Raw genomic sequence first — 44,407 nt, 5'->3', positions numbered from 1 at the left:
CTTAAGGTTTGCTTAAATCTAGGGAATGTTTGGGAAAATATTTTGATTTTTTAGAGCGCTTAAAAATTGCACGATCTTTTCTTTAGGGATAATCACCAAACTTTCTTGGTTTTCTAAAGTGCTGCTAGCCATCCCCATAAACTCCCCCACTTCGCTAAAATAGGGCCTCCCTCCCCACAACACGCTCCCCTTTTTAAAAGAACTATCAAGCGAAAGAAACTTTTTAGATTTTAAAAGTTCAGCCACAGAAATGCCCGTTGTCTGTATAGAAAAAGAATTCCCCTCATTCAACGCCGGGTAGTAGAGATCAGAATTAGGTGTTTTTTGATTGGTATAAGGATTTGAATGGAAAATTTGAGCGTATTTGGCATAAATCCTTGCATGATAATAGCTCTCTTCTCTTTTGTGGCAATAATCGTCTCTAAAATCGGCGGTTTTTAAAAGCGAAAGCCCTTGATCCCTATCTATCGCTTCAAGGCGCAAGCTGGCTATGCAAATCAGCTCTTTAGCGCTGCTGTCTTGCATTTTGGCTAAAACCATTTTAGGGTATAAGCCATTAGAATAAAGCGTTTCAGAAGAAGCGATATAACGCCCATTTTTGAGCAAAGTCGCATAGCCTTCTTTATAAGTCCCATCGCTAAAATACACTTTCAATAACGCAACAGAATAAACCCATGCAGGGAGCGTTGGATCAAGGGGCGGATCGTCTCTAACGATTTGAATGTTATTAGCGTTCATCATGCATGAAAATAAAACGATACAACAACCCACCGCTAATCTTTTATGCCAAAACGCCATTATCAAACTTACCGCTTAAATTTCAAAAGTATCCTGCAACACTATCGGCCAAAATACCATTTGTTTTAATTTATTGCTATAATAGATCATTTGAATGACAAAAGCTTATCGCAAAGGTTTATGATGGATCCAATTAAAACTTATGAAATTAAAGAAGAAGAGCTTGCAAAAACCGCTTACGCCACGATCAAAACCAATAAAGGCGATATCGCTCTAGAGCTTTTTTATAAAGACGCGCCCCAAGCGGTGAGTAACTTTGTAGCTCTGGCTAAAGAGGGTTTTTATGATGGGCTTAGCTTCCATCGTGTGATCGCAGGCTTTGTGGCTCAAGGAGGTTGCCCTTATGGCACAGGCACAGGCGGGCCAGGACACCGCATTAAATGCGAAGTGGCCCATAACCCCAACAAGCACAAAAGAGGCTCGCTCTCTATGGCGCATGCTGGAAGAGATACAGGAGGGAGTCAGTTTTTCTTGTGTTTTGTGGATTTGCCTCATTTAGATGGCGAACACACCGTATTTGGCAAAATCACTAGTGCAGAAGGCCTTAATGTATTGGACAAGATCAAGCAGGGCGATATTATAGAAAGCGTTGTGTTTAGCCCTTCTCTATAAGGAACAAGAGATTTAGACATGCTCATACTCAGCCGCAAAGTTAATGAAGGGATTGTCATTGATGATAATATCCACATTAAAGTCATTTCCATAGATAGAGGGAGTGTGCGTTTAGGGTTTGAAGCGCCTGAAAGCACCCTTATTTTGCGTGCTGAACTCAAAGAGGCCATTGTGAGCGAAAACCAAAAAGCTTCTGCGTGCGTAGATGAAAGCTTGTTAGAAAACATCAAAAAGGTCATTAAGCCTTGATGCATGCTTTTGAAGTTTATCCTAAGGTCAATATTTTTTTAAAAATCCTTCACAAAGAAGGGGCTTACCACAAGCTCATTTCTCGCATGTGTTTAGTCAAAGATAAGCTCAAAGACATTATTAGCGTCAAGAGTGCACTTTCCTTTTCACTAAAAGGGGATTTTGACTGCCCTTTAGAAGAAAACTCGCTCTTTAAAGCCCTCCAAATTTTAAAAAATTTTTTAAAATCAAAAAATTTCTCTCATTCTGCCATCAAATCCCTAGACACCCTAGCGATTGAAGTGGAAAAAAACATCCCCACTCAAGCCGGATTAGGCGGTGGGAGCGCTGATGCTGGGGGGCTATTGTATCATTTGAATCAAATTTTTGACTGGCGTTTGAGTTTAGAAGAGCTTTATAGCATGGGATCTTTAGTGGGTGCAGACACCAATTTTTTCATCTCGCAACACAAAAGTGCTAACGCCACTTCTTATGGCGAAGTCATTGAAAATTTTGAAGAAGAGCCTTTAGAAAATCGCCTGGAAATCTATGCGCCAAATCATGTTTTTTGCAGCACCAAAGCCATCTATCAAGCTTATAAGCCTGAAACTTGTTTTTCTCAAGCTAAAGAGTGGCTTAAAAAAACGAGTTTAGAATGCCTAAAGACTTATGACAGAAGCGAATTAAACGATCTTTTAAAACCAGCTTTACGCGCTAACCCTGCCCTCAAAGATATAGAAAGCCAACTCAGTAAGGAGTGGTTTTTTAGTGGGAGCGGGAGCGCGTTTTTTAGGCTCAAGTCCGCTCAAAAGGGGGCGAATGAAACTCATTGCCAGTAATAAAAAAGCCTATTTTGACTATGAAATTTTGGAAACTTTAGAAGCAGGATTAGCGCTTTTAGGCTCTGAAGTGAAGGCTTTGAGGCAAACTAGGGTGAATTTAAAAGATAATTTTGTTAAAATAATCAAAGGAGAAGCTTTTTTATTTGGTGTTCATATATCATTTTTAGATACAATCCACGCGTATTACAAGCCCAATGAAAGGCGAGAGCGTAAGTTGCTTTTACACAAAAAGCAATTATTGAAATGGCAAATGGAAGCGTCTAAAGAACGCTTGAGTATCGTAGGATTGAAATTGTATTTTAACCAAAAAAATAGAGCTAAAATCCAAATTGCTTTAGTGAAAGGAAAAAGATTGCACGACAAAAGACAAAGTCTCAAAGAAAAAGCACTCAATAAAGAAATTCTTACCGATTTAAAACACCACTTTAAAGGATAATAATGAAAGAAATGGTAGATTATGGGGTTATAGGGTTTTTGATCTTTTTATCAGTCATCGTTATAGCGATCGCAATAGAAAGGTTGTGGTTTTTTGCCACTCTTCGTGTAGATGACTACACAGATAGGCGTAAACTGGAATTAGCCCTACACAAACGACTGACTTTAGTGGCCACGATTGGCTCTAACGCCCCTTATATCGGTCTTTTAGGAACGGTTATGGGGATCATGCTCACTTTTATGGATTTAGGTTCCGCTTCTGGCATTGACACTAAGGCGATCATGACTAATTTAGCGCTTGCTTTAAAAGCGACTGGCATGGGGTTATTGGTAGCGATCCCTGCGATTGTGATTTATAACTTGCTAGTGAGAAAAAGCGAGATTTTAGTCACTAAATGGGATATTTTCCACCACCCGGTTGACACGCAATCCCATGAGATTTATAACAAAGCCTAAGGATTGAGCGGTGAAAAAAGTAGAATCCATGAATGTGGTGCCTTTCATTGACATCATGCTTGTGTTGTTAGTGATCGTGCTTACAACGGCGTCTTTTGTGCAAACTTCAAAGCTCCCTATTAGCATTCCTCAAGTGGATAAAGACAGCACTGATTCTAAAGACGTGTTGGACAAAAAACAAGTTACGATCGCCATTTCTAATAAGGGTTCTTTTTATTTTGACGATAAAGAAATCAGCTTTGAAAATTTAAAACACAAGGTTTCCACTTTGGCTAAAGACACCCCTATTGTCTTGCAAGGCGACAAGAAAAGCAATTTGGATAACTTTATCAAAGTCGTGGATTTATTGCAAACGAACAATCTGAAGCAGCTTTACATTCTTGTTGAAGATAAAAAGAATCAAAAAAATTAGTTTTAGTCAATTTTTAGCATTCTTTAGCTAAAATCTGTATTTATGTTTAATTTTTATCAAGGGAGTTTTAAATGAAACGCACTTACCAACCACACAACACACCAAGAAAGCGAACCCATGGCTTTCTAGTGAGAATGAAAACCAAAAACGGGCGCAAGGTGATTAATGCCAGACGAGCTAAGGGCAGAAAAAAGCTTTCCGTCTAAACCCTATGACTCTTTAAAAAACAAGAGCGAGTTTGATAGGGTTTATAGAAAAGGTTTTAAAAAACACAACCCTTTTTTTTCGCTCTTTGTTTTGGATTTATCAAAAGAGCCACCAAAAGAAAAAGAGGGCTTTAAAGATCCGCTCTCTTGCAGGCTTAAAGACCGAAATACGCTTTGTTTGTTAGGTTTGAGCGTGTCCAAAAAAGTCGGCAATGCCGTGAAACGAAACCTTATCAAACGCCGTTTGCGTTCGCTTACATTAAAGCATGCCGCTCTTTGTCAAGGGCTTGCTTTGGTGTTTGTGCCTAGAAGCGATTGTTGCCATTTAGATTTTTGGGCTTTAGAAAAACATTTTTTAGAAATGCTAACTTCCATTAAAAACTATATGAACAAAGCCTTGAAAGACTTGAAAAAAGGAATAACTCATACCTATGCGAAACAATAAAACGCCTTTTTTGAGTGCGATTTTTACGGCATCAATTAAGGGTTACCAACGCTTTTTTTCGGCTTTCACCCCTTCAAGCTGTCGGTTTTACCCCACTTGCTCCAACTACGCTCTGTGGTTACTCTGTTTTGAAAGCCCTTTGAGCGCTATGGGTAAGATCATTCTAAGGATACTCTCATGCAACCCTTTTTGCTCTGGGGGCATTGCTTACCCTACTACTCGCTTGAAACGCCCAAGCTTGATCCAATCTCATAAAGATTCTAATCGCAATTTTAAAACCATCACTTTTTGGCTCGTTCCCACAAAAAGCCACGCAACTTACTACATCATTAAGGTTTGATCACAATGGATAGAAACAACAATAATAATCTCCGCTTGATTTTAGCGATCGCTCTGTCTTTCTTGTTTATCGCTCTTTATAGCTATTTTTTCCAAAAACCAAACAAAACAACAACCCAAACCACAAAGCAAGAAACAACCAACAACCACACAGCAACAAGTCCTAACGCGCCCAACGCCCAACATTTTAGCGTTACTCAAACCATCCCCCAAGAGAATTTGTTAAGCACGATTTCTTTTGAGCATGCCAGGATTGAAATTGACTTTTTAGGGCGCATCAAACAGGTTTATCTCAAGGATAAAAAGTATCTAACCCCCAAACAAAAGGGCTTTTTAGAGCATGTGGGCCATCTTTTTAGCTCCAAAGAAAACGCGCAACCCCCCCTAAAAGAGCTCCCCCTTTTAGCAGCCGATAAACTCAAGCCTTTAGAAGTGCGTTTTTTAGACCCCACGCTCAATAACAAAGCGTTCAACACCCCTTATAGTGCTTCAAAAACCACTCTTGGGCCTAATGAACAGCTCGTTTTAACCCAAGATTTAGGCGCTCTTACTATCATTAAAACCCTGACTTTCTATGATGATTTGCATTATGATTTAAAAATCGCATTCAAATCGCCTAACAACATTATCCCTAGCTATGTGATCACTAATGGTTACAGGCCGGTGGCTGATTTGGACAGCTACACCTTTTCAGGCGTGCTTTTAGAAAACAACGACAAAAAAATTGAAAAAATTGAAGATAAAGACGCTAAAGAGATCAAACGCTTTTCTAACACCCTCTTTTTATCCAGCGTGGATAGGTATTTCACCACCTTGCTTTTCACTAAAGATCCTCAAGGATTTGAAGCCTTAATCGATTCAGAAATCGGCACTAAAAACCCCTTAGGGTTCATTTCCCTTAAAAATGAAGCGAATTTGCATGGCTATATTGGCCCTAAAGATTACCGCTCTTTGAAAGCGATTTCACCCATGCTCACTGATGTGATAGAGTATGGCTTGATCACTTTCTTCGCTAAAGGCGTGTTTGTTTTACTGGATTATTTGTATCAATTTGTGGGCAATTGGGGTTGGGCTATCATTCTTTTAACGATTATCGTGCGCATTGTCCTCTACCCCTTAAGCTATAAGGGCATGGTGAGCATGCAAAAGCTCAAAGAATTAGCTCCCAAAATGAAAGAACTCCAAGAAAAATACAAGGGCGAGCCCCAAAAGTTGCAAGCCCACATGATGCAACTTTACAAAAAACATGGGGCTAACCCGCTAGGGGGTTGTCTGCCCTTGATCTTACAAATCCCGGTGTTTTTTGCGATTTATAGAGTGCTTTATAACGCTGTGGAATTGAAAAGCTCAGAGTGGATTCTATGGATTCATGATTTATCCATCATGGATCCGTATTTCATTTTACCGCTTCTTATGGGGGCGTCTATGTATTGGCACCAAAGCGTTACGCCAAACACCATGACCGATCCCATGCAAGCAAAAATCTTTAAACTCCTACCCCTATTATTCACAATCTTTTTAATCACTTTCCCTGCAGGGTTAGTCTTGTATTGGACCACGAACAACATCCTTTCGGTGTTGCAACAACTCATCATCAATAAAATCTTAGAAAATAAAAAACGCATGCATGCGCAAAACAAAAAGGAACATTGATGCAAAATTTTATTGAAATCAAAGCCAAAACCTTAGAAGAAGCCCTCATTCAAGCTTCTATCGCCTTGAATTGCCCCATCATTAATTTGCAATACGAAGTCATTCAAACGCCCTCTAAAGGGTTTTTAAACATCGGTAAAAAAGAAGCCATTATTTTAGTGGGCGTTAAAGAAAGCGTTAAAGAGGTTAAAGAAGAGAGCGTTAAAGAAATTGACACGAAAGAAAATCATCAAAACAATATAGAAGAAAAAAAACAAAAATTAGAGATAGAAACACCGCAAGAAGAAATAATCACCCCTAAACCCCCTAAAAAAAACCCTAAAGAAGAATCTCATAATGGAGACAAACTCCATGAGATTAAGCAAGAATTGAAAGACTTATTCTCCCACTTGCCTTATAAAATCAATAAAGTGGAAGTCAGTCTTTATGAACCGGGGGTTTTATTGATCGATATTGATGGCGAAGATTCCGCCCTTTTGATTGGCGAAAAAGGTTATCGTTACAAAGCCCTTTCTTACTTGCTCTTTAACTGGATCCACCCTGCTTATGGCTATAGCATCCGCTTAGAAATTTCCACTTTTTTACAAAACCAAGAAAAGGTCATGGAAGCGCAACTCCAAAGCACGATCATGACCGTTCATGAAGTGGGTAAAGGGCAGATGAAAGCCCCTGATGGCGTTTTAACCTATATCGCTTTAAAGAAATTACGAAAAGCGTTCCCTAACAAATATGTTTCCATCAAAACCAATTTAAACGATGAAAAATACATCGTCATCAACGACTTTAATAATGAATGACACCATCGCCGCTATCGCTACCCCTTTAGGCAAGGGAGCGATTAGCATCATTAAAATCAGCGGCCATAACGCCCTAAACATCCTCAAACAACTCACCCAAAAACAAGACTTCACCCCCAGATACGCTTATGTGTGCGACATTTTTTCTAATGGCGTTTTATTGGACAAAGCGTTAGTCATTTATTTCAAAGCCCCCTATAGTTTCACCGGTGAAGACGTGTGCGAAATCCAATGCCATGGAAGCCCCCTTTTAGCGCAAAATATCCTTCAAGCTTGCTTGAATTTAGGATCTAGGCTCGCTAAAGCGGGGGAATTTAGCAAAAAAGCCTTTTTAAACCATAAAATGGATTTGAGCGAGATTGAAGCGAGCGTTCAGCTCATCCTTTGTGAAGATGAAAGCGTTTTAAACGCCCTAGCTAGGCAGCTTAAGGGCGAGTTAAAAATTTTTATTGAAGAGGCTAGGAATAATCTTTTAAAGCTTTTGGCGAGTTCAGAAGTTTTGATTGATTATAGCGAAGAAGACATTCCTAGCGATTTTTTAAAGGAAGTGTCTTTGAATTTGGAAAAACAAATCGCCTCTTTTAAAGACTTATTGGATTTTTCTAACGCGCAAAAACAAAGGAATAAGGGGCATGCCTTAAGCATCGTTGGCAAACCCAATGCCGGTAAAAGTTCCCTATTAAACGCCATGCTTTTAGAAGAAAGGGCTTTGGTGAGCGATATTAAAGGCACAACAAGAGACACCATAGAAGAAGTCATTGAATTGCAAGGGCATAAGGTGCGCTTGATTGATACGGCTGGCATTAGAGAGAGCGCGGATAAAATAGAGCGATTAGGGATTGAAAAAAGCCTTAAAAGTTTAGAAAATTGCGACATTATTTTAGGCGTGTTTGATCTTTCTAAACCCCTAGAAAAAGAAGATTTTAACCTTATTGACACCCTCAATCGCGCTAAAAAGCCTTGCATTGTCGTTTTGAATAAAAACGATCTAGCCACCAAACTAGAGCTTGAAATTTTAAAATCTTATCTTAAAATCCCTTATTCTATCCTAGAGACCAACACCCTAAATTCCAAGGCTTGTTTGAAAGATTTGAGCCAAAAAATCAGTGAGTTTTTCCCCAAACTAGACACCCAAAACAAGCTCTTGCTCACTTCCCTAGCCCAAACAACCGCCCTAGAAAACGCCATTACTGAATTGCAAAACGCTAAAAACCATTTAGAAACTTTGGAGCTTTTTTCTTATCACATTTTAAGCGCGATAGAAAACTTGAACTTGCTCACCCGCCCTTATGAAACCAGCCAGATGCTTGATAGCATGTTCAGCGAATTTTGCTTAGGCAAATAAAATCGTTTAAGGAATGGATTAAAACCCCTTTTAGTGCTGCTTTTTAAGACTTTTTACCCATTAGCGCCGTTTAATATCCATTTTTACAAAAAACCATACTGCCATTTTTCAAAAAGGGGTAAAATGAGCTAGTTTAAAATGTATACATATGTATAAGCTATTTTTGAGTAAAAATGTTAAAAAGACAATTAAGGAGATTTCATGTTAAAACTCGCTAGCAAAACGATTTGTTTGTCCCTAATCGGATCATTCACCGCTGTAGAAGCCTTTCAAAAACACCAAAAAGACGGCTTTTTTATAGAAGCCGGCTTTGAAACCGGGCTATTGCAAGGCACACAAACCCAAGAACAAACCATAGCCACCACTCAAGAAAAACCTAAACCCAAACCAAAGCCCAAACCCATTACCCCTCAAAGCACCTATGGGAAATACTACATCTCCCAAAGCACCGTTTTAAAGAATGCGACTGAGTTGTTTGCAGAGGACAATATCACCAACTTAACCTTTTATTCTTTAACCCCTGTGTATGTAACCGCTTATAACCAAGAAAGTGCTGAAATAGCAGGCTATGGCAATAGCAGCGTGGTCGTGATACAAAACTTCCTGCCTTATAATTTAAACAATATTGAGCTGAGTTTTAAAGACGCTCAAGGCAATGCAGTCAGTTTGGGCGTGATAGAGACTATCCCTAAACAATCTCAAATCATTCTGCCCGCAAGCTTGTTTAACGATCCGCAACTTAACGCTGATGACTTCCAACAACTCCAAACCACCACCACAAAATTTTCTGATGCCAGCACGCAGAATCTGTTTAACAAGCTCAGTAGGGTTACAACCAATCTTCAAATGACTTATATCAATTACAACCAATTTTCTAGCGGTAACGGCAGTGGTTCTAAACCCCCATGCCCTCCATACGAAAACCAAGCAAATTGCGTGGCTAAAGTGCCGCCTTTCACCTCTCAAGACGCTAAAAATTTGACCAATTTAATGCTGAACATGATGGCGGTGTTTGACTCTAAATCTTGGGAAGATGCCGTTAAAAACGCCCCCTTTCAGTTTAGCGATAACAACCTGTCAAAGCCATGTTATTCCAATTATTCTACATGCGTGAATCCTTACAACAACGGGCTTGTTGATCCTAAATTGATCGCTAAAAATAAAGGAGATGAATACAATATAGAAAACGGGCAAACAGGATCAGTGATATTAACGCCGCAAGATGTTATCTATAGCTATAGAGTTACGAATAATCTTTATGTGAATCTCTTGCCCCCAAGAGGAGGGGATTTAGGGCTAGGGTCTCAATATGGCGGCCCCAATGGCCCAGGCGATGATGGCACCAATTTTGGCGCTTTAGGGATATTGTCTCCTTTCTTAGACCCTGAAATACTGTTTGGCAAAGAATTGAATAAAGTCGCTATCATGCAATTAAGAGACATTATCCATGAATACGGGCACACTTTGGGCTATACGCATAACGGGAACATGACTTATCAAAGAGTGCGCATGTGTGAAGAAAACAATGGGCCAGAAGAGCGCTGTCAGGGCGGGAAAATAGAGCAAGTGAATGGGCAAGAAGTGCAAGTGTTTGACAACGGGCATGAAGTGCGAGACACCGATGGCTCTACCTATGATGTGTGTTCTCGTTTTAAAGATAAGCCCTATACAGCGGGCAGCTATCCTAATTCCATCTATACCGATTGCTCTCAAGTCCCCGCTGGGCTTATAGGCGTTACTAGCGCTGTTTGGCAACAACTCATTGATCAAAACGCCCTACCGGTGGATTTTACTAATTTGAGCAGCCAAACCAACTATTTGAACGCCAGCTTGAACACGCAAGACTTTGCGACCACCATGCTTAGCGCGATCAGTCAAAGCCTTTCATCTTCTAAATCTAGCGCCACTACCTATCGCACTTCAAAAACTTCACGGCCCTTTGGAGCCCCCTTATTAGGCGTTAATCTTAAAATGGGCTATCAAAAATATTTTAATGATTATCTAGGGTTGTCTTCTTATGGCATTATCAAATACAACTACGCTCAAGCCAACAACGAAAAAATCCAACAATTAAGCTATGGCGTGGGAATGGATGTGCTGTTTGATTTCATCACCAATTACACTAACGAAAAGAACCCTAAAAACAATCTAACCAAGAGGGTTTTCACTTCATCTATTGGGGTGTTTGGGGGGTTAAGGGGCTTATACAACAGCTATTATTTGTTGAACCAATACAAAGGGAGCGGTAATTTAAATGTGACCGGTGGGTTGAATTACCGCTACAAGCATTCTAAATATTCTATAGGCATTAGCGTTCCTTTAGTCCAGTTGAAATCTAGGGTCGTTTCTAGCGATGGCGCAACCACCAATTCTATCACCCTCAATGAAGGGGGCAGTCATTTTAAAGTGTTTTTTAATTACGGATGGATTTTCTAAGGGTTAAAATTGGCTTCAACTCCCCATTGGCTCCAAAACGCTCTTTTTAGCGTCTGTTATATTGCTAGGCGGTTTTAGTTCTGTTTTGTGCGCTGTTTTAAGCGTGAGCGTTAGTGTTCGCTCTTTTTGTTCTTGTATCGCTTGCGTGATTTCTTTAAGCTCGTTGAAGCTTTTTTCCGTCTCATTTGTTTGTTCTCTGTTTTCTTTTCCTTTCGTATTGAAACGCCCTTTTTTAGGAAGTTACAAAAATTAAAATTGAGTTAGCTTTTAAAAATGTTCGTTGGATTTGGGACAAATAAGTGAGCTAGGGGGTTTGAGGATTTTGAACGCCCAAAACCATTCGGTTTTTTCAAATGAGCTCGCTTGCGTAGGCTCTTAAAAAAGATTTTATTTTTTGCGGATTTTAGTTTTTAGTGGGTGTGTTAAAGGTGAGTGTGTGGGATAAAGAGCATTGAATAATGTGTTTTAGTTTATTTGGCAAAAACAAAAGCCATGAATTTTTAGAGGGTTATTTTAAGGGGTGTAAAACGCCATGCCAAACAAAATAATAACGCTACAAAACTGAATGAATAAGCATAAAGCAAGATTAATACCCTGCTTATAGCCCCGTATTGCCCTGCCCTTCTTTATTGGCATAATCTTTCAGTTCTTTATAAAGCAAAGATTGCAAGCGTGTGATAGCAAAATTCTTATTCTTTTCATCCACTTCAAGGCTTCTATTCAATACGAGCGTGCCTTGACAATCGCTCGCGCTAACAACCACTCTAATGCGCGTGATACCATTAGCGCTGTCTGTGAAAACTTCATTTTTGATTTGATAGAGTTTTTCTTCATCGCTAGGGGTTAGCACTCTAGCATAAGCACTTATGAGAGCGTTTTTAATCTCTGTATCGCTGTTGTTATCAAAAGTGATTTGCACTTTAGGTTTGAAAGCGTTTTGGTAATAGATTTTTTCATAATTTTCTAACGAACTCACCGGGACAGAATACGCTTTTAAAATCCTTTCTATAGGCATCGCTTTAGCCAATAAATCCCCCATGCTCTTGGATTGCTGTAAAAAAACCCCTTTACAAACCTTAGGCATTAAGGTGGAAAACTGCCCATAAAGAGCGTTATACTTATCCCTTAAACCCTGCAAAAACAAGTTTTGATTAATCCTTACTCTGGTGTAGTAGATCCCTTTTTGCGCTTCTTGATTGACAATCTCTACATTATTCAATTCCAAGTCATCGGTCTTTAAGTTAATCGTTTGCGAATCACTGGATTTTAACTTATTATCCACACGACTTTTTTGGATATGGATTTGGGAATTAACCACCACGCTAATAGACGCCACTAAATCCGCTAACGCTTTTTGTTTAGAAGCTTCTTTAGAAGTGGCTGAACCACTCCCATAAAGATAGCCTTTTTGGGTGTTTGTTTTGTTGTAGGCCTTGCTATACCACTTAGGCTCTGCGCTTAAATTGGCACCCACAAAAGCCATAAGGCATGCAAGAATAATCTTTTTCATATTAATCCTTACTCATTCGTTAAAGCGACATGCTTCTTAGTGATCTTTAGAAGCACATAAACTTTATCCGTATCAATAAAAGTGGCCTTTAGCTCACTAGCCTTAATCTCTATTTTATCCCCCTTGAAAGCTTCCATCACTTTCTCTAAGGCGTTTTGTCTGGCTGAGGACAAGCTATAATCCATATCATCTGAAAGCAATATATCGCTCATCCCGCACACTAAAAATTTTTCATCTTTGGTTTGGGTCTTTTCAATCTGCACTCCTTTTGAGCAATCTCTCGCCCACTTAGGCAAGGACTTCCCCCACGCCACTCCCAACACCAAAGCAAGCGCAATAGCAAGGCGTTTCATCAAAACCCTACTTTTTAACCATGCCCAACTCTTCGCGCACTTTATCCACAATTTGCTTATCCAAGCCCACTAAAACAAAAACCCTATCTTTACCAACATAGCGGGCAAGCATTTTAGAAGCGATCAATTCCTTATCCACTAATTGAGAAATTTTTTCAGTATCAGTGCCGCTGATGGACCTTTTACCAGAAGCGTCTACCGTTCTAGTTTTTTCATTTTCCAAATCTTTTTGTAAAGTGGATTTTAGGTTCGCCGCTAAATTAGCCCTAGCCTTCGCTGTAGCCTGATTCGTAGAATAATCCACATCATTATTGGTGATCAAATCTTCAGCCCTTCCTAAAAAGACCCCTGAATATTTTTCATACTTCGCCACTTTTTCTAAATCCCCTACTACCCAATCAGGAGCGCCTTTAGTCGCTTCTTTGTAAGCCTTATTGCTTTTACTGATACCTGATTTTGGGGCATGGCTGCAACCTACGATCACCATCGCTGCTATCACACTCATCCCTAAAATTTTTTTAACTTGATTTTTCATTGTTCATCCTTTCAAATATAAATTTAAAACATACGCTTATTGCTAGCATTTTTCACAATAGGCTTAACATCGCTCCATACCTCTTCACCCGTTTTCCTGTTGGTAAGGCTTAGGGTGAAGTCATAGTCCAAGCGCTGCCTAGAACTACTAATAGAGGCTGCGATATTGGATACTTTACCACTTAAAGATAAATCAGCAGCTTTTAAAGTGCCTTTTTCTACAGTGGTGTCTTGATTATACTCTTCGCTCTCTCGTTCTTTTTCGCGCTGTTTCACCATTCGGCTATCCGCTGCAATGCCACTCCCTCCGCTCGCCCTTGTGATATTGAACCTCCCATTAGATCGCAACCGCAACTGCCGCGCGATTTCGGTCGTCAAAAGATTCATGTCCAAATTGGGCTGCGTGGTGTCGTTAATCACATCTGAAACTTCAATCAAATGCTTGCCCTTGAGTTGCTCAAAATTAGGGTCGCTAAACATGGAATCTAACATCGCATTAGCGGTTAGCAATAAATCCGTGCTGTTAATACTTGCAGTCGTATTTTTAGTGGCATCATTCACATTTTGATAAGTCGCCATTTCGCTTGAGCAACCCACCCACAATAAAGCGCTCAAAATCACCGAGCTTATAATTTTTAATTTTGTTTTCAATAACATAATGATAGAAACTCCCTATTCAAAATTTAAAACAGATACATCTGTTTCTAATTTTAAACTTCTAATCTAAACACACAGTGTTTTTGCGGATTTTAGCATTTTATGCGTCTTTTTTTTCACATTTTACAAGTTCTAGCCCTACAAATTTCACACTGCAAGCATTAATACCACAAATTCGCTCATTTTTAGCTTAATTAAAGGAACTTTTTTAACAAACATGCTGATTTAAAAACGATAAAAAACGATTTTTTAGGATAAAGAAAGATAAAAGCTATTTGAAGTTAGCCCCCCTATCAAAAAGGGGGCTAAAAAGATTTCTATGAGTTCTTATTTTAATAACAAGACTCTTTAACGCTCTTTACAATAACGCTTTTAGAGCGTCTTCAATCGGTTTTTGAGAGCTAGGTTCTACAAGCCTTTCACCCACTTCTTTGGCGTTTTTGTAAAAAATCAAAGTAGGGATCTTGCGGATGCCTAAACTCTCTTTTAAATCCTGGCTTTCATCAAAAGAAACCTTAAAAAATTCCACCTTGCCTTTGTAAGTTTTGGCTAAATTTTCCATGATCGGCTCAATCTTCCTGCAATCCGGGCACCAACTCGCCCCGACATTAACCACTACCGCTTGATGAGCGGTTTTTTCTGCGTAATTCTTCCCGTTAATCACTTCTAACATGATAATCCTTATTTTTTATTTCCCCCAACCGCCGAAGTATAGCATATTTCAAGCGCTAATCCCTTTTAGTATTAGCCCTATTAGCCATAAACGCATGCAGTTCGTTGTATTCTTGGCGGTTTAAAAAACGCATTTTCCCTACCGGCAAGGCATTCAAATTCACAAAACCATAACGAACGCGCCTTAAATCCAACACTCCAGCGTTAAAAAACGCAAAAAAACGCCTTAGTTCTCTGTTTTTCCCCTCATTGATGATGACTCTCAGTTTAGAATATTTGGCATGGTTTTTGATGATTTCATAACCAATAAAGGGGGCAAATTCCATGCTTTTAATGGGGGTTTTTTGGTGCGCTCCCTTAGTAGCGTTTTCTAATTTCAAGCCCTCTTGCATGGCGTTTTCCATCTCTCTTGTAACAAAGCCTTGAATTTTAATGAGATACTCTTTTTCTAAATTCGCATGCATTAAAGCGCTCACCACCGCCTTACTATCGCTTAATAATAGCACCCCCTCGCTCGCAAAATCCAAACGCCCCACCGGCGCAAAATGGGCGTATTTTTTCTCCAAGCTTTCATAAATCACGCGCCGTTTTAAGGGATCGTTTTTGCTCACTAACTCGCCCTTTGGCTTGTGATAGACCAGCACGCTGAATTTTTTGTTTTTTAAAGGTTTGATGAGTCGTTTGTCTAAAAACACCTTGTCGTTTTCTTTAACCACGCTAGCGAGTTTGGCATGCTCATGGTTGATTTTCACCCGCCCTTCTAAAACCAATTTTTCAGCTTCTCTTCTGGAGTGCTTGGTGTAATGGGCTAAAAACTGGTTGATCCTCAAGCTAAATCCCTCCACTCTAATTCTTTAAAATCGTCCTTGATCTTTTCATTTACCATTAAATCGCTTTGGATTTTGAATTGCTTATCCTTATCTTTGATGATCAAATACAAGGGGCGTTTACCCTGGTGTTTTAGAGCGCTCTCTTTGATCTGTCTTAAAAACTCTTTTTTCACATCGTTTTCTAACACGATCGCTAAAGAGCAAGAACTGGAGGCAAGTATTTCAAAGGGGGGGATTTCGCGCACATCTTCTTTTTGCTTGTCAGGGTCTTTATAGCGGGCTTTAGGGATTTTAATCTCTTTGGCGCTCTCTAAATCCAAGATTTCAAAAAGCCTTAATCGCGCCACTTCTTCTTGCTCTTCAATCTTGCATTTAAACACTAAAGGCTTATTAATATCCAACTCTTCTAAAGCGTTTAATTGCTTTTCAAACAGCATGAGTTCAAACTTGCCGTATCGATCCAAAATGTCCGCTGTGCCATAAGGCTTACCGCTTCGTTTGCCAATTTTCTTTTTAACCTCCATGATTTTACCCAGCAAATAAGCCTGCGATCCGATTTCTAATTCTTCAATATCAATGCTTTTGACTAAATTTTTAAAGCCCTTAATCTCTTCTTTAAACTCGTCTAAAGGGTTGCCTGAAACATGGATTCCCAAAGTTTCATACTCGCATTCTAAAAGCGTTTTAGCGTCATGCTCGCCCAAATCAACCATGTCCAAAACAACCTGCTCCTTAATTCCGCCTTCCATGGCTCCAAAAAGGGAGTTACCCCCTTGCATCATTTCATTAGCCTTGTCTTTAGCGCGCCCCGCATCACAGATCAAATCCAAGTTAGCGAGCATGGTTTTTCTAGTGTAGCCTAAATTGTCCAAGCTCCCTGATTTCACCAATGGCTCTAAAGATTTTTTAGTGAGTTTAGAAAAATCCACCCGTGAAATAAAATCTTCCAAACTCTTATAATCCCCTTTAGCCCTTTCTTCAATGATGTTTTTAATCGGCTCACCCCCAACCCCTTTAACCGCTCCTAAACCAAACACGATTTTCTTTTCTAGCTCACCCTTTTGGTTTTTAAACTCCGCCACGCTGAAATCTTGCATAGAAGAATTGATGTGCGGAGGCATCACTTCAATTTCTAAAGCCCTGACCTCATCAATATAGCGCGCCACGGATTCGATCTTATTGGATTCGCTAGTGAGCATCGCTGCCATGAACTCGTGCTTGTAATAAGTCTTTAAATACGCCGTTTGGAAAGTGATCATCGCATAAGCGGCTGAATGCGATTTGTTGAAACCATAACCAGCAAATTTAACGATCAAATCCCACAAATTAGCCGCTTTTTGGCCATCATGCCCTAAATTCTTAGCGCCTTCTACAAACTTAGCCTTATTGTCCGCCATGATTTGAGCGTCTTTTTTCCCCATAGCACGGCGGATGAGATCCGCTTCACCCAAACTGAAACCGCCAATAGTTTGCACGATTTGCATCACTTGCTCTTGATAGACGATCGTGCCGTAAGTGGGCTTTAAAATCGGCTCTAGTTCTTTAAACGCATAAGCGATAGGCTCAATGCCATGCTTTCTGTTCACAAAATCATCTACCATGCCTGATTCCATAGGTCCCGGTCTCCCTAGCGCGATAATAGCGATAATGTCTTCAAAGCTTGAAGGCCTTAAGCGTTTGTTAAGCCCTTGAAACATTCCGGATTCAATCTGGAAGATCCCCACCGTATCCCCGCTTTGGATCGTTTTATACACTTTCGGATCGTCCATATCCAACGATAAAAAATCCACATCAATCTTATATTGCGTTTTAATGATTTTAAGCGCATCATCAATCACGGTCAAGGTTTTAAGCCCCAAAAAGTCAAACTTAATCAAATCCACCGGCTCTAAATACTTCATGGAATATTGCGTAACGATACCGCCGGTTTTTTCAGAGGCAAACAAAGGGGTTTTGTGCCACAATTCTTTTTGGCTATCCACCACTAAGGCTGCGGCATGCACGCCTGCGTTGCGATTCAAATTCTCTAAATTGAGCGAATATTCCCACACTTGTTTGGCTACTTCATTGCTCTCCACCAATTCCTTGATTTTAGGCTCTAATTCCCACGCCCCCTCTATGAACTCGCCATTTTTTTCATAACCCTTAAGCGTGATGCCTAAGCGGTTAGGAATGAGTTTGGCAAAATCATCGGCTTCTTTATAGGGCATGTCCAAAACCCTTGCGACATCTCTGATCACGCCTTTAGCCAACATCTTGTTAAAGGTGATGACTTGAGCCACATTGTATTTGCCGTATTTTTCAATCATGTATTCTATGATTTCCTTACGCCGGCGTTGGCAAAAATCCGTATCAATATCAGGCATGCTGACTCTTTCAGGGTTTAAAAACCTTTCAAAGAGCAAATCGTATTTTAAGGGGTCAATATCCGTGATTTTTAAAGCAAAAGCCACCAAACTCCCGGCTGCACTCCCCCTACCAGGCCCTACAGGAATGCCCATTTCTTTAGCGTAACGGATAAAATCCCACACAATCAGCATATACCCCGGGAATTTCATGTTCGTAATGACTTCAATTTCTTTTTCTAAGCGTTCTTTATATTGATCATGCTTTTCTTTTGGCACTAAAATTAAGCGCTCTTTCAAGCCCTCTCTGGCCTTATAGGCGAAATAAGAAGCGTCATCTTCAAAATTCAGCCCCTCTTCTTTAGCGTAAGCTTTAGTGAATTTGAAACTTGGGGGGGTTGGGGGGTTCTTTTTATCGTCTTTTAAATCAATCTCTAAAACGCATTTATCAGCGATTTCTTGGGTGTTTTCTAAAGCTTCTGGAATGTCTGCAAAGAGCTTTGCCATTTCTTCAGGGGATTTAATGTAAAACTCATGCACGGAGTGTTTCAAGCGCCCCTTATCGTTTAGGGTTTTACCCATCGCTACGCACATCGCCACTTCTTGAGCCTTAGCGTCATTGGGCATGGTGTAATGGGTGTCGTTGGTGGCAATGATTTTTAACCCTGTTTCTAAAGACATTTTAATGACTTGTTCATCAATGAATCGCTGATCCAAAATGCCATGGCGCATGATTTCTAAATAAAAATCGTCTTCAAAAATCTCTTGGTATTCGCAAGCGATTCTTTTGGCTTCATCATAGCCTTTAGCCCCATACTTGCGGTTTCTCTCATTATTAGTATTTAAATGGTAATTGACTTCCCCTTGCAAGCATGCGCTAGAAGCGATAATGCCTTTAGAATGCTCCCTTAGAAGCTTTTTATTGATGCGCGGAAAATAATAAAACCCTTCTAAATACGCCATAGAGCTTAAGAACATCAAATTTTCATAGCCCTCTTGGTTTTTAGCGAATAGGCACAAATGGAAGCGTTGCTTGGTTTCTTTGCTAGAGAGGTTGTCATCATTATGGATATACGCTTCCATGCCGATAATAGGCTTAATGCCTTCTTTTTTCATGCTCGTGTAAAAATCAATCGCTCCAAACATGTTCCCATGATCAGTTACGCTCACGCTTTTCATGCCCAATTCTTTAACGCGTTTGGCTAGAATTTTGATCTTGTTCGCCCCGTCTAAAAGCGAATATTCTGTGTGCAAGTGCAAATGCGTGAAGGCTTTATTCTCTTTCATTGTATAACCCCTATTTGGATTTAACGCCATTATACCTATCGCTCTTTAAAAAACTCTTTATCGGATCGTTTAGTGGTGAATTATTTTAAAATGGTGGTTATAATAAGAAAGTTTTGTCTTATTTTTAATACTATTTTAGGAGTTCATCATGAAAAAATCCATTTTATTGGGCGTTTGCTTGGCTTTTTCTTGCGTTTATGCTTTAAGCGATATGGATTTGATTAAAAAAGCGAAGGAAAGCCAATTAGAACCCATGCCTATGGGCAAAGCGCTCAAAGAATACCAGATCAAAAAAACTAGAGATGTGGGCATTGGCGCTAAAAACAGCGAAATCATGACCTCCGCTCAAGTGGAATTAGGCAAAATGCTCTATTTTGACCCTAGGATTTCCACTTCCTATCTTGTGTCTTGCAACACATGCCATAATCTGGGATTAGGCGGGGTGGATCTAATCCCAAGCGCCATAGGCTCTCAATGGAAGAAAAACCCCCACCTTTTAAGCTCCCCAACGGTGTATAACTCCGTGTTTAACGATGTGCAGTTTTGGGATGGTAGGGTTACGCATTTAAACGAACAAGCGCAAGGCCCGATCCAATCTTCTTTTGAAATGGGGGCTGATCCTAAAGTCGTGGTAGAAAAAATCAATTCCATACCAGGCTATGTCAAGCTCTTTAGAAAAGCTTATGGCTCTAAAGTCAAAATTGATTTTAAATTGATCGCTGATAGTATCGCTATGTTTGAAGCCACGCTCATTACCCCAAGCCGTTACGATGATTTTTTAAGAGACAATCCTAAAGCGCTCAGTAAAGCCGAAAAAGAAGGGCTGGATTTATTCATTTCTAAAGGCTGTGTGGCGTGTCATAATGGCATCAATCTTGGGGGGACGATGCAGCCTTTTGGGGTGGTCAAACCTTATAAATTCGCTAATGTGGGCGATTTCAAAGGCGATAAAAACGGGCTTGTGAAAGTGCCTACTTTAAGGAATATCACCGAAACGATGCCTTATTTCCATAACGGGCAGTTTTGGGATGTCAAGGATGCGATTAAAGAAATGGGCTCTATCCAGTTAGGCATTGAAATCAGCGATGAAGAAGCGAAAAAGATTGAAACCTTCTTTGAAGCCTTAAAGGGTAAAAAACCTAAGATAATCTATCCAGAACTCCCTATAATGACAGACAAAACCCCTAAACCCTCTTTTTGATTTCAAAAAGTCCTTTTAGGGGGCTTGATTATTTAAAAAGCTAGGGTCAAAAATAATTTAAGCCCTAGAAAAGCCTTAAATTATCTTAATTTATTATAATCAGCTTTCCTTAGTCTTTCTTTCTTGTTCTTTTTCCTCAAAAATTTTTCTATGATACGCTAAATATTGCATTCTTCTATCATTTAATATATCTTTAAAAATGCCATTATTTAGATTAAGTTGCGATTTGAGTTTGTGGTTATTTTCCAATAGATAAGAGAATTTTAATTGCTTATTTTCATCAATAGTAATAAAATGTTTGTCAAATAAAGCGTCTGCATTAGCGATTAGCAATAAGCCATTATCAAGATCGTATTTTTCTTCTTCATCACAATCGCTATAGCCTTTAATGTGTGATGCTCTGAATAAAGTTTTCATATCATCAAAATCAGCTTCAATATAAGTTAACGGGCAAAAAACAGACCTGTCTATCGTAGTATAATTCATCATCTCGAATGCCAACGCTTCTCGCCATTTGTTTTGGTGTTGTCGTTGTATCTTTTCTTCTTGAAATGGAGTGGGGCTTTTAGTAATTAGATTATTTTCTCTTTTGAGTTTTTGCTCTTGATAGATTTGCCATTTAGAATTAGTTACCCCCAAAAGGCTAAAAAATAAAGGATTTCTAAAAGGCATAATAAATAAATTCTTTTGCGTTTGAGTTTTTTCTATCAAAAGATACAATAAATCATTCTTAAATAGGTTGTGTCGTAATTTGTTAAATTCTACATCTTGATTCATACCTATGCCATGCACAGCTTGACGGAGTTCTATAGGCGTAAAATCTTGATTATTAAGGATCTGATACGACATGGTATTGGCATTAAATTGTTTAGGATTAAAAGTTTTATGGAGTTTTTCAAAGATTTTTAAAGTGTCGTCAAAATGGAAGTTTTCTAAAACATCATTGACTAAAAACACTTTAGCATAGTCATTGATTTTAAGGTGGTCTCCCCCTATAACTTTGCGTTTTTTAACGCTATCTCTAGGAACTGGCATATCCAAATCTTTCCAAAATCTTATGGACATGCCAATATTAGATTGTTTAGCAACTTCAAACTTTCTATTTTCTCGTTGCTCTATCTCTCGCATTTCTTTTGCGCTTAAATAATAGAGCAAATTTTTATCCAAACTTTCATCATTTTTCATTTTGGCAAAGTTGGGCAAATCTGAATGGCTTAACATTTTATAGTAAAGAATATACTCACTGCTTTTATATTTATCCATATAATCATATAAAGATTGAGACTTATCAATAATGATTTCTTGAATTTCCTCAAAATTTTCCACTCTGTAGATATTTTTCTTTTGCTTGTAATTACCCATTTTTAACCCTTTTTTAAAAACAATTCACAATGCTTTTTAATCGCTTTAGCTAGAGCAAAACTCACATTCACACTGACTGCATTGCCAAATTGCTTATAGCTTTGAGTATCAGAGACAACTTGTTTGAAATTGCTAGGAAATCCTTGTAATTTTCTAGCTTCATTAGGGGTTAGACGCCTAATAGTAGAGTAATTGTTATCTTTATAGCGTTCCCAACTTTTTAAATCCGTGTAGTAGTTATCTTGACTGGCTCTGTGGCATTTATGCATAGTAGCTGTGAGAGTTTTTGCAATAGGAGTGTCTATACTAGGCTCTACAATATAGCCTTTTGTCCCTCTACCCAAAATAGTTTTAATCATTCTTTGAGAGATGAAATACTTTAATTCCACTTGTTTGTCCAATAAATCTAGAGCACTCATTTTACAAGAAATTTTTGCAGGAAAAATAAATTCTAAGTTTGTAAAACTATTTTTTCTTAATGCGACAATGAATACACGATTGCGCTGTTGGGGGATACCAAAATCTAGGGTATTTAAAATATCGTAATTAACTTGATAGTCAAGCTCATTCAATTCAAAAAGGATGCGTTTAAAACTCTCCCCCTTATTGTGATTGATTAAGTTTTTAACATTTTCTAAAACAACAATTTTGGGTCTATATTTTTTAATAATTTCACAAATAGTGAAAAATAAAGTCCCTCTCTTATCTTCAAAACCCTGCAAAGAACCTAAAGTGGAAAAAGGCTGACAAGGAAAACCGCCTATTAAAATATCATGCCCACAAATATGGTCTTTTTCAACTTCAATATCGCCTAAGACAATATTTTGTCCTATATTAGCTTTATAAGTCTCTACTGCATACTTATCAAAATCATTTGCCCATACAATTTCAAAGCTATTTTGTATAAAACCTAAATCAAGCCCTCCAATACCACTAAACAAGCTTGCAACTTTCATCAAATAACCTTAATGATTTCTTTAATTAAGGCGATTAAGACATCTACCACAATAGAATTGCCTGCTTGTTTGTATCCTTGAGCTTTAGAAACAACAATTTTATAATCATCATCAAAGCCCATAAGCCTATGAGCTTCTCGCACACTTAAAGAACGCACTCTATCATTAGTGGTAACATAATTATTCACACTTGAGCGATGGTGGTTTCCCATAGTAGAGAGCAAAGCTCTTGCGATGGGCAAATCAATTTTAGCATCAGCATGATAGAAGTTTTTTGTGCCTGCACTCAAGCAGTATTTAAGAAGCTTCTCGCTTAGAAAATATTTTTCATCCACTAATTCCCCACCCAAAAAGGACTTGGTATCTAAAATAGCGTTTTTGCTCAATAAATTCCCCTCTTTAATATTGTCTTGCAGTAAATCTTGCATAGTGATAGCGAGTTCTTTAGGACTAGGGAATGTAAAATTAGCGCATTTTTCTTGTTCTTTAAAGCCCACTAAAAACAAACGCCTACGCCCTTGTGGAATACCATAATTTCTCGCATCTAAAATTCCATACTTATAATGATAATCCAAACTCTCAAAAGCTTTTTGGATTATTTCAAAAGTTTTTCCTTTATCATGCCTTAGCATCCCATAGACATTTTCAAAAATGAAAACCTTGGGCTTGATTTCATTTAGCACTCTAATATAATCGTAAAATAAAGTGCCTCTAGTGTCTTCTAATCCTAGTTTATTCCCAATACTTGAAAAGCTCTGACATGGGCTACCGCCCACTAAAATATCCACTTTATCTGTGAAGTCTGTGCCATCAAGCAATTTAATATCTTGAAAGAAACAATCATTTTGAATAGTATAGTTAGCTAAATAAGATTGTTTAACGAAATTAGTTTTTCTGCTATGTTGTTTATAGAGATTATTTGTGTAATTGCTCTTTTCTTTTATATTAGAAAGACTTTTGATTTTATTTAATTCTGCTTCATAATCTAAGTCTTTTAAATCAATATTCCCATTATCACAAGCAAATAAAATTTCATGTTCTAAATCTAAACGTTTTAAAGCCCATTCAAACGCTCCTATACCACTAAATACACTAGCTACTTTTAGCATTAAACTAGCACAAACCTATTTGCTTCATTTAATCTCAATTGAAACCCTAGAAAGCTTAAAACTAAAAAGAATATTTTAGTGCAAGGATTTTTCTTAATTTTAAATTCCTTATAAATACAACTTCTATTCAAAGTCGTTTCTTTAGCAAAATTATCAAAGCCTTTAGATTTGACTAATTGATATAAAGCAGTGCAAAATTCATCTGTTTTTTCTTTTTGGATCAATTCATTGAGATATAACAATACTTCTTCTTTAGTAGTCAAATAATAAGCCATTTTAGTGTCTAATTGTTTTAATTTGATAGGTTTCAAGTTTTCTCTTATTTTATTCTTTTATGGCGCACACAACCTTTTACTGCTGATTGAGGGTAACTTTGAGTGAATAAGCCTTGCATAAAATCCCTTGATGAAAAATTGAGAAAATTATAGCGTAAGTTTATGCTTAAATTGTTGATTGTAAAAATGTTAAAAGCATTTTTTAGATTTTGCAACTAACACTCCATTAGAGCCAAACTTCCATGCCATGAGATCTTTTAAAGCACAAAAACCCATTCAAGGCGTTTTCAAATAAATTTTCATTTTTTGGTTGTCTAAAATGAGCGTGTCCTTGCCCTTAGTTACCGTAAAATTACCCTTAAAGTTCTCCATAAATTCCAATTCAAACGCCATTAAATGCTCATCTTTACACACTTTTCTTGAAATCCCGCTATCTTCAATCCCAATGTGCCTATCGCCCTGCCATACATAGCTGGCAAAATACCGGTTGCAATAGCCTTTGCCATAAATACGATTTTCTTTTTGGTCAAACACAAACTCTCCCATAGAGCTTTTAGGCTTTGGCTTCTTTCTAAAAAGCTCATACCAGTGTTTTCTTTTTTCTTTTTGTTCCTGCTCTTTGGCTTCAAGTGCTGCTTTATCTTCAGGTAAAGCGGTATTTAGAGAGGAATCTTGCTCTTCTTCATACTCTCTAAAAGCGCTATCAGCGAGCATGGTTTCAATGTCATACACTTGATGATTCATTTCTACTTTTTGGATATGCCAATCATTGCTAGAAAGTTTTTTATCAAACATTTTTAAAAAAAAACACCCAGAAAAGACACAAGCCGTTAAAACGCTTGCTCCAGCCAATCGCAAATTCAAACAATTCCTCCTTATGTTTTATTTTTTAACGGGCTTACGCTTTGCGCTTCAACCGCTTTTTTAATCAAAGAAATCGCTTCTTGCATCGCTTGCGTGCTTACATGTTGGAGAGATTGTATCGCGCTTTCTTGAAAATCTTGATTGCTATCTTTAGTCGTTTTGGTCGTTTTGTTTTCCAGGCTAGAAATATTTTCATGCTTAATGATCACCCCAGAATGCGAATCGCCTTTCACGCTAATATCATAGCCTAGCGCAAATTCCGCCCTATAGGTAGAATTTTCTTTTTCTAAAAGAGAAAAAGATAAAATCGTAAAACGGACCGCATAAGTTGGTGCGCCCGCACCATAAGGGGGCAAAGCCACGCCTAAGCATGCTTTTTGCGCTTCTTGCATGAACATGGTTTTTAACATGTTGCGAGGCAAGTCTATCCATTTTTGGTGTTTCCCATGCGTGATCTGCCCGTCTTTGGCTTTAAACACGATCTCTTTAGTGTTGAATAAATCCGCGCTCAAAATACTAATGAGCCTCACTTCAGTCAAAGGTTTAGGGCATTGCGTGATTTCAAAAGAACTCGCATTCAAATCATAAGTTCTGATCTCTGGCAGCATTTGTTTTAAATTGATGCTCAAGCAACCCTGAAGCAACAACGCTAATGCTGATGAGAGTGAAAAGATTTTTATCGCCGTAGCTCTCATGGTTATTTCCTTTCTCCAAAAATCGTTTTATAGGGGTTAGCGTCAAATTTATCTATCAAAGCAGAGCCTTTTTCCACAAAATTATCAATGTTTCTTAAGCTCAACTGCGCTTGCATGATTAAGGGAGTAAACATCGCCTTAAAGTCGTATTGCCCCTGTTTGACGCGTTTATCCACATCTAAAGCCACATTATTGACATTAGAAACAAGGTTGTTAGCGTTGTTGATCAAAGAATCAAATTGAGTCTTTCTTGAATCCAAATTAGCGATGAGATCATCTACTGAAGCGAGAATGTGCTTGAATTTTTCCACATTTTCATCGTCTAAAATCCTATTCACATTCCTAATCGCTTTCATCACTTCTTGCACCACTTGATTAGCATCACCGCTCAAGCGATCCATAAGCCCTTCTTTAAAGATTAAAATCCGCTCCCCCTTATCGCCACTACCATAAAATTCTTCATTGTGGCTTTGCTCTAAGGCTAAAAATTTTAACCCCATAAACCCTCTAGAAGAAACCGCCACTTTGGAGTCTTTGCGGATCTTAACGCTGGATTTAATCATCAAATCCAAACGGACCACCCCCACTTTATCCTTTGCAAAACCCACTTTGATGACATTACCCACTTGAATCCCTTTGTAATTAATGGGCGAGTTGGTCGCAATGCCTCCCAAGTCTTTGTCCGTATAGACCACGTATTCATAATATTTTCCGTCATCTAATCCCAAATGGCCTAGCCATAAAATAAAGCCTACCATGCACACTAAGCATAAAAAGAAGAGCCCGCCGATTAAAGTGTAATTCACATGCCTTTCCAAAATTTCTCTCCTCGTGTTGAATTGAATAAATTGCCTTCATTTAGCCCTTGAGTTTGAGCCTTTCTAATAAAATCCTTTAAATCCCCATTAAATTCTAATAGCCCGTCTTTGAGCATGATGAATCGATCCACGCAATCATGCACGGAGTCCAAATCATGCGTGATCATCACCACCGTAAGCTGTAAGCTCTCTTTAAGTGTCATGATCAGTTCATCAAATTTGCCTGCACTATAAGGATCCAGCCCGCTTGTTGGCTCATCTAAAAATAAGATTTCCGGATTAGTCGCCATAGCCCTAGCTATACCCACGCGCTTTTTCATCCCCCCACTCAATTCATAGGGGTAAAGGTGGTAAGCCCTAGGGGGCAAACCCACTCTTTCAATCCACATTTTAGAAATTTCTTCAACAATTTTTTTAGAATAAGTGCCGTATTGCTCTAGCATCACGCCCACATTTTCTAAAACGGTTAAAGAGCTATATAGCGCGCCAAACTGGAAGCAAATCCCACAGCGGTTAAAAATCTTTTGCTGCTCTCTTTCTTTGAGTTTCCATATATCTTCCCCAAAAAGCAACACTTCCCCCTTTGTAGGGCGATTGAGCAAGATCATGCACCTTAAAAGCGTGCTTTTACCGCTCCCTGAACCCCCTAAAATCGCCATCACTTCGCCCTTATGCACGCTAAAACTCACGCCCCTATGAATAATGGTGCTTCCAAAAGCACTATGGAGATCCTTCACTTCAATTAAGACTTGATTGTTAGTAGCGTTCATTATATGTTCAACTTAGAAAAGAGAATAGAAAAAATAGCGTCTAAGAAAATGATCCAAAACAAAGCGTTCACGACGCTAATGGTGGTCAAGCGCCCAATGCTCTCAGTATCCCCCTTGACTTCAAACCCGCGCATGCACCCCACCATCGCAATCGCAAACCCCCAAAAAGGGGCTTTGACAATCCCTACCAAAAAATGATTCCAACCCACTGTGTCATGCAGTCTGTCTATATAGCTTGGAAAGCCTAAATCCAATTGGTATTTAATCGCAAACATGCCCCCAAGAATGGCGAACGCATCAGCGATAAACACCAATAAAGGCAAAACAATCACTAAGGCTAACACCCTAGGCAACACTAAAAATTCAAAAGGGTTAAAGCCCATGGTTTTCATCGCATCCAATTCTTCAGTGATCTTCATCACCCCAATTTGGGCGGTAAAACTGCTCGCGCTCCTCCCGGCCACCACAAGGGTTAAAATGAAAGGGCCGATCTCTCTTAAAGCGAGTTTGGCCGTCATTTCCACCGACATCAAAGGCGCGCCCAAGTCTTGTAGTTGTAAAGCCCCTTGTAAAGCAACGGCAAACCCCACGATAAACACCGTTAAAATACTCACCGGCAAAACCTTAAACCCGGATTCATTAATATGATAGAGCAAAGGAGTGATGCAAAAGCGTTTGGGGTTGAAAACGCTTTTAATGAAGTAAAATAAAATCATGCCGCAAAAATTGAACGCGTTTAAAAAGGTGTTATAAGTCTCTACAAGACTCTTACCCAATTTAGTGATCATGAGTTCGTAGTGTTTGCTCGCTTTTTTAGACTCTAAATCCTCTTCTTTTTCAAGCCAGTCTTTAACCACTTTCAAAGCGCATGCGTTATTCTCGCTCACGTTGCACAATTCAATGTTTAAAGAACGCTCCTTAATTAAATCAAATAAAAACATGCCAAAAACAAAATCCACTTTTTGGCACCCTGAAAAATCCATTTTTAAAAGCCCTTGATGATCTAATAAATTTTTTTTCAACTCATCTAAACGAAACACGCTCGTTTTAAAATCCCAATCCCCTCTTAAAATCAGCACAGAGTTCGCCCCATCTTTACGCATCTCTAAAAATTTTTGTTTCTCTGTCTTCATTAAAATATATTCTCTCTCAGATTAGGTAAAATCTATTAACAAAATTTTGTTTGTTAAAACGGCTATTTTAACACAATGATAAAACAAAAGGTTAAACAATACTCTGTTTAATAAAGGATTAGTTATTTTTAAAATGTTTAAAAAAATCATTTTTTTTGGTGTTTTTTTGATAGGGGGATTTGTTATTCCGCCCCTTGAAGCCATGCCTATCTTGCATAATAAAACCCCTAAAAAAAATTACCAAGAAGCTCATGAAAAGCTCTATAGAAGCATCATTAACCGCCAAAAGCTCACACGCAAAAAAAGCGGGTGGTATTTTTTAGGAGGGTTTGGCGCTGTAGAAGCTATTAAGGACTATCAAGGCAAGGAAATGAAAGATTGGATCGCCACGCTTGATTTAAAAACCGGCGTGCAAAGTTTTTTTAAAAAATACATTGGGATTAGGGGTGTTTTTGCATGGGATCTTGGGTCAGGAAAAGTGAATTACCAAAGCCATAAAGATCCTACCAACTCTTTTTTTACCATGCTTGCGGTGGGTTTGGATGTGATTATGGAATTTCCTTTAGGGAGTTATAAGCATTATTTGGGGGCGTTTGGGGGAGCTAGGGGGGCTTTAGTCGTTTATACGGACAAGCAAAATTTCAAGTTTTTTAAACATTCGGTGGTTTCAGGGGGCTTAGCGATTAATGGGGGGGTTATGCTCACGCTTTTTTTAAGACACCGCATTGAATTAGGGTTTAAAATCTTACCCACCGCCAGATTGCTTTCTGGCTCCAAACGCTTTGAGACTTCGCCCTTATTTTATGCGGCATACAGCTATAAATTTTAACCTTTTAGCCAACTTCAAAAATCCAATCTTTGGGGGCTTCTTGTTCGCCTTGTTGGATGGATAAAAGCAAGTCATAGAGTCGTTTAGTAATATGGCCCGGCGTTTCAAAAAAATAAGACTTGTTGTTGTGCGTGATTTCTTTAATGGGCGTAATGATTGCAGCTGTCCCGCACGCTCCAGCTTCTTTAAACGCGCCCAACTCATCCATTAAGATTTCCCTCTCTTCTATGTTGAGATTCAAATATTCTTTAGCCAAAACCATCAAGCTTTTTTTGGTAATGCTTGGTAAAATGCTTGGCGAATGCGGGGTGATAAAGGCATTATCATGCGTGATGCCAAAAAAATTCGCCGCCCCCACTTCTTCAATTTTAGTGTGCGTGGCAGGATCTAAATAAATGCAATCATCATAGCCTTGCTCTATGGCCATTTTATGGGCCAACAGGCTTGCAGCATAATTCCCCCCCACTTTCACCCCACCGGTGCCTTTAGGTGCGGCCCTATCAAAAATCGTAGTGATAAACCTAGCCCCTCCTTTTTCTATACCCCCTTTAAAATACGCCCCCACAGGCGCGCAAAACACGATAAAAAGGTATTCACTGGCCGGCTTCACCCCCAAATTATCCCCCACGCCTATGACAAAAGGGCGCAAATACAAACTTGCCCCGCTTTTATAAGGAGCGAGCCATTTTTGATTCGCTTTGACTACTTCAGCGCATGCCCTTAAAAACAGCTCTTCGCTCACTTTGGGCATGAGCAGTCTTTCGCATGAAGTTTGCAAGCGTTTGGCGTTTTCTAAAGGGCGAAAGAGTAAAGCTTTCCCCTTTTGAGAGCGGTAAGCCTTCAAGCCTTCAAAACAAGCCTGCCCATAATGCAAGACCGGTGAGCCTTCGCTGATCTGCAACGCATTTTCGCTCACCAATCCGCCTTGCGACCACGAGCCGTTTTTATAAGTAGCGATGAAGCGAAAATCCGTTTTAATGTAGCTAAAACCTAGATTTTTCCAGTCTAAATTTTCTAAATTTGGCATTTCACACCTTTAAATGGATAGTTTCAGGTGCGATTGTATCTAAAAAGGGGTTAAAAATCCCTCAAATAACTGATTTGAAACGCATAGACTCTACGCACATCAGCTTGTAAGGTGTATCCCTTTTCGTTGGTGATGGAGAAAAGCCGGTGCGTGATCGTAGGCACTTTAATCCCTAATTCCAGGCTATTGTGTTTAGCGATATGGGTGCGGATCCCAAACTTCCATAAAAACTGGAAATTCGCCGGGCTATAGCTGGAATTGCTGTGGTGTTTTACATAACTAGCGATCTCTTTACTGATGCTCGTTGCCCAACTATCCCCCGCTAATTGGATCCCCACGACAAAACCAAAAACCATGTTTTCTTTATTCACAAAATTCCACAGCGTATCCAACCCCACACCATAAGTGAATAAATTGATATAGTATTGCCCTTGATAGGAATCCCTTTCGGTTAAAGTATTCCCACCAAAACTAAAGCTATTGTAAATAAACCCGCTCTCGCCCACCGGGATACCCTTTTTCATCACGCCAAAGCGGTTGTGCGCGTAGTCAAAAAACCCATAATAACGCGCACCAAACCATTTTTTCTTACCAAAAAATTGCTTATAGCCCACTTCAAAACCCGCTCCTGCATAAGGCGGGAACTTTATCAAAGGCTTTTGCAAGCCGTTGTCATTCACCATTTTAGTCTGATTTTGTATCATGCTCACCTGGTAATTGACTCCCACAAAAGCCGCGCTCTCTTCAGCGTTCGCTAAAACACCCAAAGCCCCTAACAATATAATTCTTTTCAACATTCAGTCTCTTCCCTTTATTCTTTGATAATGACTTTATATTTAGCTTAAAATGGCTAAGTATTACTTATAAAGAAATAATAATATATTTTTTCTTAAACTCAATTAAAAACTAACCTTTTAATTCATTCCAACGCTTAGCGATAAACGCGCTTGTTTCTAGCGGCACCCTCAAAGGATACACTTCATCATTAAGAATGCGTTGGATTTCTTGCTGCAACTCTAGGGCGTTTTTTTCTTCAATTTCAAAAATCAATTCGTCATGCACTTGCAAAAGCAGCCTTACTGAAGGGTTGTTTTTGAAACGCTCGCTCACTTTGAGCATGCCCAATTTCAATAAATCGCTGGCACTCCCTTGAAAAATCGCATTCACGCCCTCTCGCAAATAATTGCCCTTAACATAGTCATTCACGCCATTAAAATCAAACACCCGATAACGCCCAAGTAAAGTAAAGGCTTTAGAAGTTTTTAAAATCTCTTCTTTCATGCGGTTTAAATAATCTTTAATGCTAGGGAATCGCTTGAAATACGCCTCTATGTAGCTTTTAGCCTCATTTAAAGGGATGTTTAAAGTTTCGCTCAATTTCTTACTCCCCATGCCATACACCAGACCAAAATTAATGCTTTTAGCGATGGATCGTTTTTCTTTGGCCAAATCTCCACCAAACAACGCCTTAGAAGTTTCTAAATGGATGTCTCGCCCCTTTAAAAACGCCTCCATTAAATCCTTATCCTGGCTGAAATGGGCCAACAAGCGCAATTCAATCTGCGAATAATCCACCCCTAATAAACAATATTCTTTAGAGCTAGCAATAAAGCCCTTACGAATGAGTAAGCCCTTAGGCGATCGCACCGGGATATTTTGCAAATTAGGCGAATGCGAGCTTAAACGCCCAGTAGCTGTGCCGGTTTGGATGAAAGTGGTATGGATTTTATCGTCTTTGTCTTTTAGGCGCAATAAGGGGGTCGTGTAAGTGTTAAAAAGCTTATTCAATTCCCTGTATTCTAAAATCAAAGGGATGCTTGGGTGCTTGTCTAGGATTTTTAACAAGTTTTTTTCATCGGTAGAATGGCTTTTATTTTTAGGAAGCCCTAATTTTTCATACAAGACTTCGCCAAGTTGTTTGGGCGAATTGAGGTTAAAATCCACGCCGATTAGATCCAAGATTTGGCGCTCTAAAACATGCAATTCATTTTTAAACTCCTGCTCTAAGCGCTTGAAATAAGGCGCATCAATCTTAAAGCCTTGAAATTCCATATCCATTAAAACTTTCATAAACGGCGTTTCAATTCCACTAGCTAAAGTGAGCAAACCCTCTTCTAGCCCCCCTGTTTCAAAGTATTCGCACAAACGCTTTAAAGCGTTTAATTCCGTATTCAATTGTTCTGATTTTTCCGCCTTACTTTTTGTTTTAAAATCTTTGATTTTTTCATGCGGAACTAATTCTTCTTTTAAATATTCCTTTAAAATCTCATCAAACCCCACTTTTTCCGGATTTTTTAAAAACGCTAAAATTTGAGTGTCTTGGATGCGGATGTTTTCTAAAGACACCTGATATTTGGCTTTTAAAAAGCTCAACAAGGGTTTTAAGTCATGCCCAATGATACACGCATGCTGTAACATTTGAGAAAAAGCGTTTTCTAAAAACTCTAAAGAAAAGGGCGAAAATAGTGCCTCTTCTAGGGGTAAAAAATAGCCTTGATCTTGTAATAAAAACGCTAGAGCCAGAACTTTTTTTTCTTTATCCAACACCAAACGCATAAAAACCCTAGCGTTAGGGTTTTTTAATTCTTCTAAAAACATGCTAAAAGGTGCGGCGCTTTCTAAAACGATCATGCACGATTTTTTAGGGGTGCTGTCTAATACGGGCGCGTTTTCTAAAATTAAAGGGGAATTTTCTAAATCCCTTAAAGTGGAAATAAAACCATATTCTTTCAATTCATCTTTAATTTTCAATAAGGGGTTTTCGCTAGGAAAAGCGCAACTTAAAAAATCAAATTCTTTAATGCATTCTCTTTCTAAAGTGGCTAATTCTTTGCTTAAAAACGCGCTCTCTTTGTCTTGTATAAGGGCTTGATACATTTTAGGGCTGAGTAAATTTTTCGCCAAGTCTAAATTTTCATAGATTTTTTCCAAACTCCCCAATTGTTGTAACAATTCCTTAGCGTTCTTGCTCCCAATGCCTTTAATCCCCTTGTAATTATCGCTGCTATCCCCTACAATGCCCTGATAATCCGTGAATTGACTCGGCAAAATCCCGTATTTTTCCACGCAATCCTTTGCTAAAAACTCCGTTTTGCCATCAAAAAGCGCGATTTTATCGCTCAAAAGCTGGTTAAAATCCTTATCTTTAGAATAAATGCGCGTTTTATAAGGGCTTAGCGTGGCCAGGCTTGCGATGACATCATCGGCTTCAAACCCGCTTATTTCCACGCAAGTAAAACCCATTTTTTGCAACCATTCTAAAGCGATAGGGATTTGTAAAAGCATCTCTTTAGGGGCGTCTTTGCGGTTTTGTTTGTATTCGCCTAATTTTTCGGCTCTTTTAGTTTTAGTCTGGCTTTCTAGGGCGAACACGATAAAAGGCATGTTTTTTCTGTCTTTATAAAATTTTTTAACCATGCCCACAAGCCCCGTTAAAAGCCCCGTAGGAAAGCCCTTATCGTTCGTTAAAGGCTTATTTTTAGCGCTCATGTAATAGCTTCTAAACAAATACGCAAAGGTATCAATTAAGGCTAAAGTCCCCTCTTTAATGACTGGCTGCTCCATGATTCAACCCTCTTCCATCAAGCGAATTTTAAGTTTATTGTAACACAAGCGAGGGTGCTTAAAACCCCTTTTAAAATAACGAGTCTTTTTGGGTTGGCGCTTCTTGGCTGATGGCTTCTTTTGTAGCTTGGATTTTAGCGCTACTGTATTCAACCACGCCCTGAATGGTTTGTTTCATCAGGGCGTTGATGAGGGTGCGCATGAAATGGAAATCAATACCGCCATGTGGGTTGGTGGGGAGTAGGATTAACTCGTTCTCTACTTTATTAGCCCATGTCGCTAAATTGTCTCGTGAATATTTTGGGTATAAAACTTTTTCAATCGCTGTTTTTATAAATAAGTTACATAAAAAATTAGGATTACCATTTTTAAATTTTATAAAATAGCTTTCAGCTAAAATCCCTACCTCATCTCTATGGGCATAAGTTAATCCTGTAGCAATTACGCCATTATAGATAATAGAAATGATATTATTATAGGTTTCAAAATCACCTTTTTTACCCCAATACATAATGCCATTATTCCCCTTTTTGCAATAAACTAGGGGGATATTATGCGTGTCTGTAATGCTTTTTGAAGTTGCCTTAAATTTATCCCCCTTGCCTAAAAATCTTGCACTCACTTTTTCAAACAAATCCCCTAGTTTGAAGCTTTGCCATGTTAAGCCGCATGGGGTATTACCCCCCCCCCCAGAATTGTTGCCATTGAAAACGTTAAGGGCGTTTTTTTCATCGTTAGAAAGGGTGGTGTTTTCTAGCCCTGTAGCTTTTAAGTAAGCCTCAAGTTCGGCGAGCCGACACTGCTCAAGTTCGGCTATGAATTTTTCCATGAAATCAAAATCAATATCCTCAAGGGTTTGAGTGTTAGCGGTGGGTTTTAGGGGGAGAGAAAATTTAAACTCCGCAATACTTTCTGTTGTAGAGCCTAGCCCCCAAGTCAAGGGTTTTAAAATAAATTGTAAAATCGCGCTTATAAAATGTAAAATTTTAGGGCTTTTGAAAGCAAATTTTGGTTTTAAAACTTTAACCTTATTGCCTGTAAAATAAGGTTGTTTTTGATAAAATACGGTGAAAGTGTCTTGCGCGAACGAAAGGGTATTTTTTTCATTAGTAAATGTAGGGTCATCTATAATAAAGCCTTTTATACCATTGTTGGTTGCAGCACGCACGACATAAGGGTAGCTGTTTTCTATTTGTGTGTCATGGATTTTTATCGTGTTAGCATGATAAATTTTCTTACTTGACAACACTTCAAACAAATCCCCTAATCTGAACTCGCCCCACTTAATAGCGTTGAGTTGGCTACTAAGGGGGCCAATCACTTTGGGGGCGTTTGGTTTTTTAAAATCAAGCCCACTTCATAAGAAAGGTAATCGGCTATCGTTCTTTTAAAATCCTCTAATTCGGGTTTGGTGTCGGTGGGTTTATTTTGGTTCCAGTCGCTCCCGTTTTTGGGGTCTATGGTGTTTTCATAATAGTCATCTTCGCTTAAAAATTTCAAACATGATTGGCCAATATGGACTAAATCCACGACTTCGTTGTAGCGCTCTTTGGCGTTATGCGTGTCTTTTAAATTGTGGCTGGCTTTGGCTTTTTTGCGATTCGCTCTAGCGTAGCCATCGTTACTGAAATTAATAAATTTCACCCTTTGCTTAGCGTCATGCTTTTCATTGACCCTAAAAACATAGATATGGGTTTGAACGCTGCTTTTACCGATAAATAAATCTAAAGGCATTTTAATGCTCGCTAAAAGCGTGTGTTTTTTTAAAATCCTTACATTGTATTCTTTGGCTTTACCACTGCCCGCGCTTGAATGGATGATCACGCTCGCATAACCACTTTGCATTTTTTCTAAAGCCTGCTCCACAAACACCATGCCATTACCGTCAGCGGAATAAGGCGGGTTTAAAACAAAGGCGTTAGCTTTAAACTCTTTGTCATTGACTTTGCCATCAAAACCGCTCAAGCTGTCTTGGTTTAAGATTTGACTGCTCCCATCGCCCATTAAAATCATGTTTAACACCGCTAAAATATGGATATCCGGTAAGATTTCTATGCCTAAAAGTTGCTTGGCTTTAATGTGGGCGATTTTTTGTTCTAATTCCTCTGGGCTTTTAATGGAATTTTTAGCGTCTTCTATCATCAAATTCATGCTTGCGACTAATAGCCCGGCGCTTCCGGTAGCAAAATCCCACACGAAACTATCCTTATTGACTTTGGAGAGTCTGGCTAAAAGCGTGGCGACATAAGGAGGCGTGAGCACCACATCGTTTGATTCGTCTTCTGTGAAAGGTAGCCAGCGATACATTTCATTGAACAATTTACCGGTAAAATCCGTACTAAGACCGATTTTATAATAAATGCCCAAATTATCCACGATTTCACTAAAACAGCGCTTCAAACGGCTTTCGCCATCAATGGCTTTGTTGTCGTTTTCGTTTTTTAATAAAGGCTCTAATAAAGAAATAATGCTTTGCTTTTTTTCTTGGGGCAAATGCTTATGCTCTAAAAAGGATTGGATTTTTCTGAGCATGATGTCGCCATCTCTTTGATGGACCTCATCGCTAGATTTTAAATCTTCTTTTTTTAGGGGGGCTACCGAATTAGAGATGCCTAAATTAGCGATAATGCTCGCAACAACTAAATACAAGCGATCTTCTTCGCTTAAAGAAAGCTTTTCTTTTTTATAAATATCATTATTGAGACGAGTCAAGCAGTCTTCTATTTCTTGGTTTTTCTTTTCTCTAATGCGCTCTAAATCTTCATCGCTTAAAGAAAGGGTGTCTACTCGTTTAATAAAGTCGTTAAAATGCTTACGGCTTAAAAAAGATAGATCACTATAAGTTTGCTCGCCTTTTGAAACATCTATCCCCATGCCCAAATTGCTTTTATTCACATAATAGACAGCGATTTGAGAGCATATGCCGCCTTTATTGTCTTTATAGCCTGTGATACCTATGGCGATGCATTCAGTGTAGCTCGTATGGTGTAAAATCGCATTAGCGTAATGTAAAGCCCCATTTAGGGCGTATTCTCTAATGTTTTTATAATGAGGCTCATGGTTTTTAAAGTTTTCTACCAGTTTGTTTTTGTCTAATTTAATGAGCTTATCTTTTAGCCCTTTGTATTCTATTAAAATAGGGACTCTTCTGTTAGGGTCTTGTGTGTTTAATAAAAGTTTCACATCAGGGCGGTTACCCCCTAAACCCCCGCTTTTAGAAGCGTAATTTTTTAAAGCTTCATCAATTTCTGTATTCAGGCTTTCTTGCTCTAGTTTATAGTCTAGGTTATAACTTCTTAACTCGTTGTTGAACTTATCAGCGATTAGAGGCTCAATGGATGGAACTTTATTCATGGGTTTATCCTTTTAAAAAATAAAATTATAACTCATTCATCCGCGCTGCAAAGAGCGATCGCAAAGTGCGTTTTGATGTTTAGGGTTTTAAGGTATTTTAGGGCTTCTTTTAGGGTGGTGCCGGTGGTGATAATATCATCTAATAAAAAATAATCTAAATTTTCATCGCCTTTGAAGGTGAAATTCCGTGGGTTATTGGCACGAAATTCTAAGCTTTTCCCAGCATACGAAACAGCATTAGTAACCCTTAAACGCCCGTAAGTGGGCTTTAAATTCCCTTGACAAAAGCCTTTTAAAAGCGCGGCTGAATGCGAGTAAAAGGATTTGATTTTATCGTCAATGGCGATGCCATAAAGGGGGGTAGTCAAGCCTTTTTCTTGCAGGATTTTCACAAATTCCGCGCCGGCTTTTTGAGAAAGCAAGGGCAAAATGCGAGAGCCAATCAGCGCGTATTTGCTTTTAATGAGCTCTTCTATCTCGCTATAAGCGTAAAAACTATACACGCTCACGCCCTCTAAAACCCTTACCTTTAAGCTTAAGGGCAGATCGTTTAGGCAATTTGGGCAAAGAGGCTTGAAAGAAAGCTTCAAACAAGTTAAACAACGCATTCAATAAAAGCGGCGATTTGTTCGTGCAAGTTTTTAGCACTTTTTTGAGCGTCTAATTCCAAAACTTCGCACCCGAATTTTTCTCTTAGCGCATAAGCGTGGGTTTTGAGCTTTTGCTGGATTGTGAGTAATTTTTCTATGCCTTGGTTTTCTATTTTGTCTAAACTTTTAAGGCTTAAGCGCTGTTTTAAGCCCTCTTTGTCTATCACTAAAAGAATGATTTTTTCAGGCAAGATGCTTTGAGTGGCAAGCAGGTTTAATTCTAAGCTTGAAAACTCGCTATAAGCCATGCCAGAAATCAAACTCCTGTCGCTAATGATGAGCTTTTTTTCTTTCAACGCCGGTTTTATCACGCTTTCTATATGCTCAGCCCTATCGCTTAAGAATAAAAACGCTCGGGCTAATTCGCTGATATTTTCATTCAAAGCGATACGCCTTAAACTCTCGCCTATTTTTGTCCCCCCTGGCTCTTTGGTAAAAAGGGCGTTTTTAAACCTGCCTTTTAATAATCCTACTTGAGTGCTTTTGCCTACGCCATCAACGCCTTCTAACGCCACATACATTTTAAGCCTTTGAAATCAAAGAATAAATTTCTTTAGGCACTAAATGGCTCGCATCGCCCTTATGCACGATAATGGATCGCACGATAGAAGAGCTGATGAAAGCGTTTTGCAAAGTGGGCATGAAATACAAGGTTTCTAATTCGTGGTTTAAGGATTTGTTCGCATAACCCATTTGCAATTCGTATTCAAAATCGCTCACCACCCTTAAGCCCCTAACTAGCACCTTACAATGGTATTCTTTAGCCAGATCGGCTAATAGCCCTTCAAACGCAACGCACTCTACATTTTTAAAACTTTTAGTGGCCAGTTGCATCATTTTTAAACGCTCATTTAAACTAAACATGGGGTTTTTAGCACTTGAATGCGCCACAGCGACAATGAGCTTTTCAAACAATTCGCTAGAGCGGTGGATAATGTCTATATGCCCGTTAGTGACCGGATCAAAAGTGCCCGGGTAAATGCCGATTTTTTGCATCAGTTCATTCCCCATCGTGGGTATAAGTCATTTTCTATCCCTAAGCTGTCAAACCACTTCCCCACTAAAAAATCTTGCATCGCTTCTAAAGTCTTGCTCTGGGTGTAATAAGTCATCATCGGCGGCGCAATGATCGCATTAGAATGGGCGAGTTTGAGCAAATTTTCCAACATGATAGCGCTTAAAGGCATTTCTCTAGGGGCAATGAGTAAGGGGCGCTTTTCTTTAAGCATCACAGACGCGCTCCTAGAGATCAAATCCCCCCCAAAGCCATGCGCGATTTTAGCCACCATGTCCATGCTCGCTGGAATGATCGCCATTTTATGGATACCATAACTCCCTGAAGCGATGCTCGCATGAATGTCTTGCTCGTTGAAAAAAGTAGCGCCAGGCCGTAAATCTTTCATGGCGTTTTTAAGGTTGATATTCGATTCTTCTAACGCCACGACATGCGCGTTTTTAGACGCCACGACAAAAACTTCAATTTCTTTGGGTAATTTCTCTAAAAACCGCAAGGCTAGGGGTATCCCGCTCGCCCCGCTGATGCCTAAAACTAATTTCATGAATATCCTTTATAAGATTTGCGCTTTAGAACTGCTCAACACTTTTGCTTTTAAGATTTTATTGCTTTCTAAATTTTTGGCTTGAATGATTTGATTAAGCGCGCCATTTTCTAGGGCTTTTAGGCTTATTTCTATGCTGATTTGCCCCTCTTCATACACCCCGGTGATGATGTCGTTTTTACGCACGATGATTAAGGCTTGGGTTTTATCTGCGCTTAAAAGCGTGTCAGGGGGGATAAAATTTTTCGCGCTCACTCTATCAATCGCGCCCTCTAATAAGGGGTTAGAAAGCGTGCCAAACAAAACGCGCTCTTTTTTGGTGTTGTTAGCGGTGATGTTTTCGTCTTTTTTAATCGCGCTAGCGCTTTTAAAAGCCTGCATGCTGCCTATCACGCTATAACGCACCGGTAGGCGTAAATTAGGCTCATTTTCCAATCTTAAAAACACGACCCCATCTTTTTTAAGCTTGTTAGAAGCATTCAATTCATAGCTTAAAATGGAAGCGTGAGAAAAGCGCTCTGGGATTTCTAAGTTAATGGTTTCAATTTCTAATTTTAAGTCTTTGTATTCTTTAAGGTAAGCTTCTTTAATTTCTGTTTTAAGCGCGTTTGAATCCAGAGCGAATAGCGCGTTTAAACAGATAAAAAAAAGGATTAAAATTTTCAAAACCCGTTATCCACTTTTTCTACAAATTTTTCTGAGATTTTATCATAGACATTCCCTCCGCAATTGATTTTCAAGCACACACCGCTCAAGCCTTTTTCTACGCCTAAAACCCTCCCGGTGCCAAAAATCTTATGTTTGATCAAATCCCCCACTTTAATGGGCGTGTTTTTTTGGTGATTCTGTTTAGGGGGTCTGTCTTGTTGGAGCAACTGGGCCTCTTCTAAAAACACCGAGGGCGAGCAAGAAATTTTCCTCCCAAAATACGAACGCTCTTTGACATAAGAGAGCTGCAATTCTTCTTTAGCCCTAGTGATCGCTACATAAGCCAAGCGCCTTTCTTCTTCCAAATCGCTTTCTTGATTGAACCCCCTATGCGGGAAAAACCCTTCTTCTAACCCGATCACAAACACATGCTTAAACTCTAAGCCCTTACTCATATGCACACTCATGCAACTCACTTTTTGCGCGTTTTCTGTATTATGGACATCCAGCACGCTTTCATTCAAAAAATCCAGTAAAGAATGCGTGGGGTTAGTTTTAAAATGCTCTTTCACTAAACTTAAAAGCTCTTTAACAAAGCCCTCTCTTTCTTCGTAATTGTCTTCTTTTTCATAGTTTTTTAAAAGGTTAGTCTCTTCTAAAAACCGAGCGCAAAACTCCTCTACTGAAATTTCAAAAGCCTCCCTCAAACGCCCTATCATGGCCATGAATTTCTTTAAAGCGTATTCGTTTTTAGGGTTGAGTTTGTCTTTAAACGCCCCAAGTTTTAGCGCTTCTTCTAAATTCAAATCCTCTTCATCTAAAAGAGAAAAAATCCATTCTTGAGTGATCTTGCCAAGGCCTCTTGGGGGCTTGTTTAAAACGCGCTTGATAAAAAAGCGATCGTCTTTTTTCGCCACTACATGCATGAACGCCAAAGCGTCTTTAACCTCGGCTCTTTCATAGAAACTCACCGCCCCAATGAGCCTATAAGGGATATTCAAAGCGTTCAAGCTCTCTTCAATGCTGCGACTAAGCCCGTTTAAGCGGTACAAAATAGCGATATTTTCTAAATTCTCGCCCTTCTTTAAAAGGGCTTTGATTTGATAAGCCACATCCAGGCTCTCTTCTTTTTGCGTCAAATATTCTTTACAAACCACGCTTTTATGCGAGCCTTTGAAACTTTGAAGCGTTTTAATGTGGCGGTGTTGGTTATGGCTGATGAGGGAATTAGCGCACGCTAAGATTTCAGCGCTGGAGCGGTAGTTGGTCTCTAATTTCACTATTTTAGCCCCTTTAAAATGCTTGGAAAAATTTAAAATATTAGAAATATCAGCCCCTCTAAAACCATAAATGCTCTGATCGTCATCGCCCACCACGCACAAATTATGGTGCGTGCAACTCAATTGTTTTAAAAACTCTAATTGCAAGGCGTTCGTGTCTTGATACTCATCTACCATAATATAATAATAGTGCTCGCTAACCTCTTTGGTGAGTTTTTCATTATCTTGTAAAATCTTAAGACTCAAACAAAGCAAATCGTCAAAATCCACTAAATTGTCTTTTTTGAGCGCGTTTTGATAAAGCTCATACGCTTTATAACATTCGCTATCTTGCATGCTCAAATCCACCATGCCGTTTTTGATTTGAGAAATACTCGCCCTGAAGTTTGAAATTTTAAGCTGTTTGCAGAGCGTTTTCACTTCATCGCTATCTAGCACCGAAAAATCGCACGCTCTTTTTAAAAGATTCATGTGTTGCCTTAAAAACAGCAAACCAAAACGATGGAAAGTGCAAAGCAAGGGGGGGATAAAGGCTTGGTTTTTCAATAATTTCAAAGCCCTTTCTTGCATTTCTTTGCTCGCTTTATTGGTGAAAGTGAGCGTTAAAGTGTTCTCGCTAGGCACGCCACAAGCGCCAATCAAATACGCCAAACGGCTCGTTAAAGTCTTAGTCTTGCCGCTCCCAGCTCCCGCTAAAATGAGCAATGGCCCTTGAATGTGGCTTGCAGCGATTTTTTGCGCTCCGTTTAAATTGTCTAAAATGCTTTTTTCAAAACCCATTATTCTAAAAACTCGCCCTTTTCTTCTTGATTCAAACGCTCTTTTAAAAGGTTGGTATCAATTTCAAAATCAAAATAAGGCGACGAAAAATCAGAGGTTTTAATGGCTAAAAAATGGTTTAGCGCTGATTTCAAGTCCCCCTTTCTTTGATACAACAACCCTAAAGCGTAACGGATATTTTCATTATTAGGATCGTCTAATTTCCCAAGCTCTAGCCATAAAGCCGCACTATCGTAATTATTCTGCGCGATATAAGTCAAACCCGCTAGGATTTTTAAACGAGTCTCATTGTCCTTAAGCCCATCAATTAAGTTTTGATACAACGCGCTCGCTTTTTCATACTGGCCTTGAAACAAACTCACTAGCGCTAAATTTTCTAACCAATCGTTAGGGGCTTCGCCCTCTTCTAAACTGGCGATTTTTTGCTCTAATAATCTTTCTTGACGATCTAAATCATTGACCATAAATCCCATGTAGGTGTAGAAATGACGCCCTAAAATGGGCCCTTGCATGGTTTGATCCCAGCTGATTTTATGCGAATCTAAAAGGGTGTAAATGCTTAAAGTGTGGCGGATACTCGCATCGTAATACGAAACGATTTCATAAAAAATATTAGAGATGAGATCTTTAGGGAGCATTTTTTTTAAATTCCCAAAGGATTGCACCATCAATTTTTTATCCTTGCTCTCTTTAGCGAACACCGCTTCTAGCGCGTAATAAAAAGGGAGTTTTTTAGGGGCGTTTTTGAGCCAGTCCATATCCCAATTGGTGCGGTAATTCAAATAAGCGATGAGTGAAGAGAGTAAGGCTTTTTGCGTGGGGCTAGAAAAATCCTGACTATAAAAATTCTCGGTGATTTCTCTTAAAAACTCCGTGGTGTCTTCGTGGGTGAAATGCGAGGCTAAAATCGCAAAAATCGCGCTCAAATAATCCGCAGAATTCAAATGGAAAGCCCTTAAAAAATGGAAATAAGCTTTGTGGTAATTTTCCAATTGCGCATAAATCAAGCCCGTATTATAATGGAGGAGCGCGTTATTGGGGCTATTTTTTAAAGACAAATCAAAAAAAGAAAGGGCTTTTTTTAACTGCTTGTTTTCTAACGCTTTCAACCCTTTGAGTGCGTTTTTATCCGCTATCGCCATCAAACGCCCCCTTTTAAAAGCAAGGCTTGCCCCCTCTAAATCCTTTTTTGCATCAGAGTCTAAAAGAAACAGCCCCTCTTCAATCACGCCTAAGGTTTCTTTAGAGTCTAAAACCTTAAAAGGAGCGTAATAAAACAGCAAGCGGTAGATAAAATCCCTTTTGCCTTCAAAATATTGCGTGTTCCAAAAACGCTCTTTGGCCCTTTCTTTGTCTAAAAAAATAGGGTTTATCGTGGGCTTGATGGGGTAAAAAGAGTTGGCTAGCGCGCTATCTTCTTTTGTGTGGCTGGCTAATTTTAAGGCTTCGCTCGCTTTAAGGGTGTCGCCTTTTTTCAAACTCACCAATTCCAAAGCCATTAAAGCGTTTAAATCTTTAGGGTAGTTGTGCAAATAATGCTGCAAATGCTCCAAAGCCTGCTTGTAATGGCCCAAACGGGCCTGCAAAAGCCCTAAAGCAAGCTCATCTTGGGCGTTCGCGCTTTTTTGCAATTGCTTATAAGCGTTAGCTTCATCTTTAAACATCAAAAACAATTTAGACGCTAAGCGCGCGTTAGGCTTTAAAAAGGCGTTGGAATTAGGGTGCATTAAAGGCGAAAGGGCTTCAAAATACTCTCCAGCGTAGTAGGATTTGAGCGCGTAAGCGTAGGAATAAAAAGACTTTTTGTAATCTTTATACAGAGTGTCTCTTACAATTTTTAGATAATGATAATATAAATCCGCATCTTGCAAATGATAAGCCGTAACTAACGCATCAATCGCGCTCACGCTCGCGTTTTCTTTAGAGGCGATACTGGAATCAAACAAATCCAACGCCCCGTTAAAGTCCTTTTCTTTGAATTTAATCACTCCTAGATTATGGCTCGCAATCCCTTGCGAAAAAGAAGCGATCTTATCAAACAAGTGTAAGGCTTCATCTTTTTGCCCTTGCTCATACAAAAGGCTCGCTTTTTGCATCATCGCATCCACTTGGCTTTCATCGTTTCTTTTCAAAGAGTCTTTGCCGATTAAATCAGGCAAGTCTAAATTTTCTATTTGCCCCTCGGCTTCTGTATTGTTGGCGTTGTTGGTGTCATTAGGCGTTTCGTTATTGGCGGTGGCGGTATTTGTTTGTAAAGAAGTTTGTTGGTTTTTTTTTTTTTGACCTAGCAACAAACTCAAAATTACAATGAGCGCGGTGAGTGAAAACAATATTCCAAGCG

At 39.1% G+C, this 44,407-nt stretch carries 43 protein-coding genes and 1 pseudogene (1 of these 44 running past the window's edge); 15 read left to right on the top strand and 29 right to left on the bottom strand.

Going from position 1 to position 44,407, the window contains the following annotated elements; translation table 11 throughout:
* Positions 1-18 precede the first annotated feature (18 nt).
* Positions 19-798 carry a hypothetical protein gene (locus tag BZK24_RS01050; RefSeq protein WP_077656305.1) on the bottom strand — a complete coding sequence of 260 codons (780 nt, stop codon included), beginning with the start codon at positions 796-798 and terminating at the stop codon, positions 19-21.
* 123 nt (positions 799-921) lie between these two features.
* On the opposite strand from BZK24_RS01050, the gene BZK24_RS01045 reads away from it, so the two are divergent.
* The 13 genes from BZK24_RS01045 to BZK24_RS00985 all read left to right on the top strand — a co-directional run bounded on the left by BZK24_RS01045 (position 922) and on the right by BZK24_RS00985 (position 11,004).
* On the top strand, positions 922-1,410 hold the full coding sequence (locus BZK24_RS01045) for a peptidylprolyl isomerase (protein WP_001875504.1): 489 nt from the start codon (positions 922-924) through the stop codon (positions 1,408-1,410).
* 18 nt (positions 1,411-1,428) lie between these two features.
* Complete coding sequence (locus BZK24_RS01040) at positions 1,429-1,659, top strand: carbon storage regulator (protein WP_000906441.1); 231 nt, start codon at positions 1,429-1,431, stop codon at positions 1,657-1,659.
* Positions 1,659-2,477: a 4-(cytidine 5'-diphospho)-2-C-methyl-D-erythritol kinase gene (locus tag BZK24_RS01035; RefSeq protein WP_171972358.1), complete on the top strand. Its 819-nt coding sequence runs from the start codon at positions 1,659-1,661 to the stop codon at positions 2,475-2,477. Before BZK24_RS01040 ends, BZK24_RS01035 begins: the two co-directional genes overlap by 1 nt.
* The gene (gene smpB, locus BZK24_RS01030; protein WP_077656303.1) at positions 2,458-2,916 is read left to right on the top strand and encodes an SsrA-binding protein; all 459 of its coding nucleotides are present in this window, start codon (positions 2,458-2,460) and stop codon (positions 2,914-2,916) included. Before BZK24_RS01035 ends, smpB begins: the two co-directional genes overlap by 20 nt.
* A 2-nt stretch (positions 2,917-2,918) precedes the next feature.
* Positions 2,919-3,371, top strand: a complete 453-nt coding sequence (exbB, locus tag BZK24_RS01025) for a TonB-system energizer ExbB (RefSeq protein WP_024751164.1) — start codon at positions 2,919-2,921, stop codon at positions 3,369-3,371.
* A 10-nt stretch (positions 3,372-3,381) separates the two neighbouring features.
* Positions 3,382-3,783 carry an ExbD/TolR family protein gene (locus BZK24_RS01020; protein WP_000755082.1) on the top strand — a complete coding sequence of 134 codons (402 nt, stop codon included), beginning with the start codon at positions 3,382-3,384 and terminating at the stop codon, positions 3,781-3,783.
* Between the two features lie 71 nt (positions 3,784-3,854).
* Positions 3,855-3,989, top strand: a complete 135-nt coding sequence (rpmH, locus tag BZK24_RS01015) for a 50S ribosomal protein L34 (RefSeq protein WP_001847286.1) — start codon at positions 3,855-3,857, stop codon at positions 3,987-3,989.
* Complete coding sequence (gene rnpA / locus BZK24_RS01010) at positions 3,949-4,434, top strand: ribonuclease P protein component (protein ID WP_001112497.1); 486 nt, start codon at positions 3,949-3,951, stop codon at positions 4,432-4,434. Before rpmH ends, rnpA begins: the two co-directional genes overlap by 41 nt.
* The gene (gene yidD, locus BZK24_RS01005; protein ID WP_001245472.1) at positions 4,421-4,774 is read left to right on the top strand and encodes a membrane protein insertion efficiency factor YidD; all 354 of its coding nucleotides are present in this window, start codon (positions 4,421-4,423) and stop codon (positions 4,772-4,774) included. The genes rnpA and yidD overlap by 14 nt, the downstream gene beginning before the upstream one ends.
* Positions 4,775-4,779: 5 nt before the next feature.
* Positions 4,780-6,426: a membrane protein insertase YidC gene (gene yidC / locus BZK24_RS01000; protein WP_077656302.1), complete on the top strand. Its 1,647-nt coding sequence runs from the start codon at positions 4,780-4,782 to the stop codon at positions 6,424-6,426.
* The gene (locus tag BZK24_RS00995) at positions 6,426-7,223 is read left to right on the top strand and encodes a Jag N-terminal domain-containing protein (protein WP_077656301.1); all 798 of its coding nucleotides are present in this window, start codon (positions 6,426-6,428) and stop codon (positions 7,221-7,223) included. The genes yidC and BZK24_RS00995 overlap by 1 nt, the downstream gene beginning before the upstream one ends.
* Positions 7,216-8,568: a tRNA uridine-5-carboxymethylaminomethyl(34) synthesis GTPase MnmE gene (mnmE, locus tag BZK24_RS00990; RefSeq protein ID WP_171972357.1), complete on the top strand. Its 1,353-nt coding sequence runs from the start codon at positions 7,216-7,218 to the stop codon at positions 8,566-8,568. The genes BZK24_RS00995 and mnmE overlap by 8 nt, the downstream gene beginning before the upstream one ends.
* Positions 8,569-8,769: 201 nt before the next feature.
* A complete protein-coding gene (locus tag BZK24_RS00985) occupies positions 8,770-11,004 on the top strand; it encodes an outer membrane beta-barrel protein (RefSeq protein WP_077656299.1) in 2,235 nt (744 codons plus the stop codon).
* Between the two features lie 598 nt (positions 11,005-11,602).
* Here the strand turns inward: BZK24_RS00985 and BZK24_RS00975 are convergent.
* The 7 genes from BZK24_RS00975 to dnaE form a co-directional block, all read right to left on the bottom strand.
* On the bottom strand, positions 11,603-12,514 hold the full coding sequence (locus BZK24_RS00975) for an LPP20 family lipoprotein (protein ID WP_077656298.1): 912 nt from the start codon (positions 12,512-12,514) through the stop codon (positions 11,603-11,605).
* 8 nt (positions 12,515-12,522) lie between these two features.
* Entirely contained in the window at positions 12,523-12,867 is a 345-nt protein-coding gene (locus BZK24_RS00970; RefSeq protein ID WP_001992930.1) for a hypothetical protein, read from the bottom strand.
* Between the two features lie 7 nt (positions 12,868-12,874).
* Positions 12,875-13,402: an LPP20 family lipoprotein gene (locus BZK24_RS00965; protein ID WP_000795968.1), complete on the bottom strand. Its 528-nt coding sequence runs from the start codon at positions 13,400-13,402 to the stop codon at positions 12,875-12,877.
* Positions 13,403-13,425: 23 nt separating this feature from the next.
* On the bottom strand, positions 13,426-14,058 hold the full coding sequence (gene lpoB, locus BZK24_RS00960; protein ID WP_077656297.1) for a penicillin-binding protein activator LpoB: 633 nt from the start codon (positions 14,056-14,058) through the stop codon (positions 13,426-13,428).
* A gap of 358 nt (positions 14,059-14,416) precedes the next feature.
* A complete protein-coding gene (locus BZK24_RS00955; RefSeq protein ID WP_000895155.1) occupies positions 14,417-14,731 on the bottom strand; it encodes a thioredoxin family protein in 315 nt (104 codons plus the stop codon).
* Between the two features lie 55 nt (positions 14,732-14,786).
* Complete coding sequence (locus BZK24_RS00950; protein ID WP_077656296.1) at positions 14,787-15,575, bottom strand: pseudouridine synthase; 789 nt, start codon at positions 15,573-15,575, stop codon at positions 14,787-14,789.
* Positions 15,557-19,192, bottom strand: coding sequence for a DNA polymerase III subunit alpha (gene dnaE, locus BZK24_RS00945; protein WP_077656295.1), 3,636 nt, complete (start codon positions 19,190-19,192; stop codon positions 15,557-15,559). The genes BZK24_RS00950 and dnaE overlap by 19 nt, the downstream gene beginning before the upstream one ends.
* 148 nt (positions 19,193-19,340) lie before the next feature.
* Between dnaE and BZK24_RS00940 the strand changes: the two genes are divergently transcribed.
* A complete protein-coding gene (locus BZK24_RS00940) occupies positions 19,341-20,393 on the top strand; it encodes a cytochrome-c peroxidase (RefSeq protein WP_077656294.1) in 1,053 nt (350 codons plus the stop codon).
* A 99-nt stretch (positions 20,394-20,492) separates the two neighbouring features.
* On the opposite strand, the gene BZK24_RS00935 is transcribed toward BZK24_RS00940, so the two are convergent.
* From BZK24_RS00935 to BZK24_RS00895, 9 genes are all read right to left on the bottom strand, one after another.
* Positions 20,493-21,755, bottom strand: coding sequence for an HNH endonuclease signature motif containing protein (locus tag BZK24_RS00935; protein WP_077656293.1), 1,263 nt, complete (start codon positions 21,753-21,755; stop codon positions 20,493-20,495).
* A 2-nt stretch (positions 21,756-21,757) separates the two neighbouring features.
* On the bottom strand, positions 21,758-22,711 hold the full coding sequence (gene dcm / locus BZK24_RS00930; protein WP_000861539.1) for a DNA cytosine methyltransferase: 954 nt from the start codon (positions 22,709-22,711) through the stop codon (positions 21,758-21,760).
* Positions 22,711-23,820, bottom strand: coding sequence for a DNA cytosine methyltransferase (gene dcm, locus BZK24_RS00925; RefSeq protein WP_000921577.1), 1,110 nt, complete (start codon positions 23,818-23,820; stop codon positions 22,711-22,713). Before dcm (BZK24_RS00925) ends, dcm (BZK24_RS00930) begins: the two co-directional genes overlap by 1 nt.
* Positions 23,820-24,131, bottom strand: coding sequence for a helix-turn-helix domain-containing protein (locus BZK24_RS00920; RefSeq protein WP_000802610.1), 312 nt, complete (start codon positions 24,129-24,131; stop codon positions 23,820-23,822). The genes dcm (BZK24_RS00925) and BZK24_RS00920 overlap by 1 nt, the downstream gene beginning before the upstream one ends.
* 240 nt (positions 24,132-24,371) lie before the next feature.
* Entirely contained in the window at positions 24,372-24,959 is a 588-nt protein-coding gene (locus BZK24_RS00915) for an META domain-containing protein (RefSeq protein WP_171972356.1), read from the bottom strand.
* Positions 24,960-24,970: 11 nt separating this feature from the next.
* Positions 24,971-25,654, bottom strand: coding sequence for a hypothetical protein (locus BZK24_RS00910; RefSeq protein ID WP_077656292.1), 684 nt, complete (start codon positions 25,652-25,654; stop codon positions 24,971-24,973).
* A gap of 2 nt (positions 25,655-25,656) precedes the next feature.
* Positions 25,657-26,472, bottom strand: coding sequence for an MlaD family protein (locus tag BZK24_RS00905; protein WP_000439506.1), 816 nt, complete (start codon positions 26,470-26,472; stop codon positions 25,657-25,659).
* The gene (locus BZK24_RS00900; RefSeq protein WP_077656291.1) at positions 26,457-27,242 is read right to left on the bottom strand and encodes an ABC transporter ATP-binding protein; all 786 of its coding nucleotides are present in this window, start codon (positions 27,240-27,242) and stop codon (positions 26,457-26,459) included. Before BZK24_RS00900 ends, BZK24_RS00905 begins: the two co-directional genes overlap by 16 nt.
* Complete coding sequence (locus BZK24_RS00895) at positions 27,242-28,375, bottom strand: ABC transporter permease (RefSeq protein WP_077656290.1); 1,134 nt, start codon at positions 28,373-28,375, stop codon at positions 27,242-27,244. Before BZK24_RS00895 ends, BZK24_RS00900 begins: the two co-directional genes overlap by 1 nt.
* A 133-nt stretch (positions 28,376-28,508) precedes the next feature.
* Between BZK24_RS00895 and BZK24_RS00890 the strand changes: the two genes are divergently transcribed.
* Positions 28,509-29,204 (top strand): outer membrane protein, encoded by a 696-nt coding sequence (locus BZK24_RS00890; RefSeq protein WP_077656289.1) that lies wholly within the window; start codon positions 28,509-28,511, stop codon positions 29,202-29,204.
* 4 nt (positions 29,205-29,208) lie between these two features.
* Here BZK24_RS00890 and ilvE read toward each other — a convergent pair whose 3' ends face one another.
* The 12 genes and pseudogenes from ilvE to BZK24_RS00830 form a co-directional block, all read right to left on the bottom strand.
* Positions 29,209-30,231, bottom strand: a complete 1,023-nt coding sequence (ilvE, locus tag BZK24_RS00885; RefSeq protein ID WP_077656288.1) for a branched-chain-amino-acid transaminase — start codon at positions 30,229-30,231, stop codon at positions 29,209-29,211.
* Between the two features lie 50 nt (positions 30,232-30,281).
* Positions 30,282-31,028: an outer membrane protein gene (locus BZK24_RS00880; RefSeq protein WP_077656287.1), complete on the bottom strand. Its 747-nt coding sequence runs from the start codon at positions 31,026-31,028 to the stop codon at positions 30,282-30,284.
* Positions 31,029-31,137: 109 nt separating this feature from the next.
* Positions 31,138-33,795, bottom strand: coding sequence for a DNA polymerase I (gene polA, locus BZK24_RS00875; RefSeq protein ID WP_171972355.1), 2,658 nt, complete (start codon positions 33,793-33,795; stop codon positions 31,138-31,140).
* Positions 33,796-33,865: 70 nt separating this feature from the next.
* Entirely contained in the window at positions 33,866-35,116 is a 1,251-nt protein-coding gene (locus BZK24_RS00870; protein ID WP_077656285.1) for a restriction endonuclease subunit S, read from the bottom strand.
* Entirely contained in the window at positions 35,113-37,149 is a 2,037-nt protein-coding gene (locus BZK24_RS00865) for an N-6 DNA methylase (RefSeq protein ID WP_077656284.1), read from the bottom strand. The genes BZK24_RS00870 and BZK24_RS00865 overlap by 4 nt, the downstream gene beginning before the upstream one ends.
* 32 nt (positions 37,150-37,181) lie before the next feature.
* Complete coding sequence (locus BZK24_RS00860) at positions 37,182-37,757, bottom strand: ComF family protein (RefSeq protein WP_077656283.1); 576 nt, start codon at positions 37,755-37,757, stop codon at positions 37,182-37,184.
* Positions 37,745-38,320 carry a dTMP kinase gene (tmk, locus tag BZK24_RS00855; protein ID WP_077656282.1) on the bottom strand — a complete coding sequence of 192 codons (576 nt, stop codon included), beginning with the start codon at positions 38,318-38,320 and terminating at the stop codon, positions 37,745-37,747. The genes BZK24_RS00860 and tmk overlap by 13 nt, the downstream gene beginning before the upstream one ends.
* A gap of 1 nt (position 38,321) precedes the next feature.
* Positions 38,322-38,795: a pantetheine-phosphate adenylyltransferase gene (coaD, locus tag BZK24_RS00850; protein WP_077656281.1), complete on the bottom strand. Its 474-nt coding sequence runs from the start codon at positions 38,793-38,795 to the stop codon at positions 38,322-38,324.
* Positions 38,795-39,358, bottom strand: a complete 564-nt coding sequence (locus tag BZK24_RS00845) for a UbiX family flavin prenyltransferase (protein WP_000780095.1) — start codon at positions 39,356-39,358, stop codon at positions 38,795-38,797. Before BZK24_RS00845 ends, coaD begins: the two co-directional genes overlap by 1 nt.
* A 9-nt stretch (positions 39,359-39,367) precedes the next feature.
* The gene (gene flgA / locus BZK24_RS00840) at positions 39,368-40,024 is read right to left on the bottom strand and encodes a flagellar basal body P-ring formation chaperone FlgA (RefSeq protein WP_077656280.1); all 657 of its coding nucleotides are present in this window, start codon (positions 40,022-40,024) and stop codon (positions 39,368-39,370) included.
* Positions 40,021-42,066, bottom strand: a complete 2,046-nt coding sequence (gene uvrD / locus BZK24_RS00835) for a DNA helicase UvrD (RefSeq protein ID WP_171972354.1) — start codon at positions 42,064-42,066, stop codon at positions 40,021-40,023. The genes flgA and uvrD overlap by 4 nt, the downstream gene beginning before the upstream one ends.
* Positions 42,066-44,407, bottom strand: a pseudogene (locus BZK24_RS00830) (tetratricopeptide repeat protein); it runs 207 nt beyond the window's last position. Before BZK24_RS00830 ends, uvrD begins: the two are co-directional and overlap by 1 nt.

The sequence above is a fragment of the Helicobacter pylori genome (genome assembly GCF_001998165.1).
Classification (GTDB): Bacteria; Campylobacterota; Campylobacteria; order Campylobacterales; family Helicobacteraceae; genus Helicobacter; species Helicobacter pylori_DL.
Note: the sequence above shows the minus strand (reverse complement) of the source record. Positions and strands in the feature narration are given on the sequence as shown.

Excerpts from the sequence above, each read along its gene's own strand:
- yidC (WP_077656302.1), top strand. The coding sequence starts at position 4,780 with ATGGATAGAAACAACAATAATAATCTCCGCTTGATTTTAGCGATCGCT.
- BZK24_RS01035 (WP_171972358.1), top strand. The coding sequence starts at position 1,659 with ATGCATGCTTTTGAAGTTTATCCTAAGGTCAATATTTTTTTAAAAATC.
- coaD (WP_077656281.1), bottom strand. The coding sequence starts at position 38,795 with ATGCAAAAAATCGGCATTTACCCGGGCACTTTTGATCCGGTCACTAAC.
- yidD (WP_001245472.1), top strand. The coding sequence starts at position 4,421 with ATGCGAAACAATAAAACGCCTTTTTTGAGTGCGATTTTTACGGCATCA.
- BZK24_RS00985 (WP_077656299.1), top strand. The coding sequence starts at position 8,770 with ATGTTAAAACTCGCTAGCAAAACGATTTGTTTGTCCCTAATCGGATCA.
- lpoB (WP_077656297.1), bottom strand. The coding sequence starts at position 14,058 with ATGTTATTGAAAACAAAATTAAAAATTATAAGCTCGGTGATTTTGAGC.
- exbB (WP_024751164.1), top strand. The coding sequence starts at position 2,919 with ATGAAAGAAATGGTAGATTATGGGGTTATAGGGTTTTTGATCTTTTTA.
- BZK24_RS01040 (WP_000906441.1), top strand. The coding sequence starts at position 1,429 with ATGCTCATACTCAGCCGCAAAGTTAATGAAGGGATTGTCATTGATGAT.
- BZK24_RS00895 (WP_077656290.1), bottom strand. The coding sequence starts at position 28,375 with ATGAAGACAGAGAAACAAAAATTTTTAGAGATGCGTAAAGATGGGGCG.
- BZK24_RS00845 (WP_000780095.1), bottom strand. The coding sequence starts at position 39,358 with ATGAAATTAGTTTTAGGCATCAGCGGGGCGAGCGGGATACCCCTAGCC.
- dcm (WP_000921577.1), bottom strand. The coding sequence starts at position 23,820 with ATGCTAAAAGTAGCTAGTGTATTTAGTGGTATAGGAGCGTTTGAATGG.
- BZK24_RS00860 (WP_077656283.1), bottom strand. The coding sequence starts at position 37,757 with ATGCGTTGTTTAACTTGTTTGAAGCTTTCTTTCAAGCCTCTTTGCCCA.
- BZK24_RS00900 (WP_077656291.1), bottom strand. The coding sequence starts at position 27,242 with ATGAACGCTACTAACAATCAAGTCTTAATTGAAGTGAAGGATCTCCAT.
- smpB (WP_077656303.1), top strand. The coding sequence starts at position 2,458 with ATGAAACTCATTGCCAGTAATAAAAAAGCCTATTTTGACTATGAAATT.
- tmk (WP_077656282.1), bottom strand. The coding sequence starts at position 38,320 with ATGTATGTGGCGTTAGAAGGCGTTGATGGCGTAGGCAAAAGCACTCAA.
- BZK24_RS00865 (WP_077656284.1), bottom strand. The coding sequence starts at position 37,149 with ATGAATAAAGTTCCATCCATTGAGCCTCTAATCGCTGATAAGTTCAAC.
- BZK24_RS00970 (WP_001992930.1), bottom strand. The coding sequence starts at position 12,867 with ATGAAACGCCTTGCTATTGCGCTTGCTTTGGTGTTGGGAGTGGCGTGG.
- BZK24_RS00965 (WP_000795968.1), bottom strand. The coding sequence starts at position 13,402 with ATGAAAAATCAAGTTAAAAAAATTTTAGGGATGAGTGTGATAGCAGCG.
- BZK24_RS01045 (WP_001875504.1), top strand. The coding sequence starts at position 922 with ATGGATCCAATTAAAACTTATGAAATTAAAGAAGAAGAGCTTGCAAAA.
- BZK24_RS00955 (WP_000895155.1), bottom strand. The coding sequence starts at position 14,731 with ATGTTAGAAGTGATTAACGGGAAGAATTACGCAGAAAAAACCGCTCAT.
- BZK24_RS00975 (WP_077656298.1), bottom strand. The coding sequence starts at position 12,514 with ATGAAAAAGATTATTCTTGCATGCCTTATGGCTTTTGTGGGTGCCAAT.
- rpmH (WP_001847286.1), top strand. The coding sequence starts at position 3,855 with ATGAAACGCACTTACCAACCACACAACACACCAAGAAAGCGAACCCAT.
- BZK24_RS00940 (WP_077656294.1), top strand. The coding sequence starts at position 19,341 with ATGAAAAAATCCATTTTATTGGGCGTTTGCTTGGCTTTTTCTTGCGTT.
- ilvE (WP_077656288.1), bottom strand. The coding sequence starts at position 30,231 with ATGCCAAATTTAGAAAATTTAGACTGGAAAAATCTAGGTTTTAGCTAC.
- BZK24_RS01050 (WP_077656305.1), bottom strand. The coding sequence starts at position 798 with ATGGCGTTTTGGCATAAAAGATTAGCGGTGGGTTGTTGTATCGTTTTA.
- BZK24_RS00935 (WP_077656293.1), bottom strand. The coding sequence starts at position 21,755 with ATGGGTAATTACAAGCAAAAGAAAAATATCTACAGAGTGGAAAATTTT.
- BZK24_RS00910 (WP_077656292.1), bottom strand. The coding sequence starts at position 25,654 with ATGAGAGCTACGGCGATAAAAATCTTTTCACTCTCATCAGCATTAGCG.
- BZK24_RS00890 (WP_077656289.1), top strand. The coding sequence starts at position 28,509 with ATGTTTAAAAAAATCATTTTTTTTGGTGTTTTTTTGATAGGGGGATTT.
- BZK24_RS00995 (WP_077656301.1), top strand. The coding sequence starts at position 6,426 with ATGCAAAATTTTATTGAAATCAAAGCCAAAACCTTAGAAGAAGCCCTC.
- dcm (WP_000861539.1), bottom strand. The coding sequence starts at position 22,711 with ATGAAAGTTGCAAGCTTGTTTAGTGGTATTGGAGGGCTTGATTTAGGT.
- rnpA (WP_001112497.1), top strand. The coding sequence starts at position 3,949 with ATGCCAGACGAGCTAAGGGCAGAAAAAAGCTTTCCGTCTAAACCCTAT.
- BZK24_RS00880 (WP_077656287.1), bottom strand. The coding sequence starts at position 31,028 with ATGTTGAAAAGAATTATATTGTTAGGGGCTTTGGGTGTTTTAGCGAAC.
- dnaE (WP_077656295.1), bottom strand. The coding sequence starts at position 19,192 with ATGAAAGAGAATAAAGCCTTCACGCATTTGCACTTGCACACAGAATAT.
- polA (WP_171972355.1), bottom strand. The coding sequence starts at position 33,795 with ATGGAGCAGCCAGTCATTAAAGAGGGGACTTTAGCCTTAATTGATACC.
- uvrD (WP_171972354.1), bottom strand. The coding sequence starts at position 42,066 with ATGGGTTTTGAAAAAAGCATTTTAGACAATTTAAACGGAGCGCAAAAA.
- mnmE (WP_171972357.1), top strand. The coding sequence starts at position 7,216 with ATGAATGACACCATCGCCGCTATCGCTACCCCTTTAGGCAAGGGAGCG.